Raw genomic sequence first — 56747 nt, forward strand, 5'->3', positions numbered from 1 at the left:
GGCCTTTGGCCTGGCGGCCATCTGGATCGAAAGCGCCCTGAAAGAGCAGGCGCAGATCCAGGGGTATACCGTAGTGGAAGCCAGTACCGTGGTTGCCACCCACCTGAACCACATTATTGGCCAGTTCTCGGCGGAGCTGTTTGGTCGTCAGGAGGCGCAGCAGCTGCTGGATCGCGTTACTCAGGAGATGCCGAAGCTCACCGAAGATCTGGTGCCGGGCGTGCTGACCCTCACCACGCTGCACAAGGTGCTGCAAAACCTGCTCGACGAGAAGGTGCCGATCCGCGATATGCGGACCATCCTGGAAACTCTGGCCGAGCATGCGCCGCTGCAAAACGATCCGCACGAGCTGACGGCGGTGGTGCGTGTGGCGCTGGGCCGCGCCATCACCCAGCAGTGGTTCCCGGGCAATGGCGAAGTGCAGGTGATTGGACTCGACACGCCGCTTGAGCGTCTGCTGTTGCAGGCATTGCAGGGCGGCGGTGGCCTGGAGCCGGGGCTGGCGGATCGTCTGCTGGCGCAAACCCAGGAGGCGTTGCAGCGTCAGGAGATGCTCGGCGCGCCGCCGGTGCTGCTGGTCAATCATGCCCTGCGTCCGCTGCTGTCGCGCTTCCTGCGCCGCAGCCTGACGCAGCTGGTGGTTCTGTCGAATATGGAGCTGTCGGACAATCGTCACATCCGCATGACCGCCAGCATTGGAGGCCAATAATGAGACGTAAATTACTCTGGTTACTGGCCCTGCCGATGATGGCGCAGGCCGCAGGCGAGGGGGCATGGCAGGACAGCAGTATCGGCCTGACCCTCAACAACCGCGGCGTGGCGGCCTCGTCCCGCCCGCTGTCGGCGAAGCAACCGGTATCCGGCTTGATGACCCTGGTGGTCTGGCGCTACGAGCTGAATGGCCCGATCCCCGCCGGGCTGCGGGTGCGGCTATGCTCCCAGGCGCGCTGCACCGAACTGGACGGCGCCAGCGGCAGCACCAATGCGTTCAATAATGTGCCCGCCGCCGAGCCGCTGCGCTTTATCTGGGAAGTTCCCGGCGGCGGTCGTCTCATCCCCGCCCTGAAGGTGCAGCGCAACGAAGTCATCGTTAACTACCGCTAAACGCCCGCTTTTTCGCCAGTTATCAGTCCATTCTGATGACTGGCTCGCATAATTGACCCCGCCTTTTGAAGCAAAAGAAACGCTGTTTTATAAAAGAGTGACGCGCGTAGTAAATCTCTTTGCATTTTTGCCAGTTGCCGCCCGGCGGTGGCAGAAACAGAAAGGTATCCGCGTAGGGATACTCTTACTGTAACCCTGTAGTCACTCCCGTTCCCTCCGGGCTAACCGGGAGTCATCTAAAACTTACAGGGTCGACGGTAATGAAAACACGTAAAATTGGACTCGCAAACTATCTGGCCTACGGGTCGGGCGATTTTCTCGGGGCGGGAACCACAGCGCTGACCGCTGCCTGGCTGTTATATTTTTATACCACGTTCTGCGGCCTCTCTCCGATTGAGGCCACCTTCATCTTTGCCGCAGCAAGGGTTCTGGATGCCGTCGTCAGTCCGCTGATGGGCTTTCTCACCGATAACTTCGGCACCACCTGGCTGGGCAAACGCTTTGGCCGTCGCAAGTTCTTTATCCTGCTCGGCATCCCGTGCGTCTTCAGCTACTCGCTGATGTGGGTCGGGGATATGAGCTTCTGGTACTACCTGGTGACCTATCTGATCTTTGATATCGTCTACACCATGATCCTGGTCCCGTACGAAACGCTGGTACCGGAGATGACCGACGATTTCAAACAGAAAACCAAATTCTCCGGCGCGCGTATCTCCATGGCCCAGATGTCGGCGATTCTGGCCTCGTTCCTGCCGGGGATCCTGTTAACCCACTTCGGTAAAGACAACGCCATCTCCTTCTTCTATGCCAGCCTGGTGTTCTCGGTGCTGTGCGCCCTGATGCTGACCTTCGTCTGGTGCTTTACCTGGGAGCGTCCGCGTGAAGAGTGGACCGAAGCCGCGCTGCGTGCCGAAGAAGAGAAGAAAAAGCTGACCCTCGGTCAGAGCCTGAACCGTCTGTTCGTTGAGCTGGGTTCCACCCTGCGGATTAAAATTTTCCGTCAGCATCTTGGGATGTACCTCGGGGGCTACATTGCGCAGGACGTGTTCAACGCCGTCTTTACCTACTACGTGGTCTTTGTGCTGATGCAGGAAGCCTCCATGGCCTCTAACCTGCTGGGCACCATGGCTATCTTCCAGTTCCTCGCCGTTATCGCCATGATCCCACTGTGCATCCGCTTTGGACCCGCGCCGTCGTACCGCATGGTGGTGGTGCTGTTCGGTCTGGCGTCCATGTCTTACGCGGGTCTCTACTACGCGGGGATGAGCGATATCTACGCGCTGCTGCTGTTGGTCTCTGCGCTGGCGGGGCTGGGCCGCGGCGGGATCAACTATGTGCCATGGAATACCTACACCTATATCGCTGACGTGGATGAAGTCATTACCGGTCAGCGCCGCGAGGGCATCTTCGCGGGCATCATGACCCTGACCCGTAAAGCGTCCCAGGCGGGGGCCGTTATGCTGGTGGGGATCGTCATGCAGATGTCCGGCTTTGTCAGCGGTCAGAAAGTGCAGCCGGAAGGGGTAAGCCACACCATTCTGATGATCCTGAGCGTGGGCACCATCCTGGTCCTGTGCTGCGGCTTCCTGGTGTCACTGCGCTTTAAGCTGAACTTACAAACGCACAGCACGCTGCGTGAAGAGACGGCGAGGATGCGTGAGTCGGGCCGCGCGATGCCGGAGGCCGCCACGCCGCAGGCCCGCGCCACGGTCGAAATGCTGGCGGGTATGCCCTATGACTGCCTGTGGGGCAACAACAACATCGGCTATCTGAATCGCAATAAACCCGCTGCACCGTCCCTGAAAGAACGTGCTCCACTGAATTCGACATACAACAGAGGTTAAGATTATGAAGGTTTGGCCTGTCAAACATAGCCCGTTACTGCGTCAGCCAGAGCGTTTTATCGCCAGAGATGAACTGAAAGCGCTGATCCAGAAAGTGACGCATAACCTGGTGAACATTCACGATAAAACCGGCGAGTTTTTACTCCGGCTGGACGACGGGCGGGTGATCGACACCAAAGGCTGGGCGGGCTGGGAGTGGACCCACGGGGTCGGTCTCTACGGGATCTGGCAGTATTACTGTCAGACCGGGGATGAAGGAATGCGCGATATCATCGACAGCTGGTTTGCCGACCGTTTTGCCGAAGGGGCCACCACCAAAAACGTCAATACCATGTCGCCGTTTTTGACCCTCGCGTACCGCTATGAAGAGACGCGCAACCCGGCCTGGCTGCCCTGGCTGGAGAGCTGGGCCGAGTGGGCAATGGTTGAGATGCCGCGCACCGACCACGGCGGCATGCAGCACATCACGCTCGCGGAAGAGAATCATCAGCAGATGTGGGATGACACCCTGATGATGACCGTCCTGCCGCTGGCGAAGATTGGTAAACTGCTCAACAAACCCGAATACGTGGAAGAGGCGGTCTATCAGTTCCTGCTGCACGTGCAAAACCTGATGGATCGGGAGACCGGGCTGTGGTTCCACGGCTGGAACTACGACGGGCAGCACAACTTTGCCAACGCCCGCTGGGCGCGCGGCAACAGCTGGCTGACCATCGTGATTCCTGATTTCCTCGAGCTGGTGGATCTGCCGGAAAACAACGCCGTGCGCCGCTATCTGGTGCAGGTGCTGAATGCGCAGATTGCCGCCCTGGCGAAATGCCAGGACGACAGCGGCCTGTGGCATACGCTGCTCGACGATCCGAACTCCTATCTGGAGGCGTCGGCCACCGCCGGGTTTGCCTATGGGATCCTGAAAGCGGTGCGCAAGCGCTATGTGGCGGCGGAGTATGCGGAGGTGGCCGAGAAAGCCATTCGCGGGATCGTGAAGAATATCTCGCCGGAAGGGGAGCTGCTGCAAACGTCGTTCGGTACCGGGATGGGAAGCGATCTGGAGTTTTATCGCCAGATACCGCTGACCTCGATGCCGTATGGCCAGGCGATGGCGATTTTGTGTCTGACGGAGTATTTACGCAAATACTTCTGATCGTTCTGAGCCACTCCCCGGTGGCGCTGCGCTTACCGGGGCTACAAAACAATAAACCCGGCGCAAGCCGGGTTTATTGTTTTAATTACCGGGGTTTTGTAGGCCTGATAAGCGTAGCGCCATCAGGCATTAACCCGAGTAACGATGTTACATGCGTTCTACGGTTTCGATACCCAGGGTATCCAGACCCAGCTTCAGGGTCTTCGCCGTCAGCTGCGCCAGCTTCAGGCGGCTGTTGCGTACCGCTTCACTCTCGGCCGAGAGAATAGGGCAGTGCTCGTAGAAGCCGGAGAACAGGCCAGCCAGATCGTACAGGTAGGCACACATCACGTGCGGCGTACCGTCGCGGGCCACTACGGACAGCGTCTCTTCGAACTGCAGCAGGCGCGCCGCCAGCTGTGCTTCGCGATCTTCGCTGATGATGACCTGCGCCTGGGCCAGCGCGCTGTCGTCGATCTCAGCCTTACGGAAGACGGACAGCACGCGGGTGTAGGCATACTGCATGTACGGCGCGGTGTTGCCTTCGAAGGCCAGCATGTTATCCCAGTCGAACACGTAGTCGGTGGTGCGGTTCTTGGAGAGATCCGCATATTTCACCGCACCGATACCGACGGCGTTGGCCAGTTTTTCCAGCTCGTCCGCAGGCATGTCCGGGTTTTTCTCGGCCACCAGGCGACGGGCACGCTCCAGCGCCTCATCCAGCAGATCTGCCAGCTTCACGGTACCGCCCGCACGGGTTTTGAACGGCTTGCCGTCTTTGCCCAGCATCATGCCGAACATGTGGTGTTCCAGCGGTACGGAATCCGGTACATAACCGGCTTTACGCACGATGGTCCACGCCTGCATCAGGTGCTGGTGCTGGCGGGAGTCGATGTAATAGAGGACGCGATCGGCATGCAGCGTTTCATAACGGTATTTGGCGCAGGCGATATCGGTGGTGGTGTAGAGGTAGCCGCCATCCTTTTTCTGGATGATGACGCCCATAGGTTCGCCTTCCTTGTTTTTGTACTCATCAAGGAACACCACCGTTGCGCCTTCGCTTTCGACTGCCAGCCCTTTGGCTTTGAGATCGGCCACGATACCGGCCAGCATCGGGTTGTACAGGCTCTCGCCCATCACGTCTTTACGGGTCAGGGTCACGTTCAGACGATCGTAGGTGAGCTGGTTCTGGGACATGGTGATGTCCACCAGCTGACGCCACATCTGACGGAAGTACTCATCGCCGCCCTGCAGCTTCACTACGTAGCTACGCGCGCGCTCGGCAAAGGCTTCGTCTTCGTCGTAGTGCTTTTTCGCGTCGCGGTAGAAACCTTCGAGGTCCGCCAGCGCCATTTCACCGGCGTTATCCTGCTGCTGTTTTTCCAGCCAGGCGATCAGCATGCCGAACTGGGTACCCCAGTCGCCGACGTGGTTCGCGCGGATCACGTTGTGGCCGAGGAACTCAAGGGTGCGCACCGAGGCGTCACCGATAATGGTGGAGCGCAGGTGGCCGACGTGCATCTCTTTCGCCACGTTCGGGGCGGAATAGTCGACGACGATAGTTTGTGCTTCCGGCTTTGCCACGCCCAGACGATCGGATTTCAGGGCCGCATCCACGTGTTGCGCCAGGAAGGCTGGGTCGAGGAAGATATTGATAAAGCCCGGCCCGGCGATTTCGGTTTTGCTGGCGATACCCTGCAGATCCAGATGCGTCAGGACCTGCTCTGCGAGTTGTCGCGGCGCCATGCCCAGTTTTTTAGCCACTGCCATCACGCCATTGGCCTGATAGTCGCCAAACTGTACTTTCGCTGACTGACGAACCTGCGGTTCACAGTCTGCAGGAGCGCCTGCAGCAATCAGTGCCTGACTGACTTTTTCTGAGAGAAGAGCCTGAATATTCACCGGGATACCTTACATTTTTGACGCGCCCATCATGCTGTCGCGTCAGTTAAAGAAATTAGGCCGGGAGTATACTGCAATTGCCCGTTGCCGTCAGCACTGGCTCAAATCAGCGGTTGGTCGCAGCCCGGCAACAGAGTAAATTAACGCTTTTGCATGACGATAAGAGTATCAATGATGGCGAACTGGCAATCAGTTGACGAGCTGCAGGACATTGCGGCCGATTTACCGCGTTTCACCGGGGCCTTTGCGGCGCTTGCCGAACGCCTGGGTCTGACGATCGCCCCGCTGGCGGCGGACCATATCTCCCTGCGCTGCCACCAGAACGCTACCGCCGAACGCTGGCGGCGCGGGTTTGAGCAGTGCGGCGAGCTGCTCTCGGAAAACATCATTAATGGCCGCCCGATCTGCCTGTTCAGGCTGCACGAGCCGGTCTGCGTCGCCCACTGGCGTTTTGACATTGTCGAGCTGCCGTGGCCGGGTGAAAAACGCTATCCCCACGAAGGCTGGGAGCACATCGAAATCGTGCTGCCTGGTGATCCCGACACCCTGAACGCCCGCGCGCTGGCGCTGCTGTCCGACGAGGGCCTAAGCCAGCCCGGGATCGCCGTCAAAACCAGCTCGCCAAAAGGGGAGCGCGAGCGTCTGCCCAATCCGACCCTGGCGGTCACCGATGGCAGCGTGACGGTGAAGTTTCACCCCTGGACCATCGAACAGATCGTCGCCAGCGAAGAATAAGGAGGTTTTATGGCATTGCTTGAGATCTGTTGTTACAGCATGGAGTGCGCCGTCACCGCCGAGGCGCGCGGGGCGGATCGCATTGAACTCTGTGCGGCCACGAAAGAGGGGGGACTGACCCCCTCGTATGGCGTACTGAAATCGGTACGTCAGGCGGTGACCATTCCGGTGCACCCGATTATTCGCCCGCGCGGCGGGGATTTTTGCTACAGCACGGGCGAGTTTAACGCCATGCTGGAGGATATCGCCCTCGTAAAGCAACTGGGTTTCCCGGGGCTGGTGACTGGCCTGCTGAATGAAGACGGTCACATCGATATGCCGCGCATGCGCCAGATTATGGCCGCCGCGCAGGGGATGGCAGTAACTTTTCATCGCGCCTTCGATATGTGCGTAAATCCGCAGCAAGCCGTTGAAAATCTGGCGGAACTGGGGGTGGCGCGCATCCTGACGTCCGGTCAACACTCCTCTGCCGAAAAAGGTATTTCATTAATTAAGGAACTAAATGCACAAACAGGTGTTCCAATAATTATGGCCGGTGCTGGCGTTCGCGCCGCTAACCTGGAAACCTTTTTACAGGCAGGGGTTGAAGAGCTTCACAGCTCGGCAGGCAGATGGTTGCCGTCACCCATGCGCTATCGCAATCAAGGCTTGTCCATGTCAACGGATGCTGAGGCGGATGAATATTCCCGCTATGGCGTGGATGGCGAGTCGGTTGCAGAGATGAAGGCGATAATCGAACGGTATCGCCACTAAACAGTTTTTACCGCGCATCATGTCGCCCAATATGATGCTTGTTTGTACCAGGCCCCTGCAATTTCAACAGGGGTCTTTTTTTGTCCATTTATCCTTCATATTTCAAGCTGCAGCTGCGTTGCCACCTTGCTGCAACTGGAAATATTTTGGATAAAGCGTGCCAGCCGTTAAAACACTACGGCTTGGTGGCAATCAACACCGCACGTACCGGGGCCGGATAACCTTCGATTGTTTTGCTGCTGTCATTCGGGTCGAGGAACTCGGCCAGCGACTCGGTGGTCATCCACTCGGTGCGGCGCTGCTCTTCGGTGGTAGTGACGCAGACATCTGCGATACGGATATCAACAAAACCACACTTCGCCAGCCAGTTCTTCAGCGCCAGCGCCGACGGGATAAAGTAGACGTTGCGCATTTGCGCGTAACGGTCGCCCGGCACCAGCACCGCGTTTTCATCCCCTTCGATCACCAGCGTCTCCAGCACCAGCTCGCCGCCGCTGACCAGCTGATCTTTCAACTGCCAGAGGTGTTCCAGCGGAGAACGACGGTGATAGAGCACCCCCATCGAGAAGACGGTATCAAAGGCGGCCAGCGCCGGAAGCTGCTCAATGCCCAGCGGCAGCAGGTGCGCGCGCTGGTCGTTACCCAGCAGTTTACGCACGGCTTCGAATTGACACAGGAACAGCTGCATTGGATCAATGCCCACCGCCAGATGGGCACCGGCGCCGATCATGCGCCACAGGTGATACCCGCTGCCGCAGCCGACATCCAGAATGGTGCGTCCGGTTAAATCGGACAGGTGCGGTAACACGCGATCCCATTTCCAGTCCGAATGCCATTCGGTATCGATATTGATGCCGTACAGGGAGAACGGCCCTTTACGCCACGGCATCAGATTGCGCATCAGCTTGTCGATACGCACCAACTGGCCTTCGCTCAGCGGCGCTTCGCTTTCGGCGGTGACGCTGTGCAGCAGATCCAGTTTGTACGGGGTCATCTCCGGCAGAAACTCCACCGCATTGCTCCACTGCTTAAACTGGCCGTGCAGGGACTCGCGCTGCCAGGCGGCGATCTGCGCCGGCAGGGTCTCCAGCCAGTGCGCCAGGTGATTTTTAGCAATCAGCTGATAAAAGTTACCGAAATCGATCATGCGTTACCGCCTTTAAGCGCCACCAGAGAGCCAAAATTAAAGCACTGGAACCACAGCTCGCTGTGCTCGAATCCGGCTTTGTGCAGACGGGCCTTGTGGGCTTCAACCGAGTCGGTCAGCATGACGTTCTCCAGCATGCTGCGCTTCTGGCTGATCTCCAGCTCGCTATAGCCGTTGGCACGTTTGAAATCGTGATGCATGTTGAACAGCAGCTCGCCGACGGTGGCATCTTCGAAGCTGAACTTCTCCGACAGCACCAGCGCGCCGCCCGGGTTCAGCCCCTGATAAATTTTGTCCAGCAGCAGCTGACGATCGTCGGGCTCGAGGAATTGCAGGGTGAAATTCAGCACCACCATCGAGGCGTTTTTAATCTCGATATGACGAATATCCCCTTCGACCACCTCAACCGGCGTAGGCGCTTTCCAGGCGTCAATATGGCGGCGGCAGCGTTCAACCATGGCCGGGGAGTTGTCGACGGCGATGATGTGGCAGCCGTCGTGCTTGATGTTACGACGAACCGACAGCGTGGCCGCGCCCAGTGAACATCCCAGATCGTAGACCTGCGTGTTGGGCTGAACAAAACGTTCCGCCAGCATGCCGATCATGGAGATGATATTGGAGTAGCCGGGAACCGAGCGCTGGATCATATCCGGGAAGACTTCAGCTACCCGTTCATCGAAGGTCCAGTCGCCCAGACTGGCGATAGGCGCAGAAAAAAGCGTGTCGCGATCTGACATAACGTAAAAATCCGGGAAAAATAAAGGGGCGTATTGTGCGCTAATGCAATGAGAAAACCAACTCCCACGGCATATACCACAGGTTAGCCAGCACCATTAGCACAAGTGAACACCAGGTGGCGCTCATACCGGAGCGACGCCAGCGGAACAGGCGCTGATGCAGGCCATAGTAGTGCATCAGGCGCCCAAGAATCAGCAGCAGGCCGCAGACATGCACCATCCAGGTCTCAGCACCGTTCATTTCCATAAACAACAGCAGGATCAGGGCCGTCGGAATATATTCCACCGCATTACCGTGAATGCGGATCGCCGTTTGCAGTTCTGAAAACCCACCGTCGCCATAAGAGACGCGGTACAACAACCGCAGGCGCGCAACATCGAACGAAAACTTAATTAACAGTAACGCACCCAGCACCGCATACAGCGCGCAGACCATACAAACTCCCTGTTTTTTGGCAGATGGCATTTCATATGATAGGGGCTGGGATCAGAAAAGAGAAGATTGCTGCGGAATGTTGGGAGCGTCGCCAATGGACGGCGCCACGTCCCGCAAGGCTTGCCAGAGAGCATCGACCAGTTCAGGGGCCTGCGCAATATCGGGGGTATGTAAAAAAAGGTACGGGGTCCCGGTCTGTTCCCACTTCGCCAGGGTTTGCAGCCAGACGGCAAACAGCGCCTGGTTTTGCGGCATATTGTCGCTGCCGATAAAACGCACCATCGGGTTGCTGGCGGTCATCACCGCATGCACCGGCACCTTCGGTTTTTTGCGCTGGGCGTCGATGATGGCCTCGTTGTGCGGCACCGCGGCGTGCACCGGACGGCTGTCGAGAATAGTGCGATTGACCCCGCGCTCGTGCAGGCCGCGGTTGAGCGCTTTCTCCGCCTCGCCTTTCATAAAGAACTCAGGATGACGGACCTCAACGCCGTAGGTGAATTCCCGCGGCAGGGCGTCCAGAAACTGCCACAGCGCAGGCAGATCCCGGGGACCAAAGGTGGCAGGGAGTTGAACCCAGTACTGGCCGATACGGTTGGCCAGCGGAGACAGCCGGGTGAAAAACTCTTCGGTGAGATCGTCGCAGTTGCGCAGCGCGGCCTGATGGGAAATGGTGGCCGGAAATTTAAAGCAGAAGCGAAAGTCGTCGCTGGTCTGCTCCCGCCAGCGCGCCACCACGTCGGCCTTGGGCAGCGCGTACAGCGTGGTGTTGCCCTCCACGCAGTTGAAGTGGCGGGCGTACTCTTCAAGGCCTGTAATGCCCAGCCGCACCCATTTCGGGTGCGACCATTGGGGTAAACCCAGATAGATCATAGTGCGTTAATAATCTCGTCGGTGCTGCGCACCCGGCTGATGCGCGGGAAGATATGCGTCACGCTGGACTGATGCTGTTCGGCGGTGGCCGTGCTGCAGGCATCTTCGGCGATCACCAGATTAAAGCCCAGCTCCCAGGCGTTGCGCGCGGTGGATTCCACGCCAATATTGGTGGCGATCCCACACAGAATAATAGTCTCAATGCCGCGGCGGCGCAGCTGCAGCTCCAGGTCGGTGCCGTAGAAGGCGCCCCACTGGCGTTTGGTCACTTCGATATCGCTGTCGCGCTTGCCGAGGGCCGCGGGATAGGTCCACCAGTTGTCCGGCAGGGCATGGGCCGCGCCCTGGGCATCGACAGGCTGCTTCAGCGCCTCGGCAAAGTCTGCAGACCAGCCCACGCGCACCAGCACCACCGGCGAGCCACTTTCGCGGCATTTTTCCGCCAGGCGCGCGCTGCGGCTGACAACATCCTGCGCCGAATGTGGGCCACCGGCGAAGGGCAGGATCCCTTCCTGTAAATCAATGACTACGAGGGCGGTACGGGAGGCGTCGAGTGTGAACATGGTTTTTCCTGTTAAAGAGTTAGTGTCATGAATACCTTACGCTGAGCCAGCATGTTCCAGGTCTGATATTTTTGTTAATTTTTGTGAGAATATGCAGGATGCGAGCAGCAATCGCGCGTCTGGCGCGCTTCTCTCTTATCGTCTGGCGGAATTTCCAGTATAATAGCCGCCTTTTTTCATCCAGTTTGACATACAGAAAGCTGCGACCTTGTAGCCTGCGGCTAAGTTAAGGGATATCTCATGCGTACAGAATATTGCGGGCAGCTGCGTCAGTCCCACGTCGGACAGCAGGTGACCCTGTGTGGTTGGGTCAACCGTCGTCGTGATCTTGGCAGCTTAATCTTTATCGATATGCGCGACCGCGAAGGCATCGTGCAGGTATTTTTCGATCCGGATCGTGCCGACGCGTTAAAGCTGGCCTCTGAGCTGCGTAATGAGTTCTGCATCCAGGTGACCGGCACCGTGCGTGCGCGTGACGAAAAGAACATCAACAGCGACATGGCGACCGGCGAGATCGAAGTGCTGGCAACCGATCTGATCATCATTAACCGTTCAGAATCACTGCCGCTGGATTTCAACCACGTCAATACCGAAGAAGCGCGTCTGAAATATCGCTACCTCGACCTGCGTCGTCCGGAGATGGCCGACCGCCTGAAGACCCGTGCGAAAATCACCAGCCTGGTGCGCCGCTTTATGGACGATCACGGTTTCCTCGATATCGAAACCCCGATGCTGACCAAAGCGACCCCGGAAGGCGCGCGTGACTACCTCGTGCCATCCCGCGTTCATAAAGGCAAATTCTACGCGCTGCCACAGTCTCCTCAGCTGTTCAAACAGCTGCTGATGATGTCCGGCTTTGACCGTTACTACCAGATTGTTAAATGCTTCCGCGACGAAGATCTGCGTGCTGACCGTCAGCCTGAATTTACCCAGATCGACGTCGAGACCTCCTTCATGACCGCCGAACAGGTGCGTGAAGTGATGGAAGCGCTGGTGCGCAGCCTGTGGCAGGACGTGAAGGGTGTGGATCTGGGCGACTTCCCGATCATGACCTTCGCCGAAGCGGAACGTCGCTACGGCTCCGACAAACCAGACCTGCGTAACCCGATGGAGCTGGTGGACGTTGCGGACCTGGTGAAAGGCGTTGAGTTCGCCGTCTTCTCCGGCCCGGCGAACGATCCTAAAGGCCGCGTGGCTGCCCTGCGCGTACCGGGTGGCGCGTCTCTGAGCCGTAAGCAGATCGACGACTACGGCAACTTCATCAAGATTTATGGCGCGAAAGGTCTGGCTTACATCAAAGTCACCGAGCGTGCGAAGGGTATCGAAGGCATCACCAGCCCGGTGGCCAAATTCCTCAACGCTGAGATCGTTGAATCCATTCTGGCGCGCACTGAAGCCCAGGACGGGGACATGATCTTCTTCGGCGCGGACAACAAGAAAGTGGTTGCCGATGCCATGGGCGCGCTGCGTCTGAAGCTGGGTAAAGATCTGAACCTGACTGACGAAGCCAAATGGGCGCCGCTGTGGGTCATCGACTTCCCAATGTTCGAAGACGACGGCGAAGGCGGTCTGACCGCGATGCACCACCCGTTCACCTCGCCGAAAGACATGAGCGCGGCAGAGCTGAAAGCGGCACCGGAAGAGGCAGTGGCTAACGCCTACGATATGGTCATCAACGGCTACGAAGTGGGCGGCGGTTCCGTGCGTATCTACAGCGGTGAAATGCAGCAGACCGTGTTCGGCATTCTGGGCATCAACGAACAGGAACAGCGCGAGAAGTTCGGCTTCCTGCTCGACGCCCTGAAGTACGGTACGCCTCCGCACGCGGGCCTGGCCTTTGGTCTGGATCGCCTGACCATGCTGCTGACCGGTACCGACAACATTCGTGACGTTATCGCATTCCCGAAAACCACCGCCGCTGCCTGTCTGATGACCGAAGCGCCAAGCTTTGCTAACCCAACCTCCCTGAGCGAGCTGGGTATCGAAGTGGTGAAAAAGGAAGAGAAAAACTGATATGACATATAAGCTTCCCGTTTCTGTCTTAGTTATCATTTATGCCCAGGACACGAAGCGGGTGCTGATGTTGCAGCGGCGCGACGATCCCGCGTTCTGGCAGTCGGTAACCGGCAGCCTGGAAGAGGGTGAAACCGCGCTGCAGGCCGCCGCGCGCGAAGTAAAGGAAGAGGTCGCCATTGACGTTGCTCGCGAGCAACTGACCCTGAAGGACTGTCAGCGCACGGTGGATTTTGAAATTTTTAGCCATTTACGTCATCGCTATGCGCCGGGGACTGAACGCAATACGGAATCCTGGTTCTGCCTTGCGCTTCCTCACGAGCGGGAGATCGTGTTCACCGAACACCTGACCTACCGCTGGGTTAACGCGGCCGACGCCGCAGCCTTAACCAAGTCGTGGAGCAACCGGCAGGCGATTGAAGAATTTGTAATTAACGCCGCCTGAGAGGGCGCGCTTTTTGGAGAACTTTTTATGGCAGGTCATAGTAAGTGGGCCAACACCAAACACCGCAAAGCGGCACAGGATGCCAAACGCGGTAAGATCTTTACCAAAATCATTCGTGAACTGGTCACCGCAGCCCGTCTGGGCGGCGGCGATGCCGGCTCCAACCCACGTCTGCGTGCGGCGATCGATAAAGCGCTGAGCAACAACATGACGCGTGACACCCTGAACCGTGCTATCGCCCGTGGCGTAGGCGGCGACGATGACACCAACATGGAAACCATCATTTATGAAGGTTACGGTCCAGGCGGCACGGCGGTAATGATTGAATGCCTGTCCGACAACCGTAACCGTACCGTTGCCGAAGTGCGTCACGCTTTCACCAAAACCGGTGGCAACCTGGGTACCGACGGTTCCGTGGCCTACCTGTTCAGCAAAAAAGGGGTGATCTCCTTCGAGAAAGGCGACGAAGACGTGATCATGGAAGCGGCCCTGGAAGCGGGTGCTGAAGACGTTGTGACCTATGACGATGGCGCGATTGACGTCTATACCGCATGGGAAGAGATGGGCGCGGTACGTGATGCGCTGGAAGCGGCGGGTCTGAAAGCTGACGCGGCTGAAGTCACCATGATCCCGTCCACCAAAGCGGACATGGATGCGGAAACCGCACCAAAACTGCTGCGTCTGATCGACATGCTGGAAGATTGCGACGATGTGCAGGAAGTTTACCACAACGGCGAAATCTCCGACGAGGTTGCGGCGACGCTGTAATGGCCGAGCTTAAACCGACAGCCGGAGCGGCGTGATGGCGATTATTCTCGGTATCGACCCGGGCTCACGCATCACCGGTTATGGCGTTATTCGCCAGGTCGGGCGTCAGTTGACCTATCTTGGCAGCGGGTGTATCCGTACCAAAGTGGACGATCTGCCGTCGCGTCTGAAGCTCATCTACGCAGGCGTGACGGAGATCATTACCCAGTTCCAGCCGGACTATTTCGCCATCGAACAGGTGTTTATGGCGAAAAATGCCGACTCGGCGCTGAAGCTCGGTCAGGCACGCGGCGTGGCGATTGTCGCGGCGGTGAACCAGGATCTGCCGGTGTTTGAATACGCCGCGCGGCAGGTCAAGCAAACCGTGGTGGGGAACGGTGGGGCAGATAAAACCCAGGTGCAGCACATGGTGCGGACCCTGTTAAAACTGCCCGCCAATCCGCAGGCGGATGCCGCCGATGCCCTGGCGATCGCCATTACCCACTGCCACGTCAGCCAGAACGCGATGCAGATAAGTGAATCGCGGCTCAATCTGGCGCGCGGTCGATTGCGCTAAATGTGAAATCAGGCTGGATGTTTATCCAGCCTTTTTTTATTATGGCAGCGGTAACTTTTAGCCCTTAACGCAGGAGCGTCACGTGATAGGCAGACTCAGAGGCATCATCCTAGAAAAACAACCCCCGATAGTGCTGCTTGAGGCCGGAGGCGTGGGCTACGAAGTGCATATGCCAATGACCTGCTTCTATGAATTGCCGGACGCGGGCAAAGAGGCGATTGTCTTCACCCACTTTGTGGTGCGCGAAGATGCCCAGCTGCTGTTTGGCTTTAACAACAAGCAGGAGCGTACGCTGTTTAAAGAGCTGATCAAAACCAACGGCGTGGGGCCAAAGCTGGCGCTGGCGATCCTCTCCGGGATGTCGGCTCCGCAGTTTGTGAACGCCGTTGAGCGCGAAGATCCCGCCGCCCTGATTAAACTCCCGGGCATCGGCAAGAAAACGGCCGAGCGTCTGATTGTCGAGATGAAAGACCGCTTTAAAGGGCTGCATGGCGATCTGTTTACCCCGGCGGCCGATCTGGTGCTGACCTCGCCTGCCGGCCCGACCGCCGATGATGCGGAACAGGAAGCGGTTGCCGCGCTGGTGGCGCTGGGCTATAAACCTCAGGAAGCGAGCCGTATGGTCAGCAAAATTGCTAAACCGGACGCTACCAGTGAAACCCTGATTCGTGAAGCGCTGCGCGCTGCATTGTGAGGTAAAGGATGATTGAAGCAGACCGTCTGGTCTCGGCAGGCAGCGTTCAGACAGAAGATCTGGTGGACCGTGCGATCCGCCCGAAGCTGCTGGATGAGTATATTGGCCAGCCGCAGGTGCGCTCGCAGATGGAGATCTTTATCCAGGCGGCAAAACTCCGCGGCGATGCCCTCGATCACCTGCTGATTTTTGGCCCGCCAGGCCTCGGGAAAACCACGCTTGCCAATATCGTTGCCAACGAGATGGGCGTCAATCTGCGCACCACCTCCGGCCCGGTGCTGGAGAAGGCGGGCGATCTGGCGGCGATGCTGACCAACCTCGAACCCCACGATGTCCTCTTTATCGATGAGATCCACCGCCTCTCTCCGGTGGTGGAAGAGGTGCTCTATCCGGCAATGGAAGACTACCAGCTGGATATCATGATCGGCGAAGGCCCGGCAGCGCGTTCGATTAAAATCGATCTGCCGCCGTTCACCCTCATTGGTGCCACCACCCGCGCGGGCTCCTTAACCTCGCCGCTGCGCGACCGTTTCGGCATTGTGCAGCGCCTGGAGTTTTATCAGGTGCCCGATCTGCAGCACATTGTCAGCCGCAGCGCACGTTACATGGGGCTGGAGATGAGCGAAGAGGGGGCCTTTGAAGTGGCGAAGCGTTCCCGCGGTACGCCGCGTATCGCCAACCGCCTGCTGCGTCGCGTGCGAGATTTCGCCGAGGTGAAGCACGACGGCTCTATTTCCCATGAGATCGCCGCGCAGGCGCTGGACATGCTGAATGTAGATGCCGAAGGGTTTGACTATATGGACCGCAAGCTGCTGCTGGCGGTACTGGACAAGTTCTTTGGTGGGCCGGTCGGGTTGGATAACCTGGCGGCGGCGATTGGTGAAGAGCGTGAGACCATTGAGGATGTGCTGGAGCCGTACCTGATCCAGCAGGGCTTTTTGCAGCGTACGCCACGCGGGCGCATGGCGACGGTGCGCGCCTGGGATCACTTTGGCATTACGCCACCGGAGATGCCTTAACTTCTGCGGAAATTGCCGGATGGCGTCTACGCCTTATCCGGCCTACAGGTTTTTGTAGCCCCGGTAAGCACAGCGCCACCGGGGAGCGGCTCAGCTGGCAGGCTTTTTCATCATGCTGAAGATAAACAGCGCTGCTGCACACAGCACCACCGACGGTCCGGCAGGGGTGTCATAAAACGCCGAGAAGGTTAACCCGCCGGTCACGGCAATCATCCCGACCCCCACGGCAACGCTGGCCATCTGCTCCGGCGTGCGGGCAAAACGACGCGCGGTGGCGGCGGGTATGATTAACAGCGACGTAATAATCAGCGCCCCAACAAACTTCATCGCCACGCCAATGGTCAGCGCGGTCACCAGCATCAGCAGCAGTTTGACACGCTGCAGCTTCACCCCATCCACAAAGGCTAAATCCGGGCTGATGGTCATCGCCAGCAGGTTACGCCACTGCCACAGCAGGACAGCCAGCACGATCACCACCCCGATGGCGATGGCGATCAGATCGTCCGGCGTCACCGCCAGCAGGTCGCCAAACAGATAGGCCATCAGATCCACACGGATGTTAGACATCAGGCTGACCACCACCAGACCCAGCGACAGGGCGCTGTGGGCCATAATCCCGAGCAGCGTATCCACCGCCAGGTGCGGGCGTTTTTCCAGCCACACCAGACCGGCCGCCAGCAGCAGCGTTACCGCAATCACTGCGTAGAACGGATTCACATCCAGCAGCAAACCAAACGCCACCCCCAGCAGGGAAGCGTGGGCGAGGGTATCGCCAAAATAGGACATCCGACGCCAGACGACAAACGAGCCCAGTGGACCCGCCGCGCAGGCAAGCATCATCCCGGCCAGCCAGCCGGGCAATAATAATTCAATCATGAGTTACCGTTTCCCCGGCGCAGGACAATGCGTCCCTGCAAATCATGGCGATGGTTGTGATGGTGGCGATAAATGCCCAGCTGTTCGGCACCGCGCGGGCCAAACATCGAGATAAACTCAGGGTGCATGGAGACCACTTCCGGCGTGCCAGAGCAGCAGATGTGGTGGTTCAGACAGAGCACTTCGTCCGTTTTGGCCATCACCAGATGCAGGTCGTGGGATACCATCAGCACGGCGCAGTCCAGCTCTTTACGCAGCTGGTCGATCAGGTCGTACAGCGCCACTTGTCCGTTGACGTCCACTCCCTGGGTCGGCTCATCGAGCACCAGCAGCTGCGGCCTGTTGAGCAGGGCGCGGGCAAGGAGCACGCGCTGGGTCTCACCGCCGGAGAGTTTTTGCAGAGGCGCGTCGATCAGATGCCCGGCCTGCACCCGCTTGAGCGCGGGCAGAATGTCCTCTTTACGCGTGGCGGGACGCAGACGCAGAAAACGGCTGACCGTCAGCGGCAGGGTGGCGTCAAGATGCAGCTTCTGCGGTACATAGCCGATGCGCAGCTGTCGGTCACGCTTGATAAGGCCGCTGTCGGGTGCTACCAGGCCCAGCACCACGCGCACCAGCGTCGATTTACCCGCGCCATTAGGACCAAGCAGCGTCAGAATTTTACCGGGTTTCAAATCCAGCGAAACGTCAGAGAGGACGCGGCGCTGACCAAATGAAACCGAAATGTTTTCGAGAGATACCAGATTCGTCATGTCAATTTTATGCTTGCAGAAGTCATCGAATGTTATAATATCACATTCCGCCCACTCATTACGATGAATAGTCGCATTATGTTACAGAAAAATACGCTTCTTTTCGCAGCATTATCCGCTGCCCTTTGGGGTTCAACAGCACAAGATGTTAACGCCGCCGTTGTCGCTTCGCTTAAGCCGCTCGGTTTTATCGCTTCCGCTATCGCAGATGGGGTAACAGAAACGCAGGTATTATTGCCTGATGGTGCCTCTGAACACGACTATTCCCTGCGTCCTTCGGATGTAAAACGCTTACAAAACGCGGACTTAGTCGTATGGATTGGTCCGGAGATGGAAGCTTTCATGCAAAAGTCGGCAAATCAGCTGCCGGAAGCAAAACAGGTAAGCATCGCTAATCTTCCGGGTGTGAAACCGCTTCTCATGAAAGGGTCTGATGATGACGATCATGACCACGATCACGGGAGTGCTGAAGGGGAAAAAGGTGACGAGCATCACCATCACGGTGAGTACAACATGCACCTTTGGCTTTCCCCTGAGATAGCGCGCCTTTCGGCGGTTGCAATCCATGAAAAATTAGTGGAACTTATGCCGCAAAGTCGAGCCAAACTTGACGCCAACCTGAAGGATTTTGAGGCACAACTTGCCGCAACCGATAAGCAGGTGGGTACCGAGCTCGCACCACTGAAAGGTAAAGGATATTTCGTTTTTCATGACGCCTACGGCTACTATGAAAAACACTACGGTCTCACGCCGCTTGGCCACTTCACCGTCAATCCAGAAATTCAACCCGGTGCGCAGCGTTTACATGAAATCAGAACACAGTTGGTTGAGCAGAAAGCGTCCTGCGTTTTTGCTGAGCCACAGTTCAGGCCAGCGGTCGTTGAAGCCGTGGCAAGGGGTACGTCCGTGCGTATGGGCACCCTTGACCCACTGGGAACCTCTATCCAGTTGAGCAAAGCGAGCTATTCGCAGTTCCTCAGCCAACTGGCGAACCAGTATGCGAGCTGCCTGAAAGGAGATTAACGAGGAAGTGAATACGTGCAACAGATAGCCCGCTCTGTCGCCCTGGCATTTAATAATTTGCCCCGGCCCCACCGCGTCATGCTGGGGTCGCTTACTGTTCTCACCTTAGCGGTCGCCGTCTGGCGGCCCTATGTTTACCACCCAAATTCTGCCCCTGTTATTAAAACCATCGAGCTGGAAAAGAGTGAAATTCGCTCGCTGTTACCTGAAGCCAGCGAACCTATCGATCAGGCCCCGCAGGAAGAAGAAGCCATTCCCCAGGATGAGCTTGACGATAAAACCGAAGCCGAGGTGGGCGTACATGAATATGTCGTCTCTACCGGCGATACGTTAAGCAGCGTTCTGAATCAGTACGGCATTGAAATGGGCGAGATCAGCCAGCTTGCCGCAGCCGATAAAGACCTGCGTAACCTGAAAATTGGTCAACAGCTCTCCTGGACCCTGACCGATAACGGCGATTTACAGCGCCTGACCTGGGAAGTCTCCCGTCGTGAAACCCGCACCTACGATCGTGTTGAAAACGGTTTCAAGATGACCAGCGAAATGCAGCAGGGCGACTGGGTTAACAGCGCCATCAAGGGCACCCTGAGCGGCGGCAGTTTCGTGGCCAGCGCGCGTGATGCGGGGCTGACCAGCGGTGAAATCAGTTCGGTGATCAAAGCCATGCAGTGGCAGATCGACTTACGTAAATTGAAAAAAGGCGATACTTACGCGGTGCTGATGTCCCGCGAAATGCTGGACGGCAAGCGTGAGCAGAGCCAGCTGCTTGGGGTACGTTTACGCTCGGACGGGAAAGATTACTACGCGATCCGCGCCGAAGACGGCAAATTCTACGATCGCAACGGTACCGGGCTGGCGAAAGGCTTCCTGCGCTTCCCGACCTCGAAGCAGTTCCGCGTCTCCTCGAACTTTAACCCGCGCCGTCTGAACCCGGTCACCGGCCGCGTGGCCCCGCACCGCGGTGTGGACTTTGCCATGCCGCAGGGGACACCTGTTCTGGCGGTCGGTGATGGCGAAGTGGTCATGGCAAAACGCAGCGGTGCGGCGGGTTATTACGTGGCCGTGCGTCACGGGCGTACCTACACCACCCGCTATATGCACCTGCGTAAGCTGCTGGTGAAGCCGGGTCAGAAGGTGAAGCGTGGCGATCGCATTGCGCTGTCGGGCAACACCGGTCGTTCTACCGGCCCACACCTGCACTATGAAGTGTGGATCAACCAGCAGGCGGTCAACCCGTTAACGGCGAAGCTGCCGCGTACCGAAGGGCTGACCGGCAAAGACCGCAGCGACTACCTGGCGCAGGTCAAAGAGGTTATTCCGCAGCTCAGTATTGATTAATCCTGCAGCAATAAAAGCCGATGCATAACTGCATCGGCTTTTTCTTTTGTGCCTTGCGCATGGCCTCGCTAAACTAACGCATTACTCTTTAAAGCATCACCCGCCCTGGAAAAAGCATGGAAACCCAAAAAAACAACAGTGAATACATTCCGGAATTTGAGAAATCCTTTCGTCATCCGCGCTTCTGGGGCGCCTGGCTGGGTGTGTATGCCTTTGCAGGTATTGCGATGCTTCCGGTGTCCGTGCGCGACCCGCTGCTTGGTAAAGTGGGCCGTCTGGCGGGCAAGCTGGGTAAAAGCGCACGCCGTCGCGCGCAGATAAACCTCTTCTACTGCTTCCCGGAGAAGAGCGAAGCGGAGCGTGAGGCGATCATTGATGAGATGTTTACCACCGCGCCGCAGGCAATGGCGATGATGGGCGAGCTGGCGTTACGCGGGCCGGAAAAGATCGTCGGCCGCGTTGACTGGAAAGGGCTGGAGATCATTGAGGAGATGCGTCGCAACGACGAAAAGGTGATCTTCCTGGTACCGCACGGCTGGGGCGTGGATATTCCGGCGATGCTGATGGCGTCGCAGGGCCAAAAAATGGCGGCAATGTTCCACAACCAGGGGAACAAGATTTTCGATTATGTGTGGAATACGGTGCGTCGTCGCTTTGGGGGCCGCCTGCATGCCCGTAACGACGGCATCAAACCTTTTATCAAGTCCGTACGCCAGGGCTACTGGGGCTACTATCTGCCTGACCAGGATCACGGGCCGGAACATAGCGAGTTTGTCGACTTCTTCGCTACCTATAAGGCGACGCTGCCCGCCATTGGCCGGTTGATGAAGGTCTGCCAGGCGCGGGTGATCCCGCTGTTCCCGATTTACGATGGCAAAACCCATCGCCTGACCATTGAAGTGCGTCCGCCGATGGACGATCTGCTCACCGCCGACGACAACACCATTGCGCGCCGGATGAACGAAGAGGTGGAGATTCTGGTGGGGCCGCATGCGGAGCAGTATACCTGGATCCTGAAGCTGCTGAAGACGCGCAAGCCGGGCGAGAAAGAGCCCTACAAGCGCAAAGAGCTCTATCCGAAGAAATAAAAAATCCCCCGGCTTCGGGGGATTTTTTTGCCCGGCGGCGCTTCGCTTGCACGGGCCTACGAACCTGTAGGCCGGGTAGCGCAGCGCCACCCGGCAAAACAGTCGACTTATTCGACGGTCATCACGCGGGTGGTGTTGGTGGAACCGATGGTGCTCATCACATCGCCCTGGGTCACGATGACGATATCACCCGAGACCAGATAGCCTTTGTCGCGCAGCAGGTTCACGGCGTCGTTCGCCGCGGCCACGCCGTCGCTGTTGCTGTCGAAGAACACCGGCGTCACGCCGCGATACAGCGCGGTCAGGTTCAGGGTGCGCTCATGACGGGACATGGCGAAGATTGGCAGACCGGAGCTGATACGTGAGGTCATCAGCGCGGTGCGGCCGGATTCGGTCATGGTGATGATCGCGGTCACGCCTTTCAGGTGGTTAGCCGCGTACATCGCGGACATCGCAATGGCTTCTTCCACGTTGTCGAACTGGATGTCCAGACGGTGCTTGGAGACGTTGATGCTTGGGATCTTCTCTGCGCCCAGGCAGACGCGCGCCATCGCGGCCACGGTTTCCGCCGGATACTGGCCGGCTGCGGTTTCGGCTGACAGCATCACCGCATCGGTACCGTCGAGCACGGCGTTTGCCACGTCCATTACTTCCGCACGGGTCGGCATTGGGTTGGTGATCATCGACTCCATCATCTGGGTCGCGGTGATCACGGAACGGTTAAGCTGACGGGCACGGCGGATCAGCGCCTTCTGGATCCCCACCAGTTCCGGGTCGCCAATCTCAACGCCCAGATCACCGCGGGCCACCATCACTACGTCAGAGGCGAGGATAATGTCATCCATCGCGTCCTGGCTGCAGACCGCTTCAGCACGTTCCACTTTGGCAACGATTTTGGCATCGCAACCTGCGTCGCGCGCCAGACGGCGGGCATAGTTCAGATCTTCGCCGCAGCGCGGGAAGGAGACGGCCAGGTAGTCAACGCCAATTTCGGCCGCGGTGTGGATGTCGGCTTTGTCTTTTTCGGTCAGGGCTTCAGCAGAAAGACCGCCGCCCAGCTTGTTAATGCCTTTATTGTTGGAGAGCGGGCCGCCAACGGTTACTTCGGTGAACACCTTCATGCCCTGAACTTCCAGCACTTTCAGCTGAACGCGGCCGTCGTCAAGCAGCAGGATATCGCCCGGCACGACGTCAGCAGGCAGGCCTTTGTAGTCGATGCCGACTTTCTCTTTGTCACCTTCGCCTTTGCTCAGGTTGGCATCAAGCAGGAATTTGTCACCGATATTGAGGAAAACTTTGCCTTCCTTAAAGGTGGATACACGGATTTTTGGACCCTGCAGGTCGCCGAGGATAGCTACATGACGTCCCAGTTTTGCCGCGATCTCACGGACCTTATCCGCACGTAATTTATGATCTTCCGGTGTTCCGTGAGAGAAGTTCATACGTACCACGTTGGCACCTGCAGCGATGATTTTCTCGAGGTTATTATCGCGGTCAGTAGCCGGGCCTAAAGTGGTAACGATCTTGGTTCTGCGAAGCCTTCTGGACATGTAATACTCCGTTGTCTGAAACAACCTGGTGTTGCGTGAACGATGATTCGGCACGTTGTCCGCCGTAATACCAACAGGAAACTTACCGAACGCCGAAAAAAGTAACAACTTTATAAGTGACGATCAGGGAACTTCACCCTTAATGAACAACTCTTTATCAAAACGCGATTCCTTGAGCGCTTCTTTGACCCGCTTCAAGTTATCTCTGAATTTCGCCCCGCGGCGCAGGGTAAAGCCGGTAGCCAGCACGTCGATGACGGTCAGCTGCGCCAGACGCGACACCATCGGCATGTAGATATCGGTATCTTCTGGCACGTCGAGGGTGATCGCCAGCGTCGCTTCCCGCGCCAGCGGCGTACCGGTGGTGGTAAGGGCAATCACCATGGCATCGTTTTCACGCGCCAGCTGAGCCAGTTCCACCAGGCTTTTGGTACGACCAGTATGCGATATCAGAACCACCACGTCATCTTCGTTACAATTCATACAACTCATGCGTTGCAGCACGATGTCGTCGGAATAGATAACCGGGACATTAAAACGGAAAAACTTATTCATCGCATCGTGCGCGACGGCGGCGGATGAACCGAGACCAAAGAAGGCGATCTTCTTGGCTTGAGTCAGCAGATCGACTGCCCGGTTAACGGAACCCATATCCAGCGACTGCCGGACCTGGTCCAGCGTCGCCATCGCCGATTCGAAAATTTTACCGGTGTAGGCTTCCACGCTGTCGTCTTCATCGACATTGCGGTTTACATAGGGTGTGCCGTTAGCCAGACTTTGCGCCAGATGCAGTTTAAAATCGGGATAGCCACGCGTCTCCATGCTGCGGCAGAAGCGGTTGACGGTCGGTTCGCTGACCCCCGACTCCTGGGCAAGCGTGGCGATGCTGGAATGAATGGCCTGAGCGGGGGCGGCGAGAATTACTTCAGCCACTTTTCGCTCGGATTTGCTAAGGTGTTCCAGTTGAAACTGGATTTTTTCCAGCATGTTCATTTTTAACACGGCGCTCATCGGTGGAAACGATTTCATTAAGGGGTGAAATTGCGATTCGAATTAGCAAGAATATACGCCTGTGATTTGCCGAAAAGGGCAAACCCCGAAAAAAATGTTGTTGTTTTTTTTCATTACTTGATCGCTGTCGGATTTTAGCAACGGCCTGACAGCGCAAAATTTCACCCGTTTCATCGTCACGATCCCCGAGCCGCCGATCCCGGTGCGAAATATCGCCGTATCGCACGGGAGGATAAGCGCAAATGGTTTCGGGAATGACATAAAAGCAGTAGAGTGCATGTAATAAAATTACAACGATATTCTGGCAAAAGCACCAGGGTATCCAACTGAGGAGAATGACATGGCGGTAACGCAAACAGCCCAGGCATGTGACCTGGTCATTTTCGGCGCGAAAGGCGATCTTGCACGCCGGAAATTGCTGCCTTCCCTGTATCAACTGGAAAAAGCGGGTCAAATCCACCCGGAGACGCGCATCCTGGGCGTGGGTCGTGCCGACTGGGATAAAGCCGCGTATACCAAAGTCGTGCGCGAAGCGCTGGAAACTTTCATGAAGGAGAAGATCGATGAAAGTTTGTGGGATACGCTGAGTGGACGCCTCGATTTCTGCAACCTCGACGTGAACGACACGTCGGCCTTTGCCGATCTGGGCGCGATGCTCGATCAGAAAAATCGCGTCACCATTAACTACTTCGCCATGCCACCCAGCACCTTCGGAGCCATCTGCAAAGGGTTGGGCGAAGCTAAACTGAACGCCAAACCGGCGCGCGTGGTGATGGAAAAACCGCTGGGTACCTCGCTGGCGACCTCCCGCGAAATTAACGACCAGGTCGGAGAGTACTTCGAAGAGTGCCAGGTCTACCGTATCGACCACTACCTCGGTAAAGAGACGGTACTGAACCTGCTGGCGCTGCGCTTCGCTAACTCCCTGTTCGTCAATAACTGGGATAACCGCACCATCGATCACGTGGAGATCACCGTGGCGGAAGAGGTCGGTATTGAAGGGCGCTGGGGTTACTTTGACCAGGCCGGTCAGATGCGCGACATGATCCAGAACCACCTGCTGCAAATCCTCTGCATGATCGCCATGGCACCGCCGTCGGATCTCTCCGCAGACAGCATTCGTGACGAGAAGGTGAAAGTGCTGAAGTCCCTGCGCCGCATCGATCGCTCTAACGTGCGTGAGAAAACCGTCCGCGGTCAGTACACCGCCGGTTTCGCCCAGGGTAAAAAAGTGCCGGGCTATCTGGAAGAAGAGGGCGCAAATAAAACCAGCAGCACCGAAACCTTCGTCGCCATCCGCGTGGATATCGACAACTGGCGCTGGGCGGGCGTGCCGTTCTACCTGCGTACCGGTAAACGTCTGCCGACCAAATGCTCTGAAGTGGTTGTCTACTTCAAGAACCCGGAGCTGAACCTGTTCAAAGAGTCCTGGCAAGAGCTGCCGCAGAATAAACTGACCATCCGTCTGCAGCCGGACGAGGGTGTGGATATTCAGGTGCTGAACAAGGTCCCAGGCCTCGATCACAAACACAACCTGCAGACCACCAAGCTGGATCTGAGCTACTCCGAAACCTTCAACCAGAACCATCTGGCGGATGCGTATGAACGTCTGCTGCTGGAAACCATGCGTGGGATCCAGGCCCTGTTTGTGCGTCGTGACGAAGTGGAAGAGGCATGGAAATGGGTCGACTCCATCACCGAAGCCTGGGCTGCGGATCAGGATGCACCGAAACCGTATCAGGCGGGTACCTGGGGACCGGTCGCCTCTGTGGCGATGATCACCCGTGACGGCCGCTCCTGGAACGAGTTTGAGTAAATTTACCGCTAATCCTTAGGGGTTATTTTACCGGTAACATGATCTGGCTCAGGCCAGCGCACAATAATTAATCATTTAAGCTCCGTGTGGATTTCCACCCGGAGCTTTTTTTATTACACTGCCGGAAGCGATTTTGCCCCAGAGCTCCGGCAATCAAGCGTTTCAGCGATGTTATAGCCTGCTAAACACTTTGTTAATTCCAGAGCGCGGACAGATAAATGACAGGAGCTTCTATGAATTCCACTTTGTTACGGGTAACACAACGCATTGTTGAGCGCTCGAAAAAGACCCGCTCAGCCTACCTCGCTCGCATTCAGCAGGCGAAGTCCGACACGGTCCATCGTTCGCAGCTGGCCTGCGGTAACCTGGCGCACGGCTTTGCTGCCTGCCAGCCAGAAGATAAAGCCTCGCTGAAAAGCATGCTGCGTAACAATATCGGCATCATCACTTCCTATAACGACATGCTCTCGGCGCACCAGCCGTATGAGACCTACCCGGACATCATTCGTAAAGCGCTGCACCAGGCCAATGCCGTGGGGCAGGTGGCGGGCGGTGTACCTGCGATGTGCGACGGGGTGACCCAGGGCCAGGACGGGATGGAACTGTCGCTGCTCAGCCGGGAAGTGATTGCCATGTCTGCGGCGGTGGGGCTGTCACACAACATGTTTGACGGCGCGCTGTACCTCGGCGTGTGCGATAAAATTGTCCCGGGGCTGGCGATGGCGGCGCTGTCGTTTGGTCATCTTCCTGCGCTGTTCGTGCCGTCAGGCCCGATGGCCAGCGGCCTGGCAAATAAAGAGAAAGTGCGCATTCGCCAGTTGTATGCCGAAGGCAAAGTGGATCGCATGGCGCTGCTGGAGTCTGAGGCTGCGTCCTACCACGCGCCGGGCACCTGCACGTTCTACGGTACCGCCAACACCAACCAGATGGTGGTGGAATTTATGGGCATGCAGCTGCCGGGATCGTCGTTTGTCCATCCGGATGCACCGCTGCGCGAGGCCCTGACCGCCGCCGCGGCGCGTCAGGTGACCCGTCTGACCGGCAACGGTAACGAGTGGATGCCGCTCGGTAAAATGGTCGACGAGAAGGTGGTGGTCAACGGTATCGTGGCTCTGCTGGCGACCGGCGGCTCCACCAACCACACCATGCACATGGTGGCGATGGCGCGTGCGGCGGGCATTCTGATCAACTGGGACGATTTCTCCGAGCTTTCCGAAGTCGTACCGCTGATGACCCGTCTGTATCCGAACGGCCCGGCAGACATTAACCACTTCCAGGCCGCGGGCGGCGTACCGGTGCTCATGCGCGAACTGATGAAGGGCGGCCTGCTGCACGAGGACGTCAACACGGTGGCCGGTTTCGGCCTGCAGCGCTACACCCTGGAGCCATGGCTGAACAACGGCGAGCTGGACTGGCGTGAAGGGGCGCAGGCTTCGTTGGATGACAGCGTGATCGCCACCTTCGACAAGCCGTTTTCCCACCACGGCGGCACCAAAGTGCTGACCGGAAACCTGGGTCGGGCAGTGATGAAGACCTCTGCGGTGCCGGTGGAAAACCAGATTATTGAGGCCCCGGCGGTAGTATTCGAGAGCCAACATGACGTGCTGCCCGCCTTCGAAGCTGGTCTGCTGGATAAAGACTGCGTGGTAGTGGTTCGTCATCAGGGACCAAAAGCGAACGGCATGCCAGAATTACATAAACTAATGCCGCCACTTGGTGTATTATTGGACCGCTGTTTCAAAATTGCGTTAGTAACCGATGGACGCCTCTCCGGCGCATCAGGTAAAGTGCCTTCTGCCATCCATGTCACCCCGGAAGCCTACGACGGTGGATTGCTGGCAAAAGTGTACGATGGCGACATCATCCGCGTTAACGGTCAGACCGGCGAGTTGACCTTACTGGTGGATGAGGCGGTCCTTGCCGCACGTAAGCCGCATATTCCTGACCTGAGCGCATCGCGCGTGGGGACGGGGCGCGAAATGTTCAGTGCGCTGCGCGAGAACCTCTCGGGCGCAGAGCAGGGCGCGACCTGTATTACGTTTTAAGACGACAAGAATTATCGATCTGGCGAGAGAAAAACTCTGATGAAAAACTGGAAGACAAGTGCAGAAGCAATCCTGAAAACTGGCCCGGTAGTGCCGGTGATCGTGGTTAATAAGCTGGAACACGCCGTGCCGATGGCGAAAGCGCTGGTTGCCGGTGGCGTTCGCGTCCTGGAAGTGACCCTGCGTACCGCCTGTGCAATGGATGCCATTCGCGCCATCGCCAAAGAGGTGCCGGAAGCCATCATCGGTGCGGGCACCGTGCTGAACCCACAGCAGCTGGCTGAAGTCACCGAAGCCGGTGCGCAGTTCGCCATCAGCCCGGGTCTGACCGAGCCGCTGCTGAAGGCCGCTACTGAAGGCTCCATTCCTCTGATCCCGGGTATCAGCACCGTGTCTGAACTGATGCTGGGTCTGGACTACGGTCTGAAAGAGTTCAAATTCTTCCCGGCGGAAGCTAACGGCGGCACCAAAGCGCTGCAGGCTATCGCAGGCCCGTTCGCCAACGTGCGTTTCTGCCCGACCGGCGGCATCTCCCCGGCGAACTACCGTGACTACCTGGCGCTGAAAAGCGTGCTGTGCATCGGTGGTTCCTGGCTGGTTCCGGCGGATGCGCTGGAAGCGGGCGACTGGGATCGCATCACTAAGCTGACACGCGAAGCGGTCGAAGGCGCGCAGCAGTAAGCTTCAGGTATTGTGCGCGTTTTTGCCGGGTGGCGGCTTCGCCTTACCCGGCCTACGAAATACGTCAAATGCCATAAAAAACGGGCCATCAGGCCCGTTTTTTTTATCCTGCGACCTTCACGCTGGCAGCGGCCTGTTTCGCCCGCTCGACTGCGGCTTCCACGTTATCACCCGTCGCCAGCGCCACGCCTAAGCGACGCGAACCGTCGATTTCAGGTTTACCGAACAGACGCAGCTGCAGGCCCGCGCCTACCGCGGCTTCGACATTATCAAAGGTGACGTTCTGGCTGGTCAGCTGGGGCAGGATCACCGCCGACGCCGCCGGGCCATACTGACGCACTCCGCCCACCGGCAGGCCGAGGAAGGCACGAACGTGCAGGGCGAACTCGGAGAGATCCTGAGAGATCAGCGTCACCATGCCGGTATCGTGCGGACGCGGGGAGACTTCGCTGAAGATCACCTCGTCGCCGCAAACAAACAGCTCAACGCCAAACAGACCGTGGCCGCCCAGCGCCAGCACCACTTTGCGGGCGATCTCTTCGGCGCGTGCGCGCGCCAGGGCGCTCATCTGCTGCGGCTGCCAGGACTCGCGGTAGTCGCCATCTTCCTGACGGTGACCAATCGGATCGCAGAAGTGTACGCCATCCACGGCGCTGACGGTCAGCAGGGTAATTTCAAAATCAAACTGCACCACGCCCTCAACGATCACCCGTCCGGCACCGGCGCGGCCACCCTGCTGGGCATACTCCCAGGCCTGATCCAGCTGGTCGGCACTGCGCACAAAGCTCTGTCCTTTGCCGGAAGAACTCATCACCGGCTTAATGATGCACGGGTAGCCAATCCCGGCGACTGCCTGCAAAAAATCGCCCTTGCTGTCGGCAAAACGGTAGCTAGAGGTCGGCAGAGCCAGCTCTTCCGCCGCCAGGCGGCGAATGCCTTCCCGGTTCATGGTCAGCTTTGCGGCACGGGCGCAGGGCACCACGCGCTGGCCTTCGGCTTCCAGTGCCAGCAGCGTGTCGGTGGCGATGGCTTCGATCTCCGGCACCACGAAGTGCGGTTTTTCAGCGGCAATCACCGCGCGCAGGGCATCGCCGTCGAGCATATTAATCACGTGCGAGCGATGGGCAACGTGCATGGCCGGGGCATCGGCATAGCGATCAACGGCAATGACTTCAATCCCTAAACGCTGGCACTCGATGGCCACCTCTTTGCCCAGTTCACCGGAGCCGAGCAACATTACGCGCGTCGCTGCCGGGCGCAGCGCAGTTCCTAAACGAGTCATAATAATCCCCCTGAAAAAGTTGCGCGCAGTATAAACGAAAACGTTTGCGTCTGTCTTGCTTCGCGGAAATCCACCGCACTGACAGGCGGTTATTTGCATCGTCACATTTTTCGACCATGCTTTTGGGGAGCCAATACAGGAGATCGTGATGAACAAAACAGGGGTAGTGATGGCGCTGGCGCTGCTGGGTACCAGCCTGACGGTGCAGGCCGCCGATGAAAAAACCGTGAAGTTTCCAGCCTGTGAAGGCCAGAATGCCGAGGGGATTGCCGCCAGCGTGAAGCGGGACTATCTGCAAAACCGCATTGTGCGCTGGGCCGACGATCAAAAGACCCTCGGTCAGGCCGACCCGGTGGCGTGGATCAATCCCAAAGAAGTAAAGGGTGAAAAAGAACGCTGGACCGTCCCGCTGACGGTGCGCGGCAAAAGCAGTGATATTCACTATCAGGTGAAAGTGGACTGTAAAGCGGGCAGCGCGCAGTATCTGTCGGCCAAAAAGTGAATTTTCGCTTCTTTTGTCGCCGCAGACATTTCCTGACATCCCCTCGCTTAGGCTTTGGAATCCATTAAGCATTAAGTGAGGGAAATCATGTCAAACTGGTTGAATCAACTGCAGTCGCTGCTTGGGCAGAAAACGGGCTCATCCTCGGGTGAAGGGCTGAGCAAAATGCTGGCACCCGGCGCGCTTGGCGGTCTTGCCGGACTGCTGGTGGCGAATAAATCCTCGCGTAAACTGCTGGCGAAATACGGCACCGGCGCCCTGCTGGCGGGCGGCGGTGCCATTGCCGGTTCCGTGCTGTGGAACAAGTACAAGGACAAGGTGCGCAGCGCCCATCAGGATGAACCGCAGTTTGGTCAGCAGACTTCGGCGCTGGATGTGCGTAGCGAACGGCTGATCCTGGCGCTGGTCTTTGCGGCGAAGAGCGACGGCCACATCGACGACCAGGAGCGCGCCGCCATCGAACAGCAGCTGCGGGAAGCGGGTGTGGAGGAGCAGGGCAGGGCGCTGGTGGCTCAGGCCATTGAACAGCCGCTCGATCCGCAGCGTCTGGCGCAGGGGATCAAAAATGAAGAGGAAGCGCTGGAACTCTATTTCCTGAGCTGCGCGGCGATCGATGTCGATCACTTTATGGAGCGCAGCTATCTCAATGCGCTGGGCGATGCGCTGAAAATCCCGGCCGAGGTCCGCGAGGGGATTGAGCAGGATATTCGCCAGCAAAAACAGGCGCTCCCCGGCTAACTTTTCACTCCCGGGTGTCCCGTTTCGCTTGCATCGTGCGCATGTTTTGCCAACCTTATAGGGTGTTAAACGTAAAAGAATCATACTGACATGCCACCTAAAGCCCAACGCATACCGCACGCTCTCACCGCGCACGGTGACACGCGTATCGACAACTATTACTGGTTGCGCGACGATACCCGCTCACAGCCGGAGGTACTGGACTACCTCCACGATGAAAATGATTATGGCCGCCGGGTCATGTCGACGCAGCAGGCGCTGCAGGACCGACTACTTAACGAAATGGTGGAACGCGTCCCGCAGCGTGACGTCTCGGCTCCCTGGAGTCGCAACGGCTATCGCTACCGACACATTTATGAGCCCGGCAACGAATACGCTATCTATCAGCGTCAGTCGGTGCTTTGCGCCGAGTGGGAGGAGTGGGAAACGCTGCTGGATGCCAACCAGCGGGCGTCGCACAGCGAGTTTTATACCCTGGGCGGCATGGCGGTATCACCGGATAACGCCATTATGGCGCTGGCCGAAGACTACCTCTCCCGACGCCAGTATGGCTTACGCTTTCGTAACCTCGAGTCCGGGAACTGGTATCCCGAGATGCTCGATAGCGTCTCCCCCGATTTTATCTGGGCCAATGACTCAGAGACGGTCTACTACATCAAGAAGCACGCCACCACGCTGCACCCCTTTCAGGTCTGGCGGCATACGGTAGGCACCGCGTCCACCAGCGACGAGCTGGTCTATGAGGAGAAAGACGAAACCTTTTACGTCAGCCTGCATAAGACCACCTCGAAACACTACGTGATTATTTTTCTCGCCAGCGCCACCACTACCGAGGTGCTGCTGCTGGACGCTGAACTGCCGGACGCGCAGCCGCTGTGCTTTATGCCGCGCCGTAAGGATCATGAATACAGCCTCGACCACTTCCAGCACACCTTCTATTTGCGATCCAACCGGGAGGGCAAAAACTTTGGCCTCTACAAAACCAAAGTGCGTGACGAGCGCAAATGGGAAGTGCTGATCCCGCCCCGCGATCAGGTGATGCTCGAGGGCTTTACCCTCTTTACCGACTGGCTGGTGGTGGAAGAGCGCCAGCGCGGGCTGACCAGCCTGCGGCAGATCAACCGCAAAACCCGGGAGGTGATCGGTATCGCCTTCGACGATCCCGCCTACGTGACCTGGATTGGCTATAACCCGGAGCCGGAAACCTCGCGCCTGCGCTACGGCTACTCCTCCATGACCACCCCGGACACCCTGTTCGAGCTGGATATGGACACCGGACAGCGCAAGGTGCTGAAGCAGGCCGAGGTCAAAGGCTTTGATGCTGAACTTTACCGCAGCGAGCACGTCTGGATTGTGGCCCGTGACGGCACCGAAGTGCCGGTGTCGCTGGTCTACCACAAACACCATTTCCGCAAGGGCAAAAACCCGATCCTCATCTATGGCTACGGCTCCTATGGCTCCAGCATTGATGCCGATTTCAGCAGCAGCCGCTTAAGCCTGCTCGACCGGGGCTTTGTTTTTGCCATCGCCCATATTCGCGGCGGCGGCGAGCTGGGGCAGAAATGGTATGAAGACGGCAAGTTCCTGAAGAAGAAAAACACCTTTAATGACTATCTCGATGTCTGCGAGGGGTTGCTTGAGCTGGGCTATGGCGATCGGAAGCAGTGCTTCGCCATGGGGGGCAGCGCGGGTGGGATGCTGATGGGCACCGTGATTAATGAACGCCCGGAGCTGTTTAAAGGGGTGGTGGCGCAGGTGCCGTTCGTCGATGTACTGACCACCATGCTCGACGAGTCGATCCCCTTGACCATCGGGGAGTATGAGGAGTGGGGCAATCCCCAGGATCCGACCTATTACCGTTACATGAAAACCTACAGCCCCTATGACAACGTAGAGGCGAAGGCCTATCCGCACATGCTGGTCACCACCGGCCTGCATGACTCCCAGGTGCAGTACTGGGAGCCCGCAAAGTGGGTGGCGAAACTGCGTGAAATGAAGACCGACGATAATTTACTGCTGCTCTGCACCGACATGGATGCCGGACACGGCGGGAAATCCGGGCGCTTCAAATCCTATGAAGGGGTGGCGCTGGAGTATGCGTTTATCGTCGGCCTGGCGCAGGAGACTCTGACCGCACGCTCCGGCGAGGCGGATCAGGATCCGCCCAGATAGTGCTTCAGGGTGAGGCGCAGCTCGGGGCTCATTCTGTCGAGGTTGTTATACAGCCAGCGCAGATAGCCTGGATCTTTGTCCGCCACTTCTGCCACCGCCTTCCCGCGGTATTTACCGAAGGTAAAGGTGGTGAGCAGCGCCGGGCGTCCGGTGATGTCGGCCATCTCATCCGGGGTCCAGCCGGTGGTGTTCATGATATCAATCAGCAACGCGGCGGTAATGTAGCAGTCGTACAGGGCGCGGTGATGATGCAGCCCTTCCGGCGTTCTGACGCTAAGTTTGCGCGACTTATACAGCGCCATATTGCTGTATTTGATCCCCGGCCATAAGCGCCGGGCCAGCTTCATGGTACAGATCCATTCCCCCGGCATCTCGGGCAGAACGCGGCGATCGAAGCTGGCATTATGCGCCACGTACCACGGGCTGCCGTGGTAGTGCGGGATCACCTCTTCAATCCAGGGTTTGTCGGCCACCATCGCCTCGGTAATGCGGTGAATCGCCATCGCCTGCGGGCTGATGGGGCGATCCGGACGCACCAGATGGCTGCGTGGATTGACGATCTGCCCGTTCACAACATCGACAGACGCCACTTCCACAATCCCTCCCTGCAGATCGCAGGTTTCGGTGTCGATGACACGTAGCATGGCTCTCTCCTGGCCGTAAAAGGTTTAGCGTAATGGAATGATCTCACCTTGCCAACTCTGCTCAACGTAGCGCCCCGTTAATAATACTTCTCCACGATCGGCGCGGAGGATTAACTGCCCGCGAGCATCCCACAGGGCGCTGCCGCCGTCGTGGTTGGCCACCAGGACCGCAATCGCGTAGCGGTGGGCAAATCGCTGCAACCGGGCAAAGGAGGCAGGCCGCTCGGCTTCACTCATTGCCATGCCCCGGGTAAACAGCGTGGCGGTGGGCGTGATACCGGGCAGGTCGGCCTGAGCATCCACAAGGGTCAGGCCGCCGTGTCGGCTCTCAAGACAGACACCGGCATCATGCGGGTAAAAAATGGCCTGAGGCTGATCCGGGCTAAACCACGCCAGCCCGCGCTGGCGCTGGCCGTTGTCATCCACCGTGATCCCGGCAATCATCGAAAGTTGATATGCCTGCGCAGCATCATGCAGGGGCGCGAGCTGCTGGCGATCGGGTGGGGCAGGAAGTTGGCTGTCAGGTAAGACCGGGCCGGTTAACGAGAGTTCCGGAAAGAGCAGCAAATTGCACTGCTGGCGCGCGGCGGCGGCGATAAAACGCAGGTGGTGCGCGATATGTTCATCCACGCAATGATGGGTCGGCTGGTACTGAGCAGCCGCAATAGTCCAGTGAGACATCGTGATTTCCTTATGCACGGAGTCGCAGAGATTCATAAAGCCCCTGAATATATCAGGGCTTTTTATCCTCGCATAATCTGTGTAAGGAACTGTAACTGCGGGTAAGGTTACTTAACTTTTGGCTCCCACGGCAGGCGTGAAAGGTTAACAGAGGTCAAACGATGCGCAATCAGACGCTCGCGAAACCAGTCGCGCAGGTGCGCCGGTTGTTCCCGCTCCACCACCTCAGCGATGACCGGCATATTGTAGCGCTCTTTGAATGCCACACCCGCCGCGGCTAAATCCACATTCACTTTGTCCATCTCCTCCTGGGGGAGGGTGGCGAGATTAATCTTCATAACCGTCTCCTTCATTTGCGGGCCAACGTTACCCAAACGGCGGCGTATTGACAAGCCCGGGCAGGATGATCCTCGACTGGATCATTATACAGAGTTATCCTCTGATAATCAGGCATAACAAAAAGGAATGTATGTGATGGCGATGCGCCTTTCCCGTGCTGTCTGCACGCTGACTCTGGTACTGACTACGCTGACAACCCCGGTTGTTTTTGCTCATGCTCATTTGCAGCATCAATACCCCGCGGCCGATGCTGCCGTTGACGCGGCACCTCAGGCCCTGACGCTCAACTTCTCCGAGGGGATTGAACCGCGGTTTAGCGGCGTGTCGATTAAGGATGATAAACAGCAGTCGGTGGAAACCGGGGCGGTAAAACGCAACGAGAAAGACCCGACCCAGCTGATCGTGCCGATGGCGTCACCCCTGACGGCAGGCACTTATCAGGTCGACTGGCACGTGGTCTCCGTGGATGGTCACAAAACCCAGGGTAGCTACCGTTTTAGCGTGAAGTAATATGCTGGCGGTCTGCTACGTCACGCTGCGCTTTGTCCATTTTGCCGCCCTGATGGTGCTGTTCGGTAACGCCCTCTACGGCGCCTGGCTGGCACCCGTCTCCCTGCGGCGTTTACTTGCCCGTCGTTTTCGCCGTCGGCAAAAGAAGCTCGCGCTTATCAGCCTGCTCTCGGTGCTGCTTATGCTGGCGCTACAGGGCGGGATGATGGGTAATGGCTGGCAGGATGTTATCAGTGCGCCAACCTGGCTTGCCGTGCTCACCACCCAGTTTGGCCGCATCTGGCTATGGCAGATAATCCTGGCGCTGATCACCTTGTGGATTGCCTGGCTGGAGCCGCGCAAAACCGTGCCGCTGATCCTGTTATTTACCGCCGCGCAGTTTATTCTGCTGGCGGGAACCGGACATGCGGCGATGCATGAGGGCCTTGCGGGCCGGGTGCAGCGCAGCAATCATGCTCTTCATCTGCTGTGCGCCGCCGTGTGGCTGGGTGGCTTACTGCCGCTGCTGTTTTGCCTGCGCCTTGCGCGCGGGCGCTGGCGGGAGGCGGCTATCTACACCATGATGCGCTTCTCGCGCTACGGTCATCTGGCGGTGGCCGGCGTGATACTCACCGGGGCGATCAATACCCTGCTGATCCAGGGCTGGGGAGTGCCGTGGCACTCAGCCTGGGGACGACTGCTGTTGTTGAAATGTGCGCTGGTGGCAATGATGGTAGTAATTGCGCTGGTGAATCGGTATGTTCTGGTGCCGCGATTTCGTTCCGGCGACGGACGTGAGCAACGTTATTTTATCAGGATGACGCAGACTGAGGTTGTGCTGGGGGCGCTGGTTCTGGCGGCAGTCAGCCTGTTCGCGACCTGGGAACCCTTCTGACGAGGTGGAACACAATGAAAAAAACCGTACTTTCTCTTTTATTGCTGGCCTGTTCCGGCACGGCGCTGGCAGCACCGCAGGTGATCACCGTTAGCCGGTTTGAAGTGGGTAAAGACAAGTGGGCGTTTAACCGGGAAGAGGTGATGTTGACCTGCCGTCCGGGCCATGCGCTGTATGCCATCAACCCGAGTACGCTGGTGCAGTATCCGCTGAACGACGTGGCGCAGCAGCAGGTGGATAGCGGTAAGAGTAACGGCCAGCCCATCTCGATTATCCAGGTTGATGACCCGAAAAATCCAGGGCAGAAGATGAGCCTGGCACCCTTTATTGAGCGGGCTAATACGCTCTGCTAGTTTCTCGCTTCCAATAAAAAAACCGCAGGCTTCTCTTCGGAAGCGTTGCGGTTTTTGTTTACGCTAACATCATTACTTATGATTTAGCCGTCACCCTATGGCTTTACATGGGTGAGGCCCAACAATTACCAGCTACCGTGGAAACCGCCATTCTGTGCCGATCCACCGCCGATATGATCGCCGCCACCTAAACCGTGTGCACTGGCGCTGTTCGCCGCGTTGTTACTGCCATTCCCGGTACCGCCATGAATTGAAGCAGAACGCTCTCCCTGATTCTGGCCTCCTCTTACCGCTTTCTTCTGGAAGTAACTCGACACCTGTGGAACAGAAACCTGAACCTGAGGATCGAACTGTGCCAGCACACCCGCCGTGGTGGTTTGCTCGATGCCATTCACCGTGACGCTGACGGGGGTATCAGGATTCAGGGTTGTGGCTGCAACGTTGATTGCAGGTTGGCTGTTCATTCCGGCGAAACGCGCATCATGAGCAAGCACTTCTCTGTGTTGCAAAATAGCCTGTTTCATCGCTTCCGCGCGCTCAGCATCCACATCAGGGCTATCGAGGTGAGGAGTAGGGCTGGCGACTTGTGCTGCTTGAGCCTGAAGCTGTGCATTTTCTGCGGCTAAAGTGCCCGCAGTAATCTGCTCACTGGTACGCAGTTGGTTCGCTTCGACCAGGGCCTGACCTTCAGCTGCGGCTTTTGCTGCGGCGAGGGCATCGGACTGAGCCTGGGTACGCAACTGATTCGCTTCAGTAAGGGCCTGACCTTCAGCTGTTGCTTTTGCTGCGGCGAGGGCATCGGACTGTGCCTGGGTACGCAACTGATTCGCTTCGGCCAGGGCCTGACCTTCAGCCGTTGCTTTTGCTGCGGCGAGGGCATCAGTTTGCGCCTGCACGCGCTGCTGGTTGCCCCGGGTCTGGGCGATCCCTTTCAGGGATTCGAAATGCTCGTGTGAGGCTTCGGTTTTTGCCGCGGCGAGGGCGTCAGTTTGCACCTGTGCGCGCTGCTGGTTGTCCCGGGTCTGAGCGATCCCTTTCAGTGCTTCGAAATGCTCGTGTGAAGCTTCGGTTTTTGCCGCGGCGAGGGCATCGGACTGTGCCTGACTACGTTGCTGATAGGCTCGGGTCTGGGCAATCCCTTTCAGTGCTTCAAAATGTTCGTGTGAAGCTTCGGTTTTTGCCGCGGCGAGGGCATCAGTTTGCGCCTGTGCGCGCTGCTGGTTGCCCCGGGTCTGGGCGATCCCTTTCAGGGATTCAAAATGTTCGTGTGAAGCTTCGGTTTTTGCCGCGGCGAGGGCGTCAGTTTGCGCCTGCGTGCGCTGCTGGTTGTCCCGGGTCTGGGCGATGCCTTTCAGGGATTCGAAATGCTCGTGTGAGGCTTCGGTTTTTGCCGCGGCGAGGGCATCAGTTTGCGCCTGCGCGCGCTGCTGGTTGCTCCGGGTCTGGGCGATGCCTTTCAGGGATTCGAAGTGTTCGTGTGAAGCCTCGGTTTTTGCCGCGGCGAGGGCGTCAGTTTGCGCCTGCGTGCGCTGCTGGTTGTCCCGGGTCTGGGCGATCCCTTTCAGTGCTTCGAAATGTTCGTGTGAGGCTTCGGTTTTTGCTGCGGCGAGGGCATCGGACTGTGCCTGACTACGTTGCTGGTTGTCCCGGGTCTGGGCGATCCCTTTCAGTGCTTCGAAGTGCTCGTGTGAAGCTTCGGTTTTTGCCGCGACGAGGGCATCAGACTGTGCCTGACTACGTTGCTGGTTGTCCCGGGTCTGGGCGATGCCTTTCAGGGATTCGAAATGCTCGTGTGAAGCTTCGGTTTTTGCTGCGGCGAGGGCATCAGCTTGCGCCTGCGCGCGCTGCTGGTTGCCCCGGGTCTGGGCGATGCCTTTCAGGGATTCGAAGTGTTCGTGTGAAGCCTCGGTTTTTGCCGCGGCGAGGGCGTCAGTTTGCGCCTGCGCGCGCTGCTGGTTGCCCCGGGTCTGGGCGATGCCTTTCAGGGATTCGAAATGCTCGTGTGAGGCTTCGGTTTTTGCTGCGGCCAGTGCATCGGATTGCACCTGTGTGCGCATCTGGTTAGTTTTGGTAAGGGCTTCGCCTTCGCGTGCTGCCGCGGCTTCGGCCTGGATCTGCGCATTCACTTCCGCGGCACCACCGGCCAGAACCTGCTGGCGGGTACGCATCTGGTTGGCTTTGGTCAGGGCTTCGCCTTCGCGTGCTGCCGCGGCTTCGGCCTGGATCTGCGCATTTACTTCCGCGGCACCACCGGCCAGAATCTGCTGACGGGTACGCATCTGGTTGGCTTTGGTAAGGGCTTCGCCTTCGCGTGCTGCTGAGGCTTCGGCCTGCATCTGAGCATTCACTTTCGCAGCAGCACCGGCCAGTACCTGCTGATGTGTACGTTGCTGATTTGCTTTGGTCTGGGCAATGCCTTTAAGGGCTTCGAAATGCTCGTGCGCGGCCTCAGTTTTTGCTGCGGCCAGGGCATCCGTTTGCGGCTGAGTGCGCTGCTGAATGGCTTTAGTCAGGGCTTCACCTTCTCGGGCGGCGGCTGCCGCTTTGGCTGTGGCTTCGGCTTCGATCTGGGCATTCACTTCAGCATCGCCACCGGCCAGCACTTGCTGACGGGTACGTATCTGATTGGCCAGAGTCAGGGACTCACCATTACTCGCATATGTTGTGCCAGAGACCAGGCACACAGAAACCGTTACAGCGACAGCTGTTTTCTTAAACACTTTGCTACCTTCATTAATTTTACTGTATCTATTTTAGATACACTGTTATCGATGCGAGGCGCATAGTAGGTTGACCTTTCCTTACATTTATTGACATTAGATAAGTTTTTGTCATTAGATTTGAACAGAAATCTGAAGAGATATATCGAGGTTTTGTATGAAACAGGACGGAATATTGATCGTAAGAGAAGGGCAAGAAAACGGGTAGATCAGGCAAATGAATCGGGCTCTGCCTCACTCCCGCTTCCAATAAAAAAACCGCAGGCTTCTCTTCGGAAGCGTTGCGGTTTTTGTGTTTAAGAAGAGGTTCACGCTTTTTTTCAGGCCACTTTTGCTGCGGACTGGAAAACCTGGCGTCGTCATCTATTCTTAAAGTGCAAGGCGACTTAGCCTGCATTAATGCCAACTTTTAGCGCACGGCTCTCTCCCAAGAGCCATTTCCCTGGACCGAATACAGGAATCGTATTCGGTCTCTTTTTATCTGTTGAAAGTAAACGCATTTTCCTGTTGCGGACTTTAACAGACAGGTAACATCCTCTGTTCTTTGTTAAACCATACCACACTACGCCCGGCGGAAGTCCAGCGCTTTTTAGCGCTTGTGTTAAATTTTTGCCTGTTACCGATGAAAGCAGCTATTAGCGGCAAAACCGGGCGTGAATGGCCTGCTCAATCTCATCCAGCAACTGAAAACGGCGGCGGTATTCGGCGCGTTTTTTACTGGCAATGCTCTCCAGCGATTTACGCTCCATGCCGGTTGGCAGGGCCCAACGAAAGGCACTGTCCTGCTTGCCGCCCAGTGAAGCCCAGAACTCATCATAGCTGGCGTGCAGATGACGGCCTTTGCTCAGGCGGTAACGCAGGGCGCGGAAGACATGGCCCTCATCGCTGACGCCGTAAAGAGCGCTGATACCTGACTGCTTCGCCAGATTGAAGACCGCTTCCAGCAGAATACGTTTCGGGAACAGGCCATAACAGGCGCGGGTGGCGTTTTTGATCGTCTCTCGTCCGACATCCCGGCGCGGGCCCTGTAAGCCACCAATCACCAGCGCGCTGCGCCCGTTTTCCCCGACGACGCTGAAGGTCAGGCTCGCCAGCAGGGTATTATCCCCGGCGCGTAACCAGAGCGTAGTCTCGCCTTCGCGTTCGGCTTTCACCGCCGAGGTGGCATAGATGGTGTAGCTGGCGTCCTCTTTGGTGGCGAACTGCAGCAGCGGAAGCGGCGTCGGACTGGTAAAGAGGTGAGCCAGGCCGCTATCCGGCAGAGCATCAACCCAGGCGTAGTGGTGCAGGATCGCCTTCGCACGCTCGCCGGCTGTCAGCCCGCGAGTGAGGTACTGACGCTGGGTTTTCACCGGCAACGTTGGCTGTGCCTTGAGTAAAGTTGAAAAATCATCCCGGCGGGAGATTGTCTCCAGCATGCGATTGGTGGAGGACCAGAACAGCAGGGTGCGAAGGAAAAATTTCAGCCGGTAATCGCGCTTCTGCCACAGCGGTCCGGGCGTCATATCGCCTTTCGCCAGGGCAAAAATAACGGAAGAACGGTGCGCGTATGGCACCTCAGCAGGCAGGAGAGTATTTGACACGATGATGACCTCGTTATAATTCTGCAATTATCTTAAAGGTCATCGGATAATCATTTAACCGTTGCTAAATCTTTATTTCCGCTTCGTTTAATAACGATTGAGGTTATTAAACTCCGATCCTCAGTGGCACATCTGCAGGGACTATACTGATCCTGAGGAGGGGCTATGTATCTAAAACTTGATGGTCACAACTGGCGACACGTCTGGGTGGTAAGCGATCTTCACGGGTGTTATCAGATGCTTATGGCGGAAATAAAGCAGCGACATATTAATCCGTATGAGGATTTACTTATTTGTGTCGGCGACCTGATTGATCGCGGACCGGACAGTGTGAAATGCCTGCAGTTATTAAATGAAAACTGGTTTTATGCGGTGCGCGGCAATCATGAACAGATGGCGCTGGATGCCCTGCATAATAAGAGCTTCGGGCTGTGGTTGATGAATGGCGGCGTCTGGTTTGCCGAATTAAAAGGCGAACAGCGGCAGCAGGCTCTCGAGCTGTTCAGGCGTTGCGAAACGCTGCCGTGGATCATCGAAATAACCTGCGCCAACGGTGTGAACGTGATTGCCCATGCCGATTACCCGTCCCCGGAGTATGAGTGGGATAAACCGGTGGCGAAGCAGCGCGTTCTGTGGGACAGGGATCGCCTGCGGGACGTAATGAACGGGCATGAGGAGGGGATCGCCGGGGCCGATCACTTCTGGTTTGGCCATACGCCGCTGAGCTCGCGGTTTGATTGCCAGAACCTGCACTATATTGACACCGGGGCGGTATTTGGCGGGTCGTTGACTCTGGCGCAACTACAGTGACTAGAGGTCGGCATACTCCTGGGCAGGACGCCAGAAGCCGTCGACGAAATCTTCTACCGGATAGCAGCCGCCGTGACGGATCCGCTGATCGTCCATCGACGCCTCGCACTGGATTTCGGTGCGATAAACGTCCACAACAAGGTCTTCGCAACCCGCGTCCAGATAACAGATAAACAGCACCAGTGCGTACATCATGCCCCTCAGCATTCACTATCGTATTAATATTGTAGGGGATGATTCAGGGGAGGGGAAAAATACAGACAAATAACCCGCCTGCGGGCGGGTTCTCTCCGGATCAGGCAAGGCGCATGATCCAGGCGTCGGAATTGTGATCGTAATGCTCACGGTAGAGTACAGAGTGTTCGCCATCGAGAAGGGCCGGAACGCTGGTATCGGCATCCCAGGCGTCGAGCTGCATGCACAGATCGGGGTCAGACTTGCAGGGGATGGTTAACGTTCGTTCGCCCTGCGTATCGCCGTTTAACTCGGCATCATCGATTTCGAATGCGCCAATGCGCACATTGGTTTTCGTCATAATGCTCTCCAGAATCATGCTGTGGTCTGGTACGACCAGTATGGCCGCCCATCTTTCAGCCTGGTCAAAGGAGAGCAAATGTGCCAGTAAAAAAGTGCCTTTTTTTAGCTGGCGTCGCCGTTACCGGTAAACAGACGCCCATCGCGAACCAGTTCACGTGGATAGCTGTTCTTCAGACGTGAGCCCACTTTTTTCGCCAGCCCAATGGGATAACCCTGATACGTCACCACCGCCTCATCCCCGGCAGGGCTCTCCTGCGGCCAGACGTCGCGGCCGCGATACCACTCTTCCGCTTCCTGCTGGGTTAAAGCAAAAGTGTTGTCCTGACCGGCGAGGGCGATCACCGCTTCATGCTGCCAGCGATACCCTTTGTTGTGAGTTTCTGCCAACCGGATACCGAGACGGGAGAAGCGCACTTTACCGATCAGCGGCTCAATTTCGGTCGGGAATAACCACACCTCTTTGTCGCGCTGCCACAGGCGCAGGCTGTCGTCCCAGTGCAAACCGACCTGATTGGCCGCGGCGGTGAGCTGCGCGGCTTCGCGGGTTTTGAGCGGGGTAAACGGGAAATTACCCACTTTAAATTTCGGGGCGGGCAGGGGGGCAATAGCGGCGGTTTTACGCATCCGCGCCACAAAGAAGCCTTCGCAGTCGTAGATATGCGGGAAGACGTGCAGAAAGCCTTCCGGGGTAACGCAATCATCGGCGCTGGCGAACAGCGCATTCAGGGGCAGAAACTCCACGGCGTCGGGATACTGCTCTTTTAACCACAGACAGACCGCTTCGTTCTCGTCACGGTTGAGGGTGCAGGTGGAGTACACCAGGGTGCCGCCGGGGCGCAGGGCATGGAAGGCGCTGTCGATCAGCTCGCGCTGGGTGGCGGCGATCTCCAGATTGCTGGCCACGGACCAGTTCTTCAGCGCGTCGGGATCTTTGCGCACCACCCCTTCGCCGGAGCAGGGGGCATCCAGCAGGATCGCATCAAAGGCTTCCGGCAGGGCGGCACCAAACACGCGACCGTCAAAATGGGTTAACGCCACGTTGCGGATCCCGCAGCGGCTGATGTTGGCATGCAACACTTTGACGCGGCTGGCGGAAAACTCATTGGCGAGGATCGCGCCCTGGTTATTCATTCGTGCGGCGATTTGGGTGGTTTTGGAGCCCGGCGCTGCCGCCACGTCCATCACGCGGGCGGGCATATTGTCGTCGGCAAAGAGCGCGGCAACCGGCAGCATGGAGCTGGCTTCCTGAATATAAAACAGCCCGCTGAGGTGCTCGGCGGTACTGCCCAGCGGCAGGGCCTCTTCGTCGTCACGTTCGATCCAGAACCCCTCTTCACACCACGGAACCGGCGTAAGCTGCCAGCCATAAGGCGCGACCAGCGTGAGAAAATCCGCCACGCTGATTTTCAGAGTGTTGACGCGCAGGCTGCGGCGCAGCGGGCGCTGGCAGGCGGCGATAAACGCATCGAGAGCGAGAGGGTCAGGCAGAGCCTGGCGCATTTGCGCCAGAAATTCATCTGGCAGATAGACGGGACGTTGAGACACGAGCGCACCACAGGGAGTAAAAAGAGGCGCGCAGTGTATCACAAAGGCTCCGGTGGGTTGCACCGGAGCGCAGGCATTAACGTGGCAGGGCGGTTCCCCAGGTACGCCACTCTTTCGGCTCGCTCTCCTGCAACAGGAAGTGCTTGCCGGGCTGAGATTTTGGTGCCAGCGGCGTGCCCGGTGGCGTCGCAAAGGCGATACCCCCGCGGATAAACTGATTGAAGGTCCCGGTTTTCACCACCCCGCCGGTCAGGCCGAAATCGAGCGAGTAGCCGGAAGCCAGCCAGAAGACGGAGTTGTTACGCACCAGATGCTGATAACGATCGCTGATGCGCAGGGCTACCATCACCCGGTCCGAGAGCGTCCCCAGCGACAGGCCGGTCACCGTACCCACTTCCATGCCGCGGAACAGCACCGGCGTACCGATATCGAGCGAGGCTGCATCCGGCACCTCCACCACGATGCTCAGGCCATCGAGATAGCGTGAGTCGGTAATGGTGGCCTCCTGCAGCTCAAAGTCGCGGCGCGGTTTGCCCTGTCCGGGCTCGACGTTGATATAAGGCTGAAGGATGGTATCCAGATGCTCCACCCCTGCGGCAGAAATCTGCGGGGTGATCACCGAGAAACGGGTGCCGTTGCGGGCGAAGTTGTCGACATACTCCGGATAGAGTACCGCCGTGGCCTGCACCTCATTGCGCGCAGTAATCAGCTTCAGGCTCTGGACCTGACCAATATCGATCCCCAGATAGCGCACCGGCATCCCTTCGGCGAGCTTGCCCGCATCGAAGGCGTGCAGGGTGATCTGACCCCCGACCGCACGGGCAGCAGTTTCAGAAGGATAGAGGATCCGCTTGTCGCCCTTACGCTGACTGGCGCTGGCACCGCTCAGGTTGTCAAAGCTGATGGCACCGCGCAGGGCGCGGGAGAGCGGGGAGGCCTGCACCGTCAGCCCGCTGCCGTTCAGCTGCACTTTGGCTCCCCCTTCGGCCCAGAACACGCTGTTGCTGGTGAGCAGCTTGCGGTATTCCGGTTTGATATGCAGTTCGATATCAAAGGCGTTCGCGCGCGGACGCACGAGGATCACTTCACCCACTTCGAATTTGCGATACAGCACCACCGATCCCGCCTGCACGTCTGGCAGGGTGTCGGCCACCAGCGTGAGGGTGGTGGTCGGCAGATCGCTCAGGCTGTTTTCCAGGGCTTTGTCCAGGTTGGCATACAGCGGATAGCTGTCGCGCATGGCGCCTTTCTCACCCGGCAGGATGCGGATCCCGCCGCTGATCCACTCGCTGGCGCTGGCCGCGAGGAACTCGACGCCGTCGAGCCCGACTTTGACATCCACCCGACTGTTGACCACGAACTTGCTGTCGCCATGCACCAGCTCGCGATACTGCGGATCGATCGCCACCTCAAAGGTGACTCCTTTGCTGGACAGGGTGCGCTCGAGCACCTGGCCAATCTGCACGCCGTGCAGGATCAGCGGCTGACCGGCGTCGATACCGTAGCTTTCCGGGGCGCTAAGGCTCACGGTCAGGACGCCAGGTTTCTGTAACAGCGCCTTATCGGCCGGGGCGATGGTGAAGTGGTCGACCGGTTCGCCGCCGCCGGGGATCAGCTCAAAGGTACTGCCGGTGAGCAGACTGCTGACGCTGGGGTTGCTGAGCGACAGTTTAGGGCTGCGCATTTCGATGCGCGTTTTTTCCCGCAGCAGATCGACCACGCTCGGGTCAACGGTCATTTCCCCGGTCACCAGACCGCCAGGGTTGAGGGTCATTTTGGTGAGCTGCCCCACCTGGAGCCCCTGATACATCAGCGGCGTGGAGTCGGCCTTCAGACCATCCGCAGAGGGGAGGGTCAGCTTGACGATCACCCCGCGCTGGCTGTGGGCCAGATCTTTGTACAGGCCGAAATCGTCTTCCTGGGTGGCAGGCTCAGATCCCTCTGGCGAGTCGAAGGCGATAGCGCCATTGACCAGCGCCGCGAGGCTTTCCAGCTTCACTTTGGCTCCGCTCAGGCTCAGGTCAGCATCAACGCCGGAGACATTCCAGAAGCGGCTGCCTTTTTTCACCAGCGAGGTGAAGCGCCGTTCGATCAGCACGTCGATGGTCACCCCCTGCTTGTTAGGAGTGATGGCGTAGTCATAGACGCGACCGACAGGGATCTTGCGGAAATAGACCAGCGACCCGCTGTTCAGCGATCCCAGGTCCGGCGCATGAAGATGAATCATCAGATCGCCGTTGTTGAGTCGGTACTTCGGCTGCGTATCCAGGGCGGTGAAGTGATCCTGTGGCTCACCTTTGCCCGGCATCATGCCGATGTAGTTACCGCCGACCAGCGCATCCAGCCCGGACACCCCCGCCAGGGAGGCTTTAGGCGTCACCAGCCAGAACTGGGTCTCTTCCCGCAGGGCGTCCTTCATGTCGGACTTGATGCTGGCGCGAACCTCAATCTTATTCAGGCTCTTGTCCAGGGAGATATCCTGAACGGTGCCCACCTCAACCCCCTGGAAACGCACGGGCGTACGGCCCGCAACGATGCCGTCGGCGCTCTGGAAATCAATGGTAATGGTACTACCGCGATCTTCATAACTGGTCCAGATTAACCAGCCGGCGATCATCAGAGCGATAACCGGCAGTAACCAGAAAGGGGAGATACGGCGTTTTGTTTTAACTCGCGCTTCAGTCGGCGAAGCTGGCGTTTCCTGACTCATGTGCATCCCAAAGTAAGCGGCTATCCAGCCATTCCACTGCAAGAATAGTCAATATCACCGCAGAGCCGAAATAAAGCGCTGCGGGTCCCATAGTAAAAGCAAGGAGCTGATCGCGATTGATCAGCGACATCATCAACGAAATAACAAACAGATCCAGCATTGACCAACGGCCAATCCAGGTAACGAAACGCAACAGCAGTATGCGGGTTCTCAGCCCTTGTTCACATTTGAAATGAATACTGACGAGCAGCGTAAACATCACCACCACTTTGGTAAAGGGCACCAGGATACTGGCGATGAACACCACGGCGGCGACGGCAATATTGCTCTGCGCCAGCGAGATGATGCCCGACATAATGGTATCTTCCTGGCGCGACCCGTTGACGTAAATCACCGAGATGGGCAGCAGGTTGGCCGGTAACAGCAATATCAGCGAGGCGATCAGCGCCGCCCAGCACTTTTGCAGGCTATTGTGGCGGCGCAGGCGCAGCGGAATATGGCAGCGCGGGCAGCGTCCGCGCGCGTCGGGCAGCCCGGTATAGTGACAGCCCAGACAGGCCCGTAAATCGGTATTGTAGCGGGTGGCGGGGCGCTGGGGGTAAAACCGCTCCCAGAGCTGCTCCACGTTCAGGTGGATCAGGGTGAGAATGCTCAGGATCACCAGTGCGATAAAGGCAAACAGGCCACTGCCGGGCTGCAGCCAGGCGTAATCCTGCACCTTGATTGAGGCGACGACGATCCCGACCAGGTAGATATCCAGCATCACCCACTCTTTGAGCCTCTCCAGCATCAGGAGCACCGGACGCAGGTTCATCCCCAGAATATTGCCAAACCACAGGTAGGCGATGGCGGCCACCAGCACCACCGGCGCGCCCACGGTACAGAACAGCACCATCGAGGCGGTGAGGGGGTCACCCTGGCGCGACATCTGCCAGATCCCCTGCAGCAGGTTGGCGTCGATACGCACGCCTAACAGGTGCAAGCTGAGCAGCGGCTCGCTCCAGGCAAAGGGCATCAGCAGCATCATGGTGACGGCCATCGCGGCCAGTCGGGTCAGGGACCAGTCGCGTCCATCACGGATTTTTGCGTTGCAGCGCGGGCAGAAAGCACTTTGGTATGATTTCATCTTTGGCAACGTAAAAAGCATATCGCATTGTGGGCAACGCTGATAATGTGCACGGGGCAGCGCATCGCCGACCGCATGCACAGTAATCTTTTTCGCCGGTGTTATTTTTGGTGTTTTAAGAGCCATCGGTCGCGCTAAAAAAGGATAGTTAATAGTTATCTTAACTCATGAATGGATTCATCTTGAGCATGAACGTAAATAATGCTTATTTTAATAGGCTATGCTGTAATTTTGTAAGACAACCAAGTGATTGAATAATGAACAAAACAGAATTCTACGCGGATTTAAACCGTGACTTTCAGGCATTGATGGCAGGCGAAACCAGTTTTTTAGCCACGCTGGCGAACACCAGTGCGTTACTTTTCGAGCGTCTGTCTGATGTGAACTGGGCCGGTTTCTATCTGCTGGAAGGCGAAACGCTGGTGCTGGGGCCCTTCCAGGGCAAACTGGCCTGCGTACGTATTCCGGTCGGGCGCGGCGTGTGTGGTACCGCGGTAGCGCAGGACCAGGTACAGCGTGTTGATGACGTCCACGCATTCGACGGGCATATCGCCTGCGACAGCGCCAGCAATGCTGAAATCGTCCTTCCTCTGAAAGTGAACAATCAGATTATCGGTGTTCTGGATATCGACAGCACGGTCTTCAATCGCTTTACCCGCGACGATGAGCAGGGGCTGCGCGAGCTGGTGGCGAACCTTGAGAACGTCCTTGCCGCGACCGATTATCATAAATTCTTTGCGAGCGTCGCAGGATAATCAACGGATAACGTAGCATTTACCGATGGCGTCATTATAATGACGCCTGTTCATGCCTGCGGCTTGTCGGCAACGTCCGTTGTAATCAGGAAATTTCATGGAAAATCAACCTAAGTTGAATAGCAGTAAAGAAGTTATCGCGTTTTTGGCCGAACGTTTTCCTCAATGTTTTAGTGCCGAAGGCGAAGCTCGTCCCCTGAAAATTGGTATTTTTCAGGATCTGGTAGAGCGTGTTGAAGGTGAGATGAACCTCAGCAAAACCCAACTCCGCTCCGCCTTACGTCTTTATACTTCGAGCTGGCGTTACCTGTACGGTATCAAAGCGGGCGCGACGCGTGTCGATCTCGACGGCAACCCTTGCGGTGTGCTGGACGAGCAGCACGTAGAGCACGCCCGTAAGCAGCTCGAAGAAGCCAAAGCGCGAGTTCAGGCTCAGCGTGCTGAGCAGCAGGCGAAGAAACGCGAAGCGGCCGCGGCCAATGGCCAGGAAGAAGCGCCTCGTCGTGAACGCAAGCCACGTCCTGCACCGCGTCGCAAAGAGAACACCGAGCGTAAGCCACGTGCTGAGCAACCGGCGGCAAAAGCCCCGCGTGCGCCTCGTGAAGAGCCGCGCCACACCCCTGTTTCTGACATTACCGCCCTGAGCGTCGGTCAGTCTCTGAAGGTGAAAGCGGGTAACAACGCTATGGATGCCACCGTACTGGAAATCACCAAAGATGGCGTTCGTGTACAGCTGACTTCTGGTCTGTCAATGATTGTACGCGCAGAACACTTGTTGTTCTAAAACGGAGGCCAAGCCCGGCATGAACACATTTTTTAAGCTCACCGCGCTGGCTGGCCTGTTTGCGATAACAGGCCACGCTTTCGCTGTGGACGAGATTACGCGTGTCGATCAAATTCCGGTACTGAAGGAAGAGACCCAACACGCAACGGTCAGTGAGCGCGTCACTTCGCGCTTCACCCGTTCGCACTATCGTCAGTTCGACCTCGATAAGGCCTTTTCGACCAAAATTTTCGACCGCTATTTGAACCTGCTGGACTACAGTCACAACGTCCTGTTGGCGAGCGATGTCGAACAGTTTGCCAAAAAGCAGTCTGAGGTAGGCGACGAGTTACGCAGCGGCAAGCTGGACCTGTTCTACGACCTGTATAACCTGTCGCAGAAACGCCGCTTCGAGCGCTATCAGTATGCGCTTAAGGTGCTTGAACGTCCGATGGACTTCACGGGTAACGACACCTTTAATCTTGACCGCAGTAAGTCGCCGTGGCCGAAAGATGAAGCCGAGCTGAATGCGCTGTGGGACAGCAAAGTGAAGTACGATGAGCTGAGCCTCAAACTCACCGGTAAAGATGAGAAAGAGATCCGCGAAACGCTGACCCGCCGCTACAAATTTGCCATTCGTCGCCTGGCGCAAACCAACAGTGAAGATGTGTTCTCGCTGGCGATGACCGCCTTCGCGCACGAAATCGATCCGCATACCAACTATCTCTCGCCGCGCAACACCGAGCAGTTCAACACCGAAATGAGCCTCTCCCTTGAAGGTATTGGTGCGGTGCTGCAGATGGACGACGATTACACGGTGATCAACTCCATGGTTGCCGGGGGCCCGGCGGCCAAGAGCAAGGCGATTAGCGTAGGCGATCGCATTGTGGGTGTCGGCCAGGTTGGCCAGAACATGGTCGATGTGATCGGCTGGCGTCTGGATGATGTGGTTGCCCTGATCAAAGGGCCGAAAGGCAGCAAAGTCCGTCTGGAAATTCTGCCTGCCGGTAAAGGTACCAAGACCCGTATCGTTACCCTGACCCGCGAGCGCATCCGTCTGGAAGATCGCGCGGTGAAAATGTCGGTGAAAACCGTGGGTAAAGACAAGGTCGGCGTGCTGGATATTCCTGGCTTCTATGTAGGCCTGACGGACGACGTCAAGGTTCAGCTACAGAAGCTTGAAAAACAAAACGTTAAGAGCGTGATTATCGATCTGCGTACCAACGGCGGCGGCGCCCTGACCGAAGCGGTTTCGCTTTCGGGTCTGTTTATCCCGTCCGGTCCGGTGGTGCAGGTACGCGACAACAACGGTAAAGTGCGTGAAGATGCCGATACCGATGGCGTAGTTTACTATAAAGGTCCGCTGGTGGTGCTGGTCGATCGCTTCAGTGCTTCGGCATCGGAGATCTTTGCCGCCGCCATGCAGGATTACAGCCGCGCACTGATTGTTGGCGAACCGACCTTCGGGAAAGGCACGGTGCAGCAGTATCGTTCCCTGAACCGCATTTACGATCAGATGCTGCGCCCGGAATGGCCGGCGCTGGGCTCGGTGCAGTACACCATTCAGAAGTTCTATCGCGTGAATGGCGGCAGTACCCAGCGTAAAGGCGTGACGCCGGATATCATCATGCCTACAGGCACTGAAGAGACGGAAACCGGCGAGAAGTTCGAAGATAACGCGTTGCCGTGGGATAGCGTTAATGCTGCCACCTACGTGAAGTCAGGGGATATGACTCAGTTTGGTCCGGCGCTGTTGAAGCAGCACGACGATCGCATCGCCAAAGATCCTGAGTTCCAGTACATCGTGAAGGACATTGCCCGTTTCAATGCCCTGAAGGCGAAACGCAATATCGTCTCTCTGAACTACGCTCAGCGTCTCAAAGAGAACGAAGAGGATGATGCTACACGTCTGGCGCGTATTAACGACCGCTTTAAACGTGAAGGTAAGCCGCTCCTCAAAAAACTGGACGACCTGCCGAAGGATTACCAGGAGCCGGATCCGTATCTTGATGAGACGGTGAAGATTGCCATTGACCTGGCGCAACTGGAAAAAGACCATCCTGCCGGCGACCCCGCACCGGCGAAATAACCCCCAAACAGGCACAAGAAATTGTGCCTGTTTTTTTGTTAACTGCATCCTGCCGTCAGCCAGTCATTTCAATATGTAAAGTTGTGTCTTTCTGGTGACTTACGCCGCTGCAATCCTTGAAAATATGCGGAATACCCATACGATGTGGGTAATCGCATAGTGCGTTTTGTTAAACTGAGGTTAAAAGAATATTATGATGCGAATCGCGCTCTTCCTGCTCACCAACCTTGCGGTCATGGTGGTCTTCGGGCTGGTACTCAGCCTGACGGGAATTCAGTCGAGCAGCGTTCAGGGCTTGTTAATCATGGCGCTGCTGTTTGGTTTTGGTGGCTCCTTTATCTCGCTGCTGATGTCCAAGTGGATGGCGCTCAAGTCCGTGGGCGGCGAGGTTATTGAGCAACCGCGTAACGATATGGAACAGTGGCTGATGACCACCGTTGCAAACCAGGCTCGCCAGGCGGGTATTGCCATGCCGCAGGTGGCGATCTATCACGCCCCGGATATCAACGCTTTCGCCACCGGTGCGCGTCGTGACGCCTCTCTGGTTGCGGTCAGTACCGGTCTGCTGCAGAACATGAGCCGTGACGAAGCCGAGGCGGTGATTGCCCACGAGATCAGCCATATTGCCAACGGCGATATGGTGACCATGACCCTGATTCAGGGTGTGGTGAACACCTTCGTTATCTTTATCTCGCGTATCATCGCGCAGATTGCCGCAGGCTTTTTGGGTGGCGATCGCGAGGAAGGGGAATCCAGCAATGGCAACCCGCTGATCTACTTTGCGGTCTCCATGGTGCTGGAACTGGTGTTTGGTATCCTGGCGAGCATCATCACCATGTGGTTCTCCCGTCACCGTGAGTTCCATGCGGATGCAGGCTCAGCCAAACTGGTGGGCCGCGAGAAGATGATTGCCGCGCTGCAGCGTCTGAAAACCAGTTACGAACCGCAGGAAGCCTCTACCATGATGGCGTTCTGCATCAACGGTAAATCAAAATCGCTGAGCGAACTGTTCATGTCCCACCCACCGCTGGACAAGCGTATCGAAGCGCTGCGTAGCGGCGAGTACCTGAAGTAACGTCTTCGGGTCGGAAATAAAAAAGCGCGTCTCAGGACGCGCTTTTTTTTATGCCTGCGACCGCGGCTGGGTTATTCGCAGCCCGCTGATGATGGCCGCGACGGTAGCCAGCGTGCCGGCGGTGAGCAGCGCCAGATGCGTGCCGCTTTGCCCGGCCAGGTTGAACATCAGGGCCACCAGCGCCGCGCCGGTACTTTGCCCCAGCAGGCGGGCGGTACCCAGCATCCCGCTGGCACCGCCGCTGCGATGACGCGGGGCGGCGGTAATAATAGTGTGATTATTCGGCGACTGAAACAGCCCAAAGCCCGCCCCGCACAGCACCATCCGCCAGATAATATCCAGATCGTGCGGTGCCGCGGGCAGCAGGGCGAGGGCAAAAAGACCGGCCGCCATTATTAACATCCCCAGCGCACCCAGTAATCCCGCATGCACCCGTTCAATCAGATAACCTGCCAGCGGTGCCATCACCATGGTAGCCAGCGGCCAGGGCGTTAACAGCAGACCCGTTTCCACTTCCGAACGGCCTACCACGCTCTGCAGGAAAAAGGGCAGAGAGACCAGGGCCAGCATCTGTGCGCAGAAGGAGCATATCGAGGTGCAAATAGAGAGGGAGAAGAGCGGGATGCGCAGCAGATCCACCGGCAGTAACGGCACCGGCAGTGCCAGCTGACGGCGCACAAAGAAGAAGCCAATCACCACCAGCGCCATAACTTCACCCGCAATTAACGTCAGCGACTGTCCCTGGGCGAAACCGCTCAGGGCGGTGATCAGCAGGCCAAAGGTGAGGGCGTTCATCACCGCGCTCGGCAGATCGAATTTAGGCATGTTGCTTTTCGGGCCGTTGGCAGGCAGATAGCGCAGGGCGAACAGCAGCGCCACGATCCCCAGCGGAACGTTGATTAAGAACAGCCACTGCCAGGAGGCCACCGAGAGGATCGCCGCGGCGATGGTTGGACCCGCCGCCGAGGAGACGGCAACAATAAAGGAGTTGATGCCCATCCCCCGGCCAAGATGCCGCCGCGGGTAGATGAGACGAATCAACGCAGTATTAACGCTCATCAGCGCCGCCCCGCCAAACCCCTGAGCAATACGCGCCAGCGTCAGGGTGTGCAGGCTGTCCGAAAGGGCGCAGAACAGGGAGGTCAGGGTGAAGACCGCCAGTCCACACTGATACACCCGGCGATAGCCAAACATGTCCCCCAGGAAAGAGAACGACAGCAGGGAGATGACAATCGCGATCTGATAGGCGTTGACGATCCAAATCGAACTGGCAGGCGAGGCATTCAGATCGCTGGCGATGGTCGGCAGAGCGACGTTAGCGATGGCACCGTCCAGCACGGCCATTGATATACCGATGATAATGGTCGCAATCGCACCATAGCGCTGCGGCAACGGCAGGCCATCTGTGAGGGTTTTGGTCATGAGAATTGATTAGCATTGGGGGTTATTATTAACAGGGTAACGATATTATCACTGTTATTTCGGTTATATGTCGCAGATTTGTAACCAGGTTAGCCAGGATTGATTGCAGCAATGCGGCCGCGAATTTATAATAAAAACCGGTTCTGAATTTTATAAAACACTTGCGTTGAGGTGATTAATGGCAATCGCGGATTTGGATAAACAGCCAGATTCTGTTTCTTCTGTGTTAAAGGTGTTTGGCATCCTGCAGGCGCTTGGCGAAGAGCGCGAAATTGGTATTACTGAGCTGTCCCAGCGTGTGATGATGTCAAAAAGCACCGTTTACCGCTTTTTGCAGACCATGAAATCACTGGGTTATGTTGCACAGGAAGGCGAGTCTGAAAAGTACTCCCTGACCCTGAAGCTATTTGAACTGGGCGCACGCGCGCTACAGAACGTCGATCTGATCCGTAGCGCGGATATTCAGATGCGCGAACTCTCTCGTCTGACGAAAGAGACCGTGCACCTGGGGGCGCTGGATGAAGACAGCATTGTCTACATCCATAAGATCGACTCCATGTACAACCTGCGCATGTATTCACGCATTGGTCGCCGCAACCCGCTGTACAGTACCGCTATCGGTAAAGTCCTGCTGGCATGGCGCGATCGTGAAGAAGTGAAGCAGATCCTCGAGAACGTCGAGTACAAACGCAGCACTGAACGTACCATCACCACCACCGACGAGCTGTTAGCGGTGCTGGATAAGGTGCGTGAGCAGGGTTATGGCGAGGATAACCAGGAGCAGGAAGAGGGCTTACGCTGCATCGGCGTACCGGTATTCGACCGTTTCGGCGTGGTGATTGCCGGCCTGAGTATCTCCTTCCCGACGCTGCGTTTCTCTGAGGAGCATCTGCACGAATACGTGGAAATGCTGCACACGGCGGCGCGGAAGATTTCTGAGCAGATGGGTTACAACGACTATCCGTTCTGAGGTGTTGCTGCTTGAAAAAACGCTGCCTGATGGCAGCGTTTTTTATGTTTTGCGTCAGCCGTTATCGATCACCGTCTCGCTCTTTCGCAGCAGCGGGCAGCGTGAAAGGCCGATAATGCCGCTGTCAGAGTGAATATACTGAGCCGTGCTGAATCCGCGCGCGGTGAGGTACTGGCACTGGATACCCAGCCCGCCCGCGTTCTCTTTACTGCCCGTCAGCACGCCGTAACCGGCAAGCAGCAAGCCGATCCCGATCAGGGCTATAACAATCAGTGTGCGAATAAAAAAGCGCATTATTGCCTCATTTTTTTAATGACTGCCGCCTAGCGTAACCGATACAGTCGCGTTAACAAGCCTATGATTCCGAAAGGTTGGTCTTCACGTTACAGTTAGGCATGGTTTAAGTTGTGCATGATAACCTGGCATCAGGCAGTTATGGGACGGAGAGTGGAGTGAAAAAAATACGCTGGGTAATTCTGGTGCTGGTACTGGTGGCTTGTGTGTTGCTCTGGACGCAGACCATCAATGTAATGTGCGACCAGGATGTACAGTTTTTTAGCGGTATTTGTTCTATCAATAAGTTTATCCCCTGGTAGCAGTCATTTTTATCGCAAATGATTTCCTTCCGTAACGCGAGTGGTAATATGAGCGTTTTTATTGGGGGGTGAAATGGGTGAGTTAGTGAATTCCGGGATGCTTAGTGTGGCATCTCTGGCGATGTCGGTGGTATTGCTGGTGGTGGGTCTGATGCTGTGGTTTTTCATCAACCGTGCAAGCTCCCGTACCAATGAGCAAATCGAACTGCTGGAAACATTAGTCGATTTGCAGAAACGTCAGAACGCGCTGCTGCGCCGCCTGTGCGAAGCCAATGAACCGGAAGAGAAAGAAGCACCAAAAGCGGTAGAAGAGACGGCTAACAGCCAGGACGATGACTTTATTCGTCTGGTAGCCGAACGCTAACCAGTCAGGGGAGGTGAGTATGGCCTGGAGCAATCCCTGGTATAACGCCTCCCTCGCGCATCACACTCCGCAGGGTTTTCGCAATATCGATGGCGCTGAGCACCAGCCCGGCGATGTCGAACGCTGGCAGAAAGAGCGAAAAGCCGCCGGTCTGCCAAAACCGCCCGCGCAGGGCTATGACTCGTTTATCCGCCAGTGGTGGCAGCCTGTCACCCTCAATACCGATGAAGAAGACGGCGTCTGGTTTCTGGGACATGCCAGCCTGCTGCTGCGCCTGAACGGGAAATACATTCTCACCGATCCGGCGTTTTCCCGCCGCGCCTCTCCGGTGCCTTTTGCCGGGCCGATCAGAAAAACGCCCCCGGTAATGAGCGTCGCCGCGCTCCCGCCTCTTGATGCGCTGGTCATTTCTCATAACCACTTCGATCATCTGGACTCCGCCACCATCCGCCAGCTTCTGCGGCGTTTTCCGCAGCTGACCATTTTCGTGCCGTTAGGCCTGGGGGAGTGGTGTCGTCGGCGCGGGGCAAAACAGGTTGTCGAGCTGGACTGGTGGCAAAGCTATACTTTCAAAGGGCTGGGGTTCACCGCCGTCCCGGCGCAGCACTGGAGCATGCGTACCCTGTGGGATCGCAACCGCTCACTCTGGTGTGGCTGGGTCTTTGAGGGGCCAAACCAGCGCTTCTGGTTCAGCGGCG

Annotated in this window: 56 protein-coding genes (2 of these 56 only partly in view); 33 read left to right on the forward strand and 23 right to left on the reverse strand. The window is 57.4% G+C overall.

The window, feature by feature from the left end:
• The 4 genes from flhA to bglB all read left to right on the forward strand — a co-directional run.
• Positions 1-709, forward strand: partial view of a flagellar biosynthesis protein FlhA gene (gene flhA / locus WFO70_RS02935; protein WP_337014587.1) — the 3' end only. The gene continues 1370 nt to the left of window position 1, outside the view; the window shows 709 of its 2079 coding nt (coding positions 1371-2079); its start codon lies off the left edge, out of view; it ends in the stop codon at positions 707-709.
• Complete coding sequence (gene flhE, locus WFO70_RS02940) at positions 709-1104, forward strand: flagellar protein FlhE (RefSeq protein ID WP_337014588.1); 396 nt, start codon at positions 709-711, stop codon at positions 1102-1104. The genes flhA and flhE overlap by 1 nt, the downstream gene beginning before the upstream one ends.
• A 260-nt stretch (positions 1105-1364) precedes the next feature.
• Positions 1365-2948 carry an MFS transporter gene (locus WFO70_RS02945; RefSeq protein WP_337014589.1) on the forward strand — a complete coding sequence of 528 codons (1584 nt, stop codon included), beginning with the start codon at positions 1365-1367 and terminating at the stop codon, positions 2946-2948.
• 4 nt (positions 2949-2952) lie between these two features.
• Complete coding sequence (bglB, locus tag WFO70_RS02950) at positions 2953-4092, forward strand: beta-galactosidase BglB (protein ID WP_337014590.1); 1140 nt, start codon at positions 2953-2955, stop codon at positions 4090-4092.
• A gap of 147 nt (positions 4093-4239) precedes the next feature.
• On the opposite strand, the gene argS is transcribed toward bglB, so the two are convergent.
• A complete protein-coding gene (gene argS, locus WFO70_RS02955) occupies positions 4240-5973 on the reverse strand; it encodes an arginine--tRNA ligase (protein ID WP_337014591.1) in 1734 nt (577 codons plus the stop codon).
• Positions 5974-6147: 174 nt separating this feature from the next.
• Between argS and WFO70_RS02960 the strand changes: the two genes are divergently transcribed.
• A complete protein-coding gene (locus WFO70_RS02960) occupies positions 6148-6708 on the forward strand; it encodes a VOC family protein (RefSeq protein ID WP_337014592.1) in 561 nt (186 codons plus the stop codon).
• Positions 6709-6717: 9 nt separating this feature from the next.
• Entirely contained in the window at positions 6718-7461 is a 744-nt protein-coding gene (cutC, locus tag WFO70_RS02965) for a copper homeostasis protein CutC (RefSeq protein ID WP_337014593.1), read from the forward strand.
• 175 nt (positions 7462-7636) lie between these two features.
• On the opposite strand, the gene cmoB is transcribed toward cutC, so the two are convergent.
• From cmoB to WFO70_RS02990, 5 genes are read right to left on the reverse strand one after another with little or no spacing between them, the layout of a single operon-like run.
• Positions 7637-8608: a tRNA 5-methoxyuridine(34)/uridine 5-oxyacetic acid(34) synthase CmoB gene (gene cmoB, locus WFO70_RS02970; RefSeq protein ID WP_337014594.1), complete on the reverse strand. Its 972-nt coding sequence runs from the start codon at positions 8606-8608 to the stop codon at positions 7637-7639.
• A complete protein-coding gene (gene cmoA, locus WFO70_RS02975; protein WP_337014595.1) occupies positions 8605-9345 on the reverse strand; it encodes a carboxy-S-adenosyl-L-methionine synthase CmoA in 741 nt (246 codons plus the stop codon). Before cmoA ends, cmoB begins: the two co-directional genes overlap by 4 nt.
• A gap of 40 nt (positions 9346-9385) precedes the next feature.
• The gene (locus WFO70_RS02980; RefSeq protein ID WP_337014596.1) at positions 9386-9781 is read right to left on the reverse strand and encodes an MAPEG family protein; all 396 of its coding nucleotides are present in this window, start codon (positions 9779-9781) and stop codon (positions 9386-9388) included.
• Positions 9782-9832: 51 nt separating this feature from the next.
• Entirely contained in the window at positions 9833-10651 is an 819-nt protein-coding gene (locus WFO70_RS02985) for a DUF72 domain-containing protein (protein WP_337014597.1), read from the reverse strand.
• Positions 10648-11214 (reverse strand): hydrolase, encoded by a 567-nt coding sequence (locus WFO70_RS02990; protein ID WP_337014598.1) that lies wholly within the window; start codon positions 11212-11214, stop codon positions 10648-10650. Before WFO70_RS02990 ends, WFO70_RS02985 begins: the two co-directional genes overlap by 4 nt.
• A 240-nt stretch (positions 11215-11454) precedes the next feature.
• Here WFO70_RS02990 and aspS point away from each other — a divergent pair, with 240 nt between their 5' ends.
• From aspS to ruvB, 6 genes are all read left to right on the forward strand, one after another.
• Positions 11455-13227, forward strand: coding sequence for an aspartate--tRNA ligase (gene aspS / locus WFO70_RS02995; protein ID WP_337014599.1), 1773 nt, complete (start codon positions 11455-11457; stop codon positions 13225-13227).
• Between the two features lies 1 nt (position 13228).
• Positions 13229-13672 carry a dihydroneopterin triphosphate diphosphatase gene (nudB, locus tag WFO70_RS03000; RefSeq protein ID WP_337014600.1) on the forward strand — a complete coding sequence of 148 codons (444 nt, stop codon included), beginning with the start codon at positions 13229-13231 and terminating at the stop codon, positions 13670-13672.
• Between the two features lie 27 nt (positions 13673-13699).
• Positions 13700-14440: a YebC/PmpR family DNA-binding transcriptional regulator gene (locus WFO70_RS03005; RefSeq protein WP_032611949.1), complete on the forward strand. Its 741-nt coding sequence runs from the start codon at positions 13700-13702 to the stop codon at positions 14438-14440.
• A 34-nt stretch (positions 14441-14474) separates the two neighbouring features.
• Positions 14475-14996 carry a crossover junction endodeoxyribonuclease RuvC gene (ruvC, locus tag WFO70_RS03010; protein ID WP_337014601.1) on the forward strand — a complete coding sequence of 174 codons (522 nt, stop codon included), beginning with the start codon at positions 14475-14477 and terminating at the stop codon, positions 14994-14996.
• An 82-nt stretch (positions 14997-15078) separates the two neighbouring features.
• Positions 15079-15690 (forward strand): Holliday junction branch migration protein RuvA, encoded by a 612-nt coding sequence (ruvA, locus tag WFO70_RS03015; protein WP_142489973.1) that lies wholly within the window; start codon positions 15079-15081, stop codon positions 15688-15690.
• A gap of 8 nt (positions 15691-15698) precedes the next feature.
• Positions 15699-16709, forward strand: a complete 1011-nt coding sequence (gene ruvB, locus WFO70_RS03020) for a Holliday junction branch migration DNA helicase RuvB (protein WP_142489972.1) — start codon at positions 15699-15701, stop codon at positions 16707-16709.
• 90 nt (positions 16710-16799) lie between these two features.
• Here the strand turns inward: ruvB and znuB are convergent, their stop codons facing one another.
• Positions 16800-17585: a zinc ABC transporter permease subunit ZnuB gene (gene znuB, locus WFO70_RS03025; RefSeq protein ID WP_337014602.1), complete on the reverse strand. Its 786-nt coding sequence runs from the start codon at positions 17583-17585 to the stop codon at positions 16800-16802.
• Positions 17582-18337: a zinc ABC transporter ATP-binding protein ZnuC gene (gene znuC / locus WFO70_RS03030; RefSeq protein ID WP_337014603.1), complete on the reverse strand. Its 756-nt coding sequence runs from the start codon at positions 18335-18337 to the stop codon at positions 17582-17584. The genes znuB and znuC overlap by 4 nt, the downstream gene beginning before the upstream one ends.
• Positions 18338-18415: 78 nt before the next feature.
• Here znuC and znuA point away from each other — a divergent pair, with 78 nt between their 5' ends.
• The 3 genes from znuA (at position 18416) to lpxM (ending at position 21786) form a co-directional block, all read left to right on the forward strand.
• On the forward strand, positions 18416-19360 hold the full coding sequence (gene znuA, locus WFO70_RS03035; RefSeq protein WP_337016579.1) for a zinc ABC transporter substrate-binding protein ZnuA: 945 nt from the start codon (positions 18416-18418) through the stop codon (positions 19358-19360).
• A 15-nt stretch (positions 19361-19375) separates the two neighbouring features.
• Positions 19376-20698, forward strand: coding sequence for a murein DD-endopeptidase MepM (mepM, locus tag WFO70_RS03040; protein WP_337014604.1), 1323 nt, complete (start codon positions 19376-19378; stop codon positions 20696-20698).
• 116 nt (positions 20699-20814) lie between these two features.
• Positions 20815-21786, forward strand: a complete 972-nt coding sequence (gene lpxM, locus WFO70_RS03045; protein ID WP_337014605.1) for a lauroyl-Kdo(2)-lipid IV(A) myristoyltransferase — start codon at positions 20815-20817, stop codon at positions 21784-21786.
• A 107-nt stretch (positions 21787-21893) separates the two neighbouring features.
• Here lpxM and pyk read toward each other — a convergent pair whose 3' ends face one another.
• The gene (gene pyk / locus WFO70_RS03050; RefSeq protein WP_337014606.1) at positions 21894-23336 is read right to left on the reverse strand and encodes a pyruvate kinase; all 1443 of its coding nucleotides are present in this window, start codon (positions 23334-23336) and stop codon (positions 21894-21896) included.
• Positions 23337-23459: 123 nt separating this feature from the next.
• Entirely contained in the window at positions 23460-24365 is a 906-nt protein-coding gene (locus tag WFO70_RS03055; RefSeq protein WP_337014607.1) for a MurR/RpiR family transcriptional regulator, read from the reverse strand.
• 322 nt (positions 24366-24687) lie between these two features.
• On the opposite strand from WFO70_RS03055, the gene zwf reads away from it, so the two are divergent.
• The 3 genes from zwf (at position 24688) to WFO70_RS03070 (ending at position 28889) form a co-directional block, all read left to right on the forward strand.
• On the forward strand, positions 24688-26163 hold the full coding sequence (zwf, locus tag WFO70_RS03060; RefSeq protein ID WP_337014608.1) for a glucose-6-phosphate dehydrogenase: 1476 nt from the start codon (positions 24688-24690) through the stop codon (positions 26161-26163).
• Between the two features lie 233 nt (positions 26164-26396).
• Positions 26397-28208: a phosphogluconate dehydratase gene (edd, locus tag WFO70_RS03065; RefSeq protein ID WP_337014609.1), complete on the forward strand. Its 1812-nt coding sequence runs from the start codon at positions 26397-26399 to the stop codon at positions 28206-28208.
• A gap of 39 nt (positions 28209-28247) precedes the next feature.
• On the forward strand, positions 28248-28889 hold the full coding sequence (locus WFO70_RS03070; RefSeq protein ID WP_337014610.1) for a bifunctional 4-hydroxy-2-oxoglutarate aldolase/2-dehydro-3-deoxy-phosphogluconate aldolase: 642 nt from the start codon (positions 28248-28250) through the stop codon (positions 28887-28889).
• A gap of 103 nt (positions 28890-28992) precedes the next feature.
• Here WFO70_RS03070 and purT read toward each other — a convergent pair whose 3' ends face one another.
• The gene (gene purT, locus WFO70_RS03075; protein ID WP_337014611.1) at positions 28993-30171 is read right to left on the reverse strand and encodes a formate-dependent phosphoribosylglycinamide formyltransferase; all 1179 of its coding nucleotides are present in this window, start codon (positions 30169-30171) and stop codon (positions 28993-28995) included.
• 148 nt (positions 30172-30319) lie between these two features.
• On the opposite strand from purT, the gene yebF reads away from it, so the two are divergent.
• From yebF to ptrB, 3 genes are all read left to right on the forward strand, one after another.
• A complete protein-coding gene (yebF, locus tag WFO70_RS03080; RefSeq protein WP_337014612.1) occupies positions 30320-30673 on the forward strand; it encodes a protein YebF in 354 nt (117 codons plus the stop codon).
• Between the two features lie 87 nt (positions 30674-30760).
• Positions 30761-31411 carry a tellurite resistance TerB family protein gene (locus WFO70_RS03085; RefSeq protein ID WP_337014613.1) on the forward strand — a complete coding sequence of 217 codons (651 nt, stop codon included), beginning with the start codon at positions 30761-30763 and terminating at the stop codon, positions 31409-31411.
• Between the two features lie 90 nt (positions 31412-31501).
• On the forward strand, positions 31502-33583 hold the full coding sequence (gene ptrB, locus WFO70_RS03090; RefSeq protein ID WP_337014614.1) for an oligopeptidase B: 2082 nt from the start codon (positions 31502-31504) through the stop codon (positions 33581-33583).
• Here ptrB and exoX read toward each other — a convergent pair.
• The 3 genes from exoX to WFO70_RS03105 form a co-directional block, all read right to left on the reverse strand.
• The gene (gene exoX / locus WFO70_RS03095) at positions 33565-34227 is read right to left on the reverse strand and encodes an exodeoxyribonuclease X (RefSeq protein WP_103822371.1); all 663 of its coding nucleotides are present in this window, start codon (positions 34225-34227) and stop codon (positions 33565-33567) included. The genes ptrB and exoX overlap by 19 nt on opposite strands.
• 24 nt (positions 34228-34251) lie before the next feature.
• Positions 34252-34908, reverse strand: coding sequence for a carbon-nitrogen hydrolase family protein (locus tag WFO70_RS03100; protein WP_337014615.1), 657 nt, complete (start codon positions 34906-34908; stop codon positions 34252-34254).
• Between the two features lie 107 nt (positions 34909-35015).
• Positions 35016-35246, reverse strand: a complete 231-nt coding sequence (locus tag WFO70_RS03105; protein WP_337014616.1) for a DNA polymerase III subunit theta — start codon at positions 35244-35246, stop codon at positions 35016-35018.
• A gap of 136 nt (positions 35247-35382) precedes the next feature.
• On the opposite strand from WFO70_RS03105, the gene yobA reads away from it, so the two are divergent.
• From yobA to WFO70_RS03120, 3 genes are read left to right on the forward strand one after another with little or no spacing between them, the layout of a single operon-like run.
• Entirely contained in the window at positions 35383-35757 is a 375-nt protein-coding gene (gene yobA / locus WFO70_RS03110) for a CopC domain-containing protein YobA (protein WP_337014617.1), read from the forward strand.
• Position 35758: 1 nt separating this feature from the next.
• Complete coding sequence (copD, locus tag WFO70_RS03115; protein ID WP_337014618.1) at positions 35759-36631, forward strand: copper homeostasis membrane protein CopD; 873 nt, start codon at positions 35759-35761, stop codon at positions 36629-36631.
• A gap of 14 nt (positions 36632-36645) precedes the next feature.
• The gene (locus tag WFO70_RS03120; protein ID WP_337014619.1) at positions 36646-36984 is read left to right on the forward strand and encodes a YebY family protein; all 339 of its coding nucleotides are present in this window, start codon (positions 36646-36648) and stop codon (positions 36982-36984) included.
• 125 nt (positions 36985-37109) lie between these two features.
• On the opposite strand, the gene WFO70_RS03125 is transcribed toward WFO70_RS03120, so the two are convergent.
• Entirely contained in the window at positions 37110-39704 is a 2595-nt protein-coding gene (locus WFO70_RS03125; RefSeq protein WP_337014620.1) for a hypothetical protein, read from the reverse strand.
• Between the two features lie 635 nt (positions 39705-40339).
• The gene (locus WFO70_RS03130; protein ID WP_337014621.1) at positions 40340-41287 is read right to left on the reverse strand and encodes a VirK/YbjX family protein; all 948 of its coding nucleotides are present in this window, start codon (positions 41285-41287) and stop codon (positions 40340-40342) included.
• A 165-nt stretch (positions 41288-41452) separates the two neighbouring features.
• Between WFO70_RS03130 and pphA the strand changes: the two genes are divergently transcribed.
• The gene (gene pphA, locus WFO70_RS03135; RefSeq protein WP_337014622.1) at positions 41453-42097 is read left to right on the forward strand and encodes a protein-serine/threonine phosphatase; all 645 of its coding nucleotides are present in this window, start codon (positions 41453-41455) and stop codon (positions 42095-42097) included.
• Here pphA and WFO70_RS03140 read toward each other — a convergent pair whose 3' ends face one another.
• From WFO70_RS03140 to yebS, 5 genes are all read right to left on the reverse strand, one after another.
• Positions 42098-42289, reverse strand: a complete 192-nt coding sequence (locus tag WFO70_RS03140; protein WP_337016581.1) for a YebW family protein — start codon at positions 42287-42289, stop codon at positions 42098-42100. It lies immediately after the preceding gene.
• A gap of 103 nt (positions 42290-42392) precedes the next feature.
• Entirely contained in the window at positions 42393-42632 is a 240-nt protein-coding gene (locus WFO70_RS03145) for a YebV family protein (RefSeq protein WP_337014623.1), read from the reverse strand.
• A 104-nt stretch (positions 42633-42736) separates the two neighbouring features.
• Positions 42737-44179 (reverse strand): 16S rRNA (cytosine(1407)-C(5))-methyltransferase RsmF, encoded by a 1443-nt coding sequence (rsmF, locus tag WFO70_RS03150; RefSeq protein WP_337014624.1) that lies wholly within the window; start codon positions 44177-44179, stop codon positions 42737-42739.
• A gap of 76 nt (positions 44180-44255) precedes the next feature.
• Positions 44256-46889 carry a PqiB family protein gene (locus WFO70_RS03155; RefSeq protein ID WP_337014625.1) on the reverse strand — a complete coding sequence of 878 codons (2634 nt, stop codon included), beginning with the start codon at positions 46887-46889 and terminating at the stop codon, positions 44256-44258.
• Positions 46858-48141: a membrane integrity lipid transport subunit YebS gene (gene yebS, locus WFO70_RS03160; protein ID WP_337014626.1), complete on the reverse strand. Its 1284-nt coding sequence runs from the start codon at positions 48139-48141 to the stop codon at positions 46858-46860. The genes WFO70_RS03155 and yebS overlap by 32 nt, the downstream gene beginning before the upstream one ends.
• A gap of 131 nt (positions 48142-48272) precedes the next feature.
• Here yebS and WFO70_RS03165 point away from each other — a divergent pair, with 131 nt between their 5' ends.
• The 4 genes from WFO70_RS03165 to htpX all read left to right on the forward strand — a co-directional run bounded on the left by WFO70_RS03165 (position 48273) and on the right by htpX (position 52697).
• On the forward strand, positions 48273-48770 hold the full coding sequence (locus tag WFO70_RS03165) for a GAF domain-containing protein (protein WP_337014627.1): 498 nt from the start codon (positions 48273-48275) through the stop codon (positions 48768-48770).
• A 97-nt stretch (positions 48771-48867) separates the two neighbouring features.
• Positions 48868-49554, forward strand: a complete 687-nt coding sequence (proQ, locus tag WFO70_RS03170; RefSeq protein ID WP_039030800.1) for an RNA chaperone ProQ — start codon at positions 48868-48870, stop codon at positions 49552-49554.
• A gap of 19 nt (positions 49555-49573) precedes the next feature.
• Positions 49574-51622 (forward strand): carboxy terminal-processing peptidase, encoded by a 2049-nt coding sequence (gene prc, locus WFO70_RS03175; protein WP_337014628.1) that lies wholly within the window; start codon positions 49574-49576, stop codon positions 51620-51622.
• 193 nt (positions 51623-51815) lie between these two features.
• A complete protein-coding gene (gene htpX / locus WFO70_RS03180) occupies positions 51816-52697 on the forward strand; it encodes a protease HtpX (protein ID WP_337014629.1) in 882 nt (293 codons plus the stop codon).
• Between the two features lie 48 nt (positions 52698-52745).
• Here htpX and WFO70_RS03185 read toward each other — a convergent pair whose 3' ends face one another.
• Positions 52746-54119, reverse strand: coding sequence for an MFS transporter (locus tag WFO70_RS03185; RefSeq protein ID WP_337014630.1), 1374 nt, complete (start codon positions 54117-54119; stop codon positions 52746-52748).
• A gap of 178 nt (positions 54120-54297) precedes the next feature.
• Between WFO70_RS03185 and kdgR the strand changes: the two genes are divergently transcribed.
• Positions 54298-55089 carry a DNA-binding transcriptional regulator KdgR gene (gene kdgR, locus WFO70_RS03190; RefSeq protein WP_106993296.1) on the forward strand — a complete coding sequence of 264 codons (792 nt, stop codon included), beginning with the start codon at positions 54298-54300 and terminating at the stop codon, positions 55087-55089.
• Positions 55090-55143: 54 nt separating this feature from the next.
• On the opposite strand, the gene WFO70_RS03195 is transcribed toward kdgR, so the two are convergent.
• Positions 55144-55383 (reverse strand): YobH family protein, encoded by a 240-nt coding sequence (locus tag WFO70_RS03195; protein ID WP_337014631.1) that lies wholly within the window; start codon positions 55381-55383, stop codon positions 55144-55146.
• Positions 55384-55541: 158 nt separating this feature from the next.
• Here WFO70_RS03195 and mgrB point away from each other — a divergent pair, with 158 nt between their 5' ends.
• The 3 genes from mgrB to WFO70_RS03210 form a co-directional block, all read left to right on the forward strand.
• Positions 55542-55685, forward strand: a complete 144-nt coding sequence (gene mgrB, locus WFO70_RS03200; protein WP_103180034.1) for a PhoP/PhoQ regulator MgrB — start codon at positions 55542-55544, stop codon at positions 55683-55685.
• Between the two features lie 73 nt (positions 55686-55758).
• The gene (locus tag WFO70_RS03205) at positions 55759-56049 is read left to right on the forward strand and encodes a YebO family protein (protein ID WP_337014632.1); all 291 of its coding nucleotides are present in this window, start codon (positions 55759-55761) and stop codon (positions 56047-56049) included.
• A 19-nt stretch (positions 56050-56068) separates the two neighbouring features.
• A protein-coding gene (locus WFO70_RS03210; RefSeq protein ID WP_337014633.1) for an MBL fold metallo-hydrolase crosses the window boundary here: on the forward strand, positions 56069-56747 show its 5' portion. 311 nt of this gene lie beyond the right edge of the window; 679 of the gene's 990 nt are visible here — the first part of the coding sequence; its start codon is at positions 56069-56071; its stop codon lies off the right edge, out of view.

Source organism: Leclercia sp. AS011 (assembly GCF_037152535.1).
GTDB lineage: Bacteria > Pseudomonadota > Gammaproteobacteria > Enterobacterales > Enterobacteriaceae > Enterobacter.

Coding starts and splice junctions, on each gene's coding strand:
- flhE (WP_337014588.1), top strand. CDS start 709: ATGAGACGTAAATTACTCTGGTTACTGGCCCTGCCGATGATGGCGCAG.
- WFO70_RS02945 (WP_337014589.1), top strand. CDS start 1,365: ATGAAAACACGTAAAATTGGACTCGCAAACTATCTGGCCTACGGGTCG.
- bglB (WP_337014590.1), top strand. CDS start 2,953: ATGAAGGTTTGGCCTGTCAAACATAGCCCGTTACTGCGTCAGCCAGAG.
- WFO70_RS02960 (WP_337014592.1), top strand. CDS start 6,148: ATGGCGAACTGGCAATCAGTTGACGAGCTGCAGGACATTGCGGCCGAT.
- cutC (WP_337014593.1), top strand. CDS start 6,718: ATGGCATTGCTTGAGATCTGTTGTTACAGCATGGAGTGCGCCGTCACC.
- cmoB (WP_337014594.1), bottom strand. CDS start 8,608: ATGATCGATTTCGGTAACTTTTATCAGCTGATTGCTAAAAATCACCTG.
- cmoA (WP_337014595.1), bottom strand. CDS start 9,345: ATGTCAGATCGCGACACGCTTTTTTCTGCGCCTATCGCCAGTCTGGGC.
- WFO70_RS02980 (WP_337014596.1), bottom strand. CDS start 9,781: ATGGTCTGCGCGCTGTATGCGGTGCTGGGTGCGTTACTGTTAATTAAG.
- WFO70_RS02985 (WP_337014597.1), bottom strand. CDS start 10,651: ATGATCTATCTGGGTTTACCCCAATGGTCGCACCCGAAATGGGTGCGG.
- WFO70_RS02990 (WP_337014598.1), bottom strand. CDS start 11,214: ATGTTCACACTCGACGCCTCCCGTACCGCCCTCGTAGTCATTGATTTA.
- aspS (WP_337014599.1), top strand. CDS start 11,455: ATGCGTACAGAATATTGCGGGCAGCTGCGTCAGTCCCACGTCGGACAG.
- nudB (WP_337014600.1), top strand. CDS start 13,229: ATGACATATAAGCTTCCCGTTTCTGTCTTAGTTATCATTTATGCCCAG.
- WFO70_RS03005 (WP_032611949.1), top strand. CDS start 13,700: ATGGCAGGTCATAGTAAGTGGGCCAACACCAAACACCGCAAAGCGGCA.
- ruvC (WP_337014601.1), top strand. CDS start 14,475: ATGGCGATTATTCTCGGTATCGACCCGGGCTCACGCATCACCGGTTAT.
- ruvB (WP_142489972.1), top strand. CDS start 15,699: ATGATTGAAGCAGACCGTCTGGTCTCGGCAGGCAGCGTTCAGACAGAA.
- znuB (WP_337014602.1), bottom strand. CDS start 17,585: ATGATTGAATTATTATTGCCCGGCTGGCTGGCCGGGATGATGCTTGCC.
- znuC (WP_337014603.1), bottom strand. CDS start 18,337: ATGACGAATCTGGTATCTCTCGAAAACATTTCGGTTTCATTTGGTCAG.
- znuA (WP_337016579.1), top strand. CDS start 18,416: ATGTTACAGAAAAATACGCTTCTTTTCGCAGCATTATCCGCTGCCCTT.
- lpxM (WP_337014605.1), top strand. CDS start 20,815: ATGGAAACCCAAAAAAACAACAGTGAATACATTCCGGAATTTGAGAAA.
- pyk (WP_337014606.1), bottom strand. CDS start 23,336: ATGTCCAGAAGGCTTCGCAGAACCAAGATCGTTACCACTTTAGGCCCG.
- WFO70_RS03055 (WP_337014607.1), bottom strand. CDS start 24,365: ATGAAATCGTTTCCACCGATGAGCGCCGTGTTAAAAATGAACATGCTG.
- zwf (WP_337014608.1), top strand. CDS start 24,688: ATGGCGGTAACGCAAACAGCCCAGGCATGTGACCTGGTCATTTTCGGC.
- edd (WP_337014609.1), top strand. CDS start 26,397: ATGAATTCCACTTTGTTACGGGTAACACAACGCATTGTTGAGCGCTCG.
- WFO70_RS03070 (WP_337014610.1), top strand. CDS start 28,248: ATGAAAAACTGGAAGACAAGTGCAGAAGCAATCCTGAAAACTGGCCCG.
- purT (WP_337014611.1), bottom strand. CDS start 30,171: ATGACTCGTTTAGGAACTGCGCTGCGCCCGGCAGCGACGCGCGTAATG.
- yebF (WP_337014612.1), top strand. CDS start 30,320: ATGAACAAAACAGGGGTAGTGATGGCGCTGGCGCTGCTGGGTACCAGC.
- WFO70_RS03085 (WP_337014613.1), top strand. CDS start 30,761: ATGTCAAACTGGTTGAATCAACTGCAGTCGCTGCTTGGGCAGAAAACG.
- ptrB (WP_337014614.1), top strand. CDS start 31,502: ATGCCACCTAAAGCCCAACGCATACCGCACGCTCTCACCGCGCACGGT.
- exoX (WP_103822371.1), bottom strand. CDS start 34,227: ATGCTACGTGTCATCGACACCGAAACCTGCGATCTGCAGGGAGGGATT.
- WFO70_RS03100 (WP_337014615.1), bottom strand. CDS start 34,908: ATGTCTCACTGGACTATTGCGGCTGCTCAGTACCAGCCGACCCATCAT.
- WFO70_RS03105 (WP_337014616.1), bottom strand. CDS start 35,246: ATGAAGATTAATCTCGCCACCCTCCCCCAGGAGGAGATGGACAAAGTG.
- yobA (WP_337014617.1), top strand. CDS start 35,383: ATGGCGATGCGCCTTTCCCGTGCTGTCTGCACGCTGACTCTGGTACTG.
- copD (WP_337014618.1), top strand. CDS start 35,759: ATGCTGGCGGTCTGCTACGTCACGCTGCGCTTTGTCCATTTTGCCGCC.
- WFO70_RS03120 (WP_337014619.1), top strand. CDS start 36,646: ATGAAAAAAACCGTACTTTCTCTTTTATTGCTGGCCTGTTCCGGCACG.
- pphA (WP_337014622.1), top strand. CDS start 41,453: ATGTATCTAAAACTTGATGGTCACAACTGGCGACACGTCTGGGTGGTA.
- WFO70_RS03140 (WP_337016581.1), bottom strand. CDS start 42,289: ATGTACGCACTGGTGCTGTTTATCTGTTATCTGGACGCGGGTTGCGAA.
- WFO70_RS03145 (WP_337014623.1), bottom strand. CDS start 42,632: ATGACGAAAACCAATGTGCGCATTGGCGCATTCGAAATCGATGATGCC.
- WFO70_RS03155 (WP_337014625.1), bottom strand. CDS start 46,889: ATGAGTCAGGAAACGCCAGCTTCGCCGACTGAAGCGCGAGTTAAAACA.
- yebS (WP_337014626.1), bottom strand. CDS start 48,141: ATGGCTCTTAAAACACCAAAAATAACACCGGCGAAAAAGATTACTGTG.
- WFO70_RS03165 (WP_337014627.1), top strand. CDS start 48,273: ATGAACAAAACAGAATTCTACGCGGATTTAAACCGTGACTTTCAGGCA.
- proQ (WP_039030800.1), top strand. CDS start 48,868: ATGGAAAATCAACCTAAGTTGAATAGCAGTAAAGAAGTTATCGCGTTT.
- prc (WP_337014628.1), top strand. CDS start 49,574: ATGAACACATTTTTTAAGCTCACCGCGCTGGCTGGCCTGTTTGCGATA.
- htpX (WP_337014629.1), top strand. CDS start 51,816: ATGATGCGAATCGCGCTCTTCCTGCTCACCAACCTTGCGGTCATGGTG.
- WFO70_RS03185 (WP_337014630.1), bottom strand. CDS start 54,119: ATGACCAAAACCCTCACAGATGGCCTGCCGTTGCCGCAGCGCTATGGT.
- kdgR (WP_106993296.1), top strand. CDS start 54,298: ATGGCAATCGCGGATTTGGATAAACAGCCAGATTCTGTTTCTTCTGTG.
- WFO70_RS03195 (WP_337014631.1), bottom strand. CDS start 55,383: ATGCGCTTTTTTATTCGCACACTGATTGTTATAGCCCTGATCGGGATC.
- WFO70_RS03205 (WP_337014632.1), top strand. CDS start 55,759: ATGGGTGAGTTAGTGAATTCCGGGATGCTTAGTGTGGCATCTCTGGCG.